This window comes from Oceanobacillus picturae (assembly GCF_000612865.1).
Taxonomy (GTDB): domain Bacteria; phylum Bacillota; class Bacilli; order Bacillales; family Amphibacillaceae; genus Oceanobacillus_B; species Oceanobacillus_B jordanicus.
The window spans coordinates 230,687-282,316 of record NZ_CCAX010000004.1 but is presented as its reverse complement, the minus strand read 5'-3'; the positions used below and the strand labels follow the sequence as shown (position 1 = coordinate 282,316).

The window sequence follows — 51,630 nt, the reverse complement described above, 5'->3', positions numbered from 1 at the left end:
AGGTCTGGTAGTAATAGCGGAGAGGTCACACCTGTTCTCATGCCGAACACAGAAGTTAAGTTCTCCAGCGCCGATGGTAGTTGGGGCTTTGCCCCTGCAAGAGTAGGACGCCGCCAGGCGAATTGAAAAGGGTTATGCATATTAAATGCATAACCCTTTTTGTGTTTTTAGATTGGAATTGTAATTATGAACCAAGAATATTAATGAACCATAAAATCTAAATATGAACTTTGAAATTCTAGTAGCAGTAAAAAGATCCTACCTGATGCGTAGTTAGCAAACTTCGTTGTTAAATTATGATGAGCTTTTATTAGCTTTATAAAGGACGTGTTAAGCCTTTTAACCCACCTAAGATTAAAGATAGGAGGAGAGAACTGGAGGAAAGTAAAAGATACTCTGATTATATTAACATAACAGATAGGTAACCATTAATACATAAGTGAAAAAGTTTGGAAAACAACAGAACGCTTCACAAAAAGAGACCATTGCCGCAGCTTATAAGGGGGAAAGAGTGATATTAGTGCCTGGATCGGATAACTAGGATTGCTAATAATGTTTCGCTTCTAACAATATATGAGGAGTTTCTTTTTAATTTGGATTTTTAGCTAAGAGTGAGAGGAAGAAACAAAAAATTATACAAGTATGACTCCTGTATATATTGATTTTAAAAGGCGAAGTAATGAACTACCTAGGTGTTAATACTTTCAGTTAAATCTAAAGAAGTAATTATGTGATTTTATTATAAAGATCTTTCTAATCTTGGAATAAGTAATCTTATAAACCAACCAATTATAGGATAAAAACTCTTTGATGGCTAACCTAAAATAAGGTAGTAAGGAGGTTTAAGGATGGCAAAAATATTACTCGGAATTTAGATCAAAAACTTTCTTACATGAAATTTAAACATATTAGTTATTAAAGTTGAAAAGAAGTGCATGGAAAGAAAAGTAGCATTTAATTATGGAATCATCCTTGTAGTGGGTGTTTGGTTAAAACCAATTATGAAAAGGAAAAAGCAACTACTTCTCAGTTATTAATTATAAACAACAGAGGGACCATTGATAGAAAAGCCTATAGTGGAGAAGAATGGGGCAACTTTTTATTATTAATATTAATGACGTTAGAAAATCTCAGCGCGATATATTCATAACTTTTAACCCCGAAGTTTAAAACTTATAGTGTTTTTACAATAGGATAATATCGAAGTTCAGGTATTAGAAACTTATCGCTAAATTACAAAAGGCTTTAAGGGTCTATCCCCCTCTCTCGCAACTGAAGAAATAACAATTAAAGCATAAGTTGCTGTTGTACATAAGCCTTTTCCGGAATTTTAAGAGCTACAAAGTAGTAGGGTTGAAAAACTAAATTAATATTGTCGAAGAAATCAACTTTAAAGAGTGGCACCAGTAATGCTGTGAAAAGGTTACGTTAGCTTTTTAATTGTTTCAGACAAGTGTATACGAAGAGTAACACTCAACTGAAGGTAAAACTTTAGTTGAAATGTGTAGAAAGCGGAAATCAATTTTATGTCATATAACGTTTAGTTATACTGAGAGAAACCTGCTATTACTTTACTTAGCACTACATGGTTAAACACTATCTAGTAAGTTTGATAAACGTTCTTTTTAATTTTTCTTCTAGAAACTATTGACACTTAGGTTGAATAAATGCTATATTTATCAAGTCGCCAAATTCGACAGCAATCGACAACTTGATTGAAACATTTAAATAAAAAAGTTGTTGACAGTTTGATTTGAAAATGGTATGATATAAAAGTTGCTTCAAAAAAAGCAACAAAAACAAATTGCTCTTTGAAAACTGAACAAAACAACTAGTATGTCAAGGAAAAACAGACTTTCTGTTTTTCGAAGAAATACAAGCAGAAGCCAGTGGAGCTGACGGATACTAATAGATCGAGGACTTAACTAACATTTTCTATGATTCGTTGTTACCTCTTATTTAGTTTTTAGGGTATAAATAAAAACCCCTTGCATTTTCTTTGAAAAATGCATATAATATGGTCAGTTATCAAGGAAGTTTGAAGTGATTCATTTTCTTTCTATGAGAAACACAAAATGACCTATATGAACGAGGTCTGGTAGTAATAGCGGAGAGGTCACACCTGTTCTCATGCCGAACACAGAAGTTAAGTTCTCCAGCGCCGATGGTAGTTGGGGCTTTGCCCCTGCAAGAGTAGGACGCCGCCAGGCAAACTGAAATGCTAAGTTCACATTTATTGTGTCTTAGCATTTTTTTGTATATTGTTATAATGTTAGAAGGGGACGTATGGGTTTCTCTCTACTAATTAAGGAAAGATTATCATATATTATAAAGAGAAAGACATTGTGGGGAGGTGTGAACACTGGAATCATTTATAGAAGGAATGCTTGGGGAAGACTTCCTCCTTATTATGGCCCGTATACTGTTTGCGCTACTGTTGTCGGGTTTAATTGGATTTGAAAGAGAAATTAAAAATCACTCAGCTGGTTTTCGGACACACATTCTTGTAGGCGTTGGGGCATGTTTGATGATGCTACTATCTTTATATGGATTTGACGTGTTTATGGAAACACATGAGAATGTACAATTTGATCCAGCGCGTATTCCCTCATATGTTATTAGTGGTATTGGGTTTTTGGGTGCCGGTACGATCATAGTATATGGAGGTACAATAAGAGGATTAACTACTGCTGCCTCTATCTGGACAGTGGCAGGTATTGGCCTAGTCGTTGGCGCTGGCATGTATGCAGCTGCCCTTTTTACAACCATTGTTATTTTGTTAAGTTTAATCTTCCTTAATAACTTTGAAAAGCTCTTTAGAAAAGGGAGTACTTCCAACCTGATTCAAATTGTTGCACTGCCCGAGATAAAAGTGAATGATGTGGTATCCGTTTTTGAAAAGTTTAATTTGTCCATTAAGAATGTAGAAATTATTAAAGCAGAGCATGGTATACGGAATATCTTTATAAAAATTGATAGAAATGATCAGTTAAACAGAATCCACTTTTTTGAGGAGCTCTCTCGTATTGAGCATATAAAGAACATATCTGAAATTTGAAATCGAATAAACTTACAAAGAATCTTACAGTATTATCATAGCTGTAAGATTTTTGTACGCTATAAGAGAAATCAGAGGTTTCGCCCTTGTTGTTTTTGTCTAAGATAAATAGGGAAAACAATTATTTGCATCTCTTGTGATTTGTCGTATAATAAGAATATAGTCAAAGATAGTCAAAGTCAAAAGCCTTTGTTGAAAAGGAGGTGCATAGTATGAGCAATATTTCCGACATCATTGAAAATTATTTAAAACAAATTCTTCAAGACAGAGGGAAAAATGCAATTGAAATAAAACGAAGTGAAATTGCCGATCAGTTTCAATGTGTGCCCTCGCAAATAAATTATGTTATTAAAACAAGATTTACTGTGGAAAAAGGGTATATAGTAGAGAGTAAACGGGGCGGCGGAGGATATATTCGAATCATGCGTGTTATTCATCAAGACAATTCCGAACTTATCGATGAAATTATAAACATGATTAATCCGACGGTAACGCAGCAGGCAGCAATAGATGTTCTCGATCGATTACTCGATGAACAGCTTATTACACCACGTGAAGCGAAGATCATGCTAAGTGCCATAGGAAGGAATACGTTAGCGTTTCAACTTCCTTTGCGAGATGAAGTGCGCGCAAGGGTCTTAACGGCCATGCTGTCCACATTGAAATACTTAAATAAGTAAGGGGGGTTTTTCATGGAATGTCAGGAATGCCATGAGCGTCCTGCAACACTGCACTTTACACAATACGTTAACGGACAAAAAAGTGAAGTTCATGTTTGTGAGGTTTGTGCAAAGGAAAAGGGATATATGAACTATCCTGAAGAAGGATATTCGTTGCATAACTTACTTTCAGGCTTAATGAATTTTGATACCTCTACGATTAAGGGACCGCAGCAAAATACTTTTAAGCAGGTACAAGAATTACAATGTCCAAAGTGCGAGATGACATTTTCTGAATTCAAGCAGGTGGGGAAATTCGGTTGCGCTGTATGCTATGACACGTTTTCTAGTCGCCTGGATCCTATATTCCGTCGTGTTCATGCAGGGAATACAAAGCATCAAGGTAAGATCCCCAAACGCCAAGGCGGAGACCTGCATAATAAAAAATTAATGGAAGATTACAAGGCAAAATTAAGAAGACTGATTGAAGATGAAGCCTTTGAAGAAGCTGCTGAAGTAAGAGATAAAATAAAGGCGTTGGAAAATAATACACAGGATCCGGAAGAGGGTGATCCTTCATGACATTACAAAATTTTATGAATGAAGCAATTAGTCCTTGGATGCGTGAGGAAGGGCCTGACAGTGACATTGTATTAAGTAGCCGTATACGTCTGGCGCGCAATTTTGCGAATGTGTCCTACCCAATTATTGCAGATAAGGATAAATTGGAAGAGATTCGTGATTTCTTCCGTGACAATTATGAGAATCAATCATTTGAGGAATATAAAGACTTCGCTTTTGTGGCGATAGGGGATTTATCCCCTGTTGAAAAACGAGTACTGGTGGAGAAACATTTAATCAGCCCCCATCTTGCGGAAAACGCAGAGATCGCTGCAGCTTTAATTTCGGAAAATGAACAGGTTTCCTTAATGGTCAATGAAGAGGATCATATTCGTATCCAGTTGTATCTCCCAGGTTTCCAACTGGAAAATGCATTGCAAAAAGCTTTTACATTTGATGATTTCCTTGAGGAAAAAGTCAATTATGCTTTTGATGAAACGAGAGGTTACTTAACAAGCTGCCCGACAAATGTCGGCACTGGCATGCGTGCTTCTGTTATGATGCATCTGCCCGCTCTGGCGATGACCAAGCAAATTAATAGGATGATTCCAGCGATTAACCAGCTCGGCCTTGTAGTACGAGGGATCTATGGTGAGGGCAGTGAAGCAATAGGGAGCATTTTCCAAATATCTAATCAAATTACACTTGGTAAGACAGAGGAAGACATTGTCGAGGACCTACAAAGTGTTGTAAAGCAGCTAATTGATCATGAGAGAAAAGCACGCAGTCGAATTATGGAGCAATCAAGAACCTCATTGGAGGATCGAATTTTCCGTTCATATGGAGTCTTGGAATACAGCAGAGTCATCGAATCAAAAGAAGCAGCTGTTTGTCTCTCCAATGTACGACTTGGTATTGATTTAGGATTCATTGAAAACGTATCGCGGAATATATTAAATGAACTAATGATTTTAACTCAACCAGGGTTTCTTCAACAATATGCGAAGCGTACACTTACCGCCAATGAACGAGATGTACTTCGCGCTTCATTGATCCGGGAAAGACTGCAATTGGAAAAATAGTTAGGAGGAATACAATATGATGTTTGGACGATTTACAGAGAGAGCACAAAAAGTGCTTGCCTTGTCACAAGAAGAAGCGGTCCGTCTCGGGCACAATAATATTGGAACAGAGCACATCTTACTAGGACTGGTTCGTGAAGGTGAAGGCATCGCTGCGAAAGCATTGCAGTCCCTCGGATTGGAAGTAGCAAAAATTCAGGAAGAAGTAGAAAAACTAATTGGTGTGGGCAAACAACCAATGCAATCTATTCACTATACCCCACGAGCAAAAAAGGTGGTAGAGCTGTCACAGGATGAGGCAAGAAAGCTAGGGCATTCCTATGTCGGAACAGAGCATATCCTTCTTGGTCTTATTCGTGAAGGTGAAGGGGTAGCAGCCCGGGTGCTTAATAATCTAGGTGTGAGCCTTAATAAAGCGAGACAACAGGTGCTTCAATTACTTGGGAGCAATGAATCTCAGGCAGGTCGTCAGGGCCGTGGGCAGCAGTCTAGTGCCAATACACCGACATTAGATTCACTAGCAAGAGATTTAACGGTAAGTGCGAAAGAGGGGAAAATAGACCCTGTTATCGGCCGTAGTAAAGAAATTGAACGTGTCATTCAAGTGCTTAGCCGTCGTACAAAGAATAACCCTGTTCTTATTGGTGAACCAGGTGTCGGGAAGACAGCTGTTGCAGAAGGTTTAGCACAGCAAATTATTGACAATGAGGTACCAGAAACATTACGGGATAAACGCGTTATGACCCTAGATATGGGTACAGTTGTTGCGGGTACAAAGTATCGTGGTGAGTTTGAGGATCGTCTTAAAAAGGTGATGGAAGAAATTCGCCAGGCGAACAATATTATACTGTTCATCGATGAATTACACACCCTAATCGGTGCTGGTGGTGCAGAAGGGGCGATCGATGCCTCCAATATTCTAAAACCATCCCTAGCACGTGGTGAACTGCAATGTATTGGTGCCACAACCATGGATGAGTATCGTAAATACATTGAAAAAGATGCAGCGCTTGAGCGTCGTTTCCAACCAATCCAAGTGGATGAACCAACATTGGATGAGACGATTCAAATTTTGAGTGGCTTGCGTGATAGATATGAAGCACATCACAGGGTAACGATAACGGACGAAGCGATTGAGGCAGCAGCAAATCTTTCTGACCGTTATATTACGGACCGCTTTTTACCTGATAAAGCAATTGATTTAATTGATGAGGCTGGTTCTAAGGTACGCTTGCGTTCCTACACCGTTCCACCAAATCTAAAAGATCTTGAACAAAAGCTAGAAGAAGTACGTAAAGAAAAAGACGCAGCTGTTCAAAGCCAGGAATTTGAAAAGGCAGCTTCTTTACGAGATTCTGAGCAACGCCTACGGGAAGAGCTAGATGAAACGAAAAATCAATGGAAAGAAAAGCAGGGACAAACAGATTCTGAAGTAACAGTAGAAGATATTGCTAGCGTTGTTTCCATCTGGACTGGAGTACCTGTTTCCAGATTAACGAAGGACGAGAGTGACCGTCTGTTAAACATGGAGGATACCTTACACAAACGCGTGATTGGCCAAGAGGAAGCAGTAAATGCAATCTCCAAAGCAATTCGCAGAGCGCGTGCTGGTTTGAAAGATCCGAAGCGACCAATTGGTTCTTTTATCTTCTTAGGACCAACAGGAGTTGGGAAAACGGAGCTTGCCCGTGCGCTAGCTGAGACTATGTTTGCCGATGAGGACGCTATGATCCGAATTGATATGTCCGAATATATGGAGAAGCATTCCACCTCAAGGCTTGTTGGGTCACCTCCAGGTTATGTGGGATATGATGAAGGTGGACAGCTAACAGAAAAAGTCCGTAGAAAACCTTATTCTGTTGTCCTGCTCGATGAAGTAGAGAAGGCACATCCAGAAGTATTTAACATTCTATTACAAGTCCTTGAAGATGGAAGGTTAACCGATTCTAAAGGGCGTTTAGTAGACTTCCGTAATACCGTGCTCATTATGACATCCAATGTGGGAGCAAGTGAGCTGAAACGGAGTAAGAACCTTGGTTTTACCCTTGGGGAAGAAGGCCAGGACTATAAAGATATGAAGGCAAAAGTAACAGAGGAAATGAAGAAAGCCTTCCGTCCTGAGTTCCTTAACCGTATTGATGAAATGATTGTCTTCCATTCTCTTGAGAAGAAGCATATGAAAGATATTGTCACTTTAATGGTCAATCAACTACAAAGTAGACTAAAAGAACAGGATATCAATTTCTCTCTTACTGATAAGGCAGTAGAAAAAATTGCGAATGAAGGATTTGATCCAGAATACGGTGCCAGACCGCTAAGACGTTCCATTCAAAAAAATATAGAAGACCTCTTATCAGAGGAGTTATTGAAGGGAACCATAGAAAAAGGTCAAAAAATAAAAATAGGGCTGAACAGTAAAGGGGAATACACCTTATTGCCGTAAAGATAGTCGCTATGAGATATGGTAAAAGCAGTTTGCTAACTTAGCATGGCCTATGAAAAGAGCTAGAAGATTAACGAGAATCTTCTAGCTTTTTTCAGAAGGCTTTTTTTAATCGGGATCCCATGCGCTACCTAATGTAGGACTTGGTTAGTAGTTTTTCTTCCCAATCTATAGCTAAATGTGGCATGAATATGGTAATTTTTAATTGAATTGATAGGAACCTGTAACTTTATAACGGTTCAAAACGTATATAATAGAAACAAAGAAGGGAATAAAGAGATGGCAAAACGAAAAACAAAATTTGTATGTCAAGAATGCGGTTATGAATCTGCCCGATGGATGGGCAAGTGCCCTGGCTGTAACAATTGGAACACACTTGTAGAAGAAATAGAAGCATCTGGTTCAGCAGGAAAGCATACATTCAATATAGGGTCCAAATCAGCAGGTAAGCCAGAAAAGATAACAGCAATCGAATCACAAAAAGAGCCAAGGATCACAACGGCGATGAAGGAATTTAACCGTGTGCTTGGTGGAGGGATTGTACCAGGATCCCTTGTTCTCATTGGGGGAGACCCAGGTATTGGGAAATCAACCCTACTATTACAAATTGCTTCCCAGCTTGCAGATAAACAATTAAATGTGCTTTATATCTCTGGAGAGGAATCTACACGTCAGACTAAGCTCCGTGCAGACAGACTCGGGGTAACATCAGACTTATTGTATGTATTATCTGAGACAAATTTATTTGATATAGCAAAACAGATTGAGGAAATAAAGCCATCGTTTGTCGTAGTAGACTCCATTCAAACGATATTTCGTGAAGAGATTTCAAGTGCCCCGGGCAGTGTCTCGCAGGTTAGGGAGTCTACAAGCGAATTAATGAAACTGGCAAAATCCAACGGTATCCCGATCTTTATTGTCGGACATGTTACGAAAGAAGGATCCATTGCCGGTCCTCGACTTTTGGAACACATGGTAGATGCCGTGCTGTATTTCGAAGGAGAACGACATCATAGCTACCGCATTTTACGTGGAGTGAAAAACAGGTTCGGTAGTACCAATGAAATGGGTATTTTTGAAATGAAGGAAGAAGGACTTCGTGAAGTAATGAATCCTTCCGAAATATTTCTAGAGGAGCGGTCACAGGGAGCAGCAGGTTCAACAGTCGTCGCTTCCATGGAAGGAACAAGGCCAGTACTTGTGGAAATCCAGGCACTTATATCTCCTTCAAGTTTCGGAAACCCTCGGCGAATGGCAACAGGCGTTGATAACAATCGTGTCCCATTATTAATGGCAGTGTTAGAAAAACGCGTCGGCCTTATGCTGCAAAACCAGGATGCTTATATAAAAGTTGCAGGCGGGGTTAAGCTTGATGAACCAGCAATTGATCTAGCAATTGCGGTAAGCATAGCCTCAAGTTTCCGCGATCAACCAACAAAAGGTGAAGATATATTTGTTGGAGAGGTCGGTTTAACAGGAGAGATTAGAAGAGTCTCCCGCATAGAACAACGGGTACAGGAAGCAGCAAAACTGGGCTTTAAACGGGTTATTTGTCCTAAGAAAAATTTGGATGGCTGGACTGCCCCAAAAGGGATAGAAGTAATTGGTGTTGATACTGTACAAGAAGCACTTAAGGTAGGGCTAGGTCAATAGAGTACCATTAAAATGGAAAACTAGTAAAAAAGGTTTGAAATAGAATTAGGAGTATGGTACCATTATACGTTTAACAAATTGATTATCACAAAAAAATATGCTATGATAACTGCCATAAACTGTATTTGCTTAATTACTAGATGCTTCTTAGACTTCAATTTTCTAACGCGGTGTACCGGTGTTCGGCAATAAATGGTAGTAAGCTTTTTTTCTTATATAAGGGTTAGAATTAATGAAAAAGGTAATAATAAGGGTTAGGAGGTGACAGTGGTGCTCAAAAGAATTGTTCATTTGTTTTTTATTGTATTGGGTGGAACCATTGGATATTTGTATATACCAGTAATTATAAATTTATTAGATTTTACGGATGCTAGTTGGGTAGCATCACCCTATTTAGGGACGGTTATAGGAGCCATTATTCTATTTTTCCTTTCCTACTGGTTGGGAGATTACATTGTCGGGTTTTTGAAATGGGTAGAAGAGTCTCTCATTAAATTGCCGGCAGGAGATTTGTTCTTTGGAAGTGTTGGCTTAATCGTTGGGTTAGTGATCGCATACTTTATTAGTGCTCCGTTACAGGATATTAATATTGAAGTAGTCTCACAGGTTTTACCGCTATTTATTATGATTCTTCTAGGCTACTTTGGATTCCAGGTTGGTTTTAGACGGAGAGAAGAGTTTGTTAATCTCATGAACATTAATAAAAGAGAACGTGATAAGCGGAAAACGCCTGATGAAGAACTGCTTGCTAACAATCATCCAAAACCTAAAATTCTGGATACAAGTGTCATTATTGATGGACGTGTTGCTGACATATGTCAGACAAAGTTTTTGGAAGGCACAATTGTTATCCCGCAATTTGTGCTTGGTGAGCTTCAACATATAGCTGATTCCTCGGATGTCTTAAAACGCAATAGAGGACGACGTGGCTTGGATGTACTAAATCGCATTCAAAAAGAGCTTCCTGTAGAGGTGCAAATTTACGAGGGAGACTTTGAAGAAATACAAGAAGTAGACAGTAAGCTGATTAAGCTTGCTAAGGTGATGGATGGTATTGTCGTAACAAACGATTTTAATTTGAATAAAGTTTGTGATCTGCAGAGCGTTGCCGTTCTGAATATCAATGATCTTGCCAATGCCGTAAAGCCGGTTGTTCTACCTGGTGAAGAATTAGTAGTCCAAGTGATTAAGGATGGTAAAGAACATAATCAAGGGGTTGCTTACCTTGATGATGGTACGATGATTGTAGTAGAAGAGGGCAGGGATTATATCGGAAAAACGATAGAAGTGCTGATAACCAGTGTCCTGCAGACGTCTGCTGGTCGCATGATCTTCGCTAAACCAAAATTACTTGAAAAAGCTTTATAAAAAGGGTATAACTAGTAAAGTGATAACAGAAATTGTTATCACTTTTTGATATACTTAGGAAAAGTGTTTAGAAGTTATGGGATTGGAAGAAACTAATACTTACCAATACAGCCATTAATAGCTTTTAATTAATACGATAACATACACACTAAAAAGGAATAATTAGGGGGCACTTATGATGACAAATCAAGTTCGTGTTCGATATGCACCAAGTCCAACTGGCCATTTGCATATTGGAAATGCGCGTACCGCATTATTTAACTATCTATATGGCAAACACTTTGATGGGAAGTTTATTATTAGAATTGAAGATACAGATGATAAACGAAACGTAGAAGGTGGAGAAGAAAGTCAGCTTGAGTTTCTAAAATGGCTTGGCATTGAATGGGATGAAGGAGCGGATATTGGTGGAAACTATGGTCCGTATCGCCAGACAGAGCGCCTTGACCTTTATAATAAATATGTGAAAGAGCTTCTTGAAAAAGACCTTGCCTACAAATGTTATATGACAGAAGATGAGCTCGAAGCAGAGCGTGAAGAACAACGGGCCAATGGACAGGTTCCGAAATATGCCGGTAAACATAGCAACCTAACCCCAGAACAAATAGAGCAATTTGAAAAAGAGGGACGGAAGCCGAGCATTCGCATGCGTGTTCCAGCTGGGAAAACATACACTTTTAAGGATCTAGTTCGAGATAATATTACGTTTGAATCAGAAGATTTTGGTGACTGGGTTATCGTGAAGAAAAACGGCATCCCTACGTATAATTTCGCAGTTGCGATTGATGATCACTTGATGGAAATTTCTCATGTGTTGCGCGGTGAAGAGCATATCTCTAACACACCAAAACAGATGATGGTATATGACGCATTTGGTTGGGAGCCACCAACATTTGGACATATGACTTTAATCTTGAATGAAGAGCGGAAAAAGCTTAGTAAACGGGACGAGCATATCCTGCAGTTTATTGAACAATACCGCAACCTGGGATACCTTCCAGAAGCATTGTTTAACTTTATTACATTGCTTGGATGGTCACCTGTTGGCGAGGAAGAAATATTTGATAAGCAAACATTAATCGAAATTTTTGATCCAGAGCGTTTATCTACTTCTGCGGCGATCTTTGATCGTCACAAACTGAAATGGATGAACAATGAATATATCAAAGCAATGGATCTGGATAAGGTAATCGACCTTGCGATGCCACAGCTAATCAAAGCGGGTAAACTCCCAGAGGATATGGATCAACAGAAGAGGGAATGGGCTGAAGCTGTCATCTCCCTATACCGTGAACAATTACGCTTCGGTGCTGAAATTGTTGAGCTTACTGAGCTATTCTTCAATGACTCACTGAATTATGATGAAGGTGCAATGGATGTTCTTCAAGAAGAGCAAGTACCGGAAGTATTGCAGGTTTTTGCGGACAAGCTTATTCATTTGGATAGCTTTAACAAGGACGATATAAAAGCTCAAATTAAAGCGACCCAAAAGGAAACAGGCCATCGTGGTAAGAAGTTATTTATGCCAATTCGCGTAGCTACTACTGGTCAGACACATGGTCCAGAACTTCCAATGGCTATTGAACTGCTTGGCAAAGAGGTTATTTTGCAACGATTGGATAAAGTTCTTAAACAATTGGGAGCGTAATGATTCACAACTTTAGGCAAATATAATATAGTATAGAATAAGTATTACAGATTTAATTATCTTGGGGTGGAGGGACAATGTAAGCGGCGTTTAGCTCATTTTGCTACTAACTAGCTAGCAGTGCTGCTTTAAAGTTTATTGTCCTTTCTGCTTATTCATATAGAACGTTGAAGAGGGAAAGTAAAAAACAAGCTGCTTATCCAGAGAGAACCACCTTGGCTGTGAGTGGTTTTGGGCGTTGTTTTTGAAGTGCTCCTCGGAGTCCGTTATGGAATATAAGTACATAACGGCGGTACTCTCCCGTTACGAGAGATTTGAGTTGGGAGGAGCTTTCCTCCAAACAGAGTGGGACCGCGCTAAAGCGTCTCTGTGTATACATGCACAGGGGCGCTTTTTTTATACGTTGAAAACGTATTTCATTGCACGTTAAGAAAGTATTAAATTTCAGCAAGGAAGCAAAAGCCGACGCAGTGAAAATTTTGAGGTTCCAACTATAAGAAAGACTTCCACATTGGCTAAAGGACGAGCGAATGCGGGTTTTTCTAATCAAGGCATGACACGAATTAGCAAAGGAGGTTCGGCTTACTTGGGGATGTTTAAACGAATGAAGGAAGATATGGATGTTGTGTTTGAACAAGATCCGGCTGCACGTAGCTATATAGAGGTGCTTTTAACCTACTCAGGCTTACATGCCGTTTGGGCACATCGCATCGCACATGCTTTTTATAAGCGAAAGCTATATTTTATTGCGCGGATTATCTCGCAGGTGGCAAGGTTTTTAACAGGTATAGAAATACACCCTGCGGCCAATATTGGTAGACGACTATTTATTGACCATGGAATGGGCGTTGTTATCGGGGAAACCTGTGATATTGGAGATAATGTGACCATCTTCCAAGGCGTAACCCTAGGGGGAACTGGTAAGGAAAAGGGGAAGCGACATCCCACATTAAAAGATCATGCTCTTATTGCAACAGGGGCTAAGGTTCTTGGATCAATTACCATTGGGGAAAGTGCAAAAGTAGGTGCTGGTTCTGTGGTCCTGATAGATGTACCAGATCATGCAACCGTTGTTGGAATACCAGGCAAAATAGTAAAACAAAATGGGGAGAAAGTAAGTAGACAGCTTGATCATAATAACTTACCGGACCCTGTACAGGATCGCTGTCAGCACTTACAGGGGCAAATAGATGCACTGAAACTCGAATTAGCTCAATTGAAGGAAGGGAATAGCAATGGCGATAAAAATTTATAATACACTTACACGACAAAAAGAAGAATTTAAACCTTTAGAAGAAGGAAAGGTCAGCATGTATGTCTGCGGGCCAACTGTCTATAACTACATTCATATTGGAAACGCCCGACCGGCAATTGTGTTTGATACGGTGAGGAGATATTTTGAATATGAAGGCTTTAAAGTCGACTATGTGCTTAATTTTACGGATGTAGATGATAAAATCATCAGAACAGCGAAGGAACTAGGGGAAGAGGTACCATCCATTGCTGACCGCTTTATCAATGCGTATCTTGAGGATGTTGGCGCATTAGGGGTGAAAGAAGCCACCCATAATCCAAGGGTAATGGAGACAATGGACGATATCATTGCATTTATTCAGGTGCTTATAGATAAAGGGTATGCCTATGCGGTGGATGGCGATGTGTATTTCAAACCACGCGCATTTGATGGCTACGGAAAGCTATCGCATCAATCAATTGATGAGCTTCGTTCCGGGGCAAGAATTCAAATTGGCGAGAAGAAAGAGGATCCGCTTGACTTCGCTCTCTGGAAAAGTGCCAAGGAGGATGAAATTGCTTGGGATACGCCATGGGGAAAAGGTAGACCAGGCTGGCATATTGAATGCTCGGCAATGGCTAAGAAATACCTTGGGGATACGATCGACATTCATGCTGGTGGGCAGGACCTTGCTTTTCCACACCATGAAAATGAAATAGCACAATCCGAAGCTATGACAGGTAAATCCTTTGCAAGATACTGGATGCATAATGGATATATTAATATTGAAAACGAAAAAATGTCTAAATCACTTGGGAACTTTGTTCTGACAAGGGATTTGATTAATCACCATGATCCCCAGGTACTTCGCTTTTTTATGCTAAGTGTGCATTATCGTAATCCGATTAATTTTACAGAAGAGCTTTTAGAAAGCGCTAAAAACAGTATGGAACGTATTAAGACTTCCTACTTTAATCTTGAGCATCGAAAAGCTTCTAGTATGAATTTGGATAATAATACAGAGTGGCTAAAGCAAATCCAAGAGCACAAGAAAGCCTTCGAGCAGTCCATGGAGGATGACTTTAATACAGCTAATGCCATTTCGGTCTTATTTGATTTAGCAAAAGATGCGAATGTGTATTTGGAATCCAAGCAAACGTCCACGCATGTTATTGAAGCATTTCAAGAGGCAATTGCAACCTTGCTAAAGGTACTAGGGATAGAGTTGAACGAGGAAGCTGGTTTATTGGATGAAGAAGTAGACTCTTTAATCCAGGAAAGAAATGAAGCCAGAAAAAACCGTAACTTTGCAAGAGCTGATGAAATTAGAGACAATCTGAAGGAACAGAATATTATTCTTGAAGATACACCACAAGGAGTACGCTGGAAGAGGGGTTAACAATGGAGCGGAATGTAAAGCAAATGAAAAGTCTGGCTCTTGCCTATATGGGGGATGCGATCTATGAAGTTTATGTACGTGAGCATCTCCTGGACTCCGGCCAAGTGAAACCACACCAGCTCCATCAGCGGGCAATACGGTTTGTATCTGGAAAAGCGCAAGCAAATATAATCTTGCATTGGCTTGAGGTAAAGCATTTAACGGAAGAAGAGGAAAAAATCGTAGCCCGGGGGCGGAATGCCAAGTCGGGCACGATTCCTAAAAATATAAGTGTACAAACCTATCGTTACAGTACAGCATTTGAAGCGTTAATTGGCTATCATTACTTAATGAAAAATGAAGCAAGATTACAAGAGCTCTTGCAGGAGGCGATTGAATGGACAGAAGCGAGGATGGAGTAAAAGTGGATCAAGAAATGATTATTGGGAAAAACCCTGTAATGGAAGCATTAAAGTCAGGGAGATCGGTTAATAAGGTGATGGTTTCAGAGCAATTAAACAGCAATATGCTAGGAAAACTCAATCAAGCAGCAAAAGAAGCGGGAACTGTCGTGCAGAAGGTTCCAAAGAACAAATTGGATCAGTTATCTAAGGAGAATCACCAGGGTGTTATTGCGTATGTTGCCTCATACCAGTATGCCTCATTGGATGACTTATTTAATAAGGCGGAAGAAAAGCAGGAAGCCCCGTTCTTCATCATTTTAGATGAGTTGGAAGACCCGCATAACCTCGGTTCTATCCTCCGGACGGCAGATGCAGTGGGCGTGCACGGTGTCATTATTCCAAAACGGCGATCAGTAGGGTTAACGGCAACTGTGGCAAAAACGTCAGCTGGTGCGATAGAGCATATACCAGTTGCGCGTGTGACGAATATTGCTAACACAATCGATGAACTGAAAGAACGGAATGTATGGGTTGTCGGAACAGAAGCAGAAGCAACCGAAGATTATCGTCACTTAGATGGGGCTATGCCAATTGCTCTTGTGATTGGGAATGAAGGAAAAGGAATAAGTCGCTTAGTTCGTAAAAAATGTGATTGGACTGTGAGCCTGCCGATGGTTGGAGCAGTTTCCTCCTTGAATGCTTCGGTAGCATGTGGCCTGTTGCTGTATGAGGTATTCCGTAAAAGACATCCGGCTGGTGGTTAAGAATGATCGTTCTTGTGGTAGATGGATATAACATCATTGGCGACTGGGAGGAACTGAAGCAGCTCAAGGAGAAAGAAATCGGACAAGCCCGAGATAGGCTCATTGAACTAATGGCAGAATATCAAGCCTATTCAGGCCATCGGGTTATCGTGGTGTTTGACGCTTATTATGTTAGAGGGGTCACAAGTAAAACCAAAACATTTAAAGTTGAAGTGATCTATACAAAGGAAAAAGAAACAGCAGACGAATGTATCGAAAAGTTGGTAAAGACCTTAAAGAATGTACAAACACAAGTCTATGTTGCTACATCTGATTATGCCGAACAACGGACAATCTTTGGACAAGGTGCACTTAGAAAGTCCGCAAGAGAATTACAAATTGAATTAAAAAATATTGAACGAGATATTGAAGCAACAATTGAGCAGCACAAAAAAGTGCAGTCTAAAAGTAAAATTGTGCTGAACGAAGAAATCATGGAAAAATTCGAGAAGTGGAGAAGAGGCGGCTTATAAAGCCGTCTTTTTGATTGGTGGCTTGGCTGGAATGGTTCAATCAACCGGAAGAGTGCTCCCATCGATCACAAGAGCGGTTCAATCAACGAGAAGAGTGCTCCAATCGATGAAAAGAGCGGTTCAATCAACCGGAGGAGTGTTCCAATCGATTAGAAGAGCGGTTCAATCAACCAGAAGAGCACTCCAATCGATCAGGAGAACGGTCCAACCACCCCAAAGACCGTCCAAATCATCCTCTCGCCACGCTTTAATTTCAAAGAGCTACTAAATTCTTCCTGCCTTGTATTGACTAAGATAAAACGCTTCCTGTATACTATTCATAATAGTAACGGAAATAGCGCGGTTAGGAAATCCAACAAGTAATAGCCCTTACATTGTTGTAATGGAAAAGCAAGTGTTTCAAACCGCTATACTCTCGTTATAGTGACTGCGTTGTAGTCAGGGGGTCAAACTTGGTGAATGTCAAGCCATTACAGACAGATACAGTGAACTTTCAAACGCTTGATGACGATGAGGTACTACAATTAGTGCATGCCGGAAATAGTCATGCGCTTGATTTCCTAATTCATAAATATCGTAATTTTGTACGTGCTAAAGCGCGCACCTATTTCTTAATCGGCGCGGATAAAGAGGATATTATTCAGGAAGGAATGATTGGCCTTTACAAAGCGATTCGTGACTTCGATGGGGACAAGTTATCTTCCTTTAAAGCTTTTGCTGAGCTATGTGTTACAAGACAAATCATTACGGCTATAAAAACAGCGACAAGGCAAAAGCATATCCCGCTCAACTCCTATGTGTCGTTGGACAAGCCAATGTACGATGAGGAGTCCGAGCGAACGCTGCTCGATGTTATAGCAGGTTCCAAGGCAATTGATCCACAGGAAATGCTTTTGCACAGAGAAAAGTTCGGCGACATGGAACTGAAATTATCTGAATTGTTAAGCGAGTTAGAAAAGAAAGTGCTCCATCTTTATCTTGATGGCTGCACTTATCAGGAGATCTCAGGTAAGTTGAATCGGCACGTGAAATCAATTGATAATGCGCTGCAGCGGGTGAAGAAAAAATTAGAGCAATTACTAGAAGCAAACGACGTCTCCTACTAAGGGCGCGTTGACACAAAGCTATAACCATGCTACATTATTAGTATATTTTGCACCTTTAGAAAAGATGACGCTTTGTGATGGGACAACCTCACATATGGGGTGAAGAGATGAATAAAAAGATAACGTTGGCGTGTGCAATTTGTCTAAGTAGAAATTATTCAACAAATAAGAACGCATCCACAAATGCAGAGCGCTTGGAAGTGCGTAAATACTGCAAAACATGTGGAAAGCATACGTTGCACCGAGAAACAAAATAAATAAATGTTTATCAGCATATTGGGGATTCCGGTAAACGATGGGGGTTACAAGCATGTTTAAGTTTTTGCGAAATGTTTCTAGAGAAATGAAGAAAGTCAGCTGGCCAAAAGGAAAAGAACTAACAAGTTACACCATAACGGTTATTTCTACGGTAGCCTTTGTGGCAGTATTTTTCTTTCTAATTGACCTTGGAATAACTCAAATTTTGAATCTGCTATAATATTTGTTGAATAATTACAATATAATTATGCTATAATGGAAATCAATAGCACATTTCAGGAAACCCGTCTCAACGGGTTTTTTAAATTGTCTTAAAAAGTAGCACAAACATAAAGTGAAACTTCAATCGGTGGAAGCTTTCGAATTTCGCCCACTGATTGTTAGTTGAACGAATCGGGGTGTTAGTGTCCGTTTCTGCCCACTTAAATATCCCCGTTTCATTTCAAGTTTTAAAGTGGAGTTTTACGGACGGTTACACCGGGATAAATTCGACATCTATAACTTTTAAATAAAGGGAGGGAAGGGCAAGTAATATTGTCCTGTGAAAATGGAGAAAAATTGGTATGTGGTTCATACGTACTCTGGTTATGAAAATAAAGTAAAAATGAACTTAGAAAAGCGGGTAGAGACAATGGGTATGGAAGACAAGATTTTCCGTGTCATTGTTCCTGAAGATGAAGAAACCGAAATCAAAAACGGGAAAAAGAAAGTAACGAAGAAAAAATTCTTCCCTGGCTATGTTCTAACTGAAATGGTTATGACGGATGACTCTTGGTATGTTGTTCGAAACACACCAGGGGTTACAGGCTTTATTGGATCTAGTGGGGGCGGAACGAAGCCAACACCACTATTGCCAGATGAAGTGGAAACCGTGTTAAAACGGATGGGTGTGGCAGAGTCTGTTGTACAAGTAGACTTTGACTTGAAAGAAAATGTCCGTGTAACTGACGGGCCGTTTACTGACTTTACTGGTTCAATTGAACATATCGACATCGATAAACAGAAAGTCAAAGTGCATGTTAATATGTTTGGCAGGGAAACACCTGTAGAATTAGATTTTTCACAGGTTGAAAAACTGTCCTAGAAGCTGTTTTGGAAGAAATGATAAGACAAGACCTTGCAATATTTTTAAATTCATGCTAAAATTCTTTTGTTATTCATGCACTCTAAATCGAGAGCAATGGAAAATAGGAGTGGGAGGGGAAAATCCCCTATTACCACATCACGGACTTTAAGGAGGTGTGTCTCGTGGCTAAAAAAGTAATCAAGCTAGTAAAGCTACAAATTCCAGCTGGGAAAGCGAATCCGGCACCACCAGTAGGACCTGCACTAGGTCAAGCGGGTGTTAATATCATGGGATTCTGTAAAGAATTCAACGCACGTACTCAAGATCAAGCGGGTATGATTATCCCTGTTGAAATCACGGTTTTCGAAGACCGTTCATTTACATTTATTACGAAAACTCCACCAGCAGCAGTGTTGTTGAAAAAAGCAGCAGGTATTGAAACTGCTTCAGGTGAGCCGAACCGTAATAAAGTCGCTACTGTTAAACGCGATAAAGTAAAAGAAATCGCAGAAACAAAAATGCCTGATTTAAACGCCGCTGATGTTGAAGCAGCGATGCGCATGGTTGAAGGAACTGCGCGCAGCATGGGTATTACAATCGAGGACTAATTAGCGGAAGTGCCCGTTAAACGGTTCTTTTTAAGAACAAATACGGTACAGGTTGCGAATAGTATGCCATACTCGCAACCTTTTTCGTGAATGTGACCCATCCTCGGGGATGGGCTCACAGCTTTACAGAAGCGAGTCGGCTTTTGTAAGTGGGAGGTATTACCGTTATAACCACAATAGAGGAGGAAATAAAAATGGCTAAAAAAGGTAAAAAGCATCAAGAAGCTGCAAAGCTTGTTGATCGTTCAAAATCATACGAAGTAGCTGAAGCAGTTTCTCTTGTGAAAGAGGTAGCTAAAGCTAACTTTGACGAAACAGTAGAAGCAGCTTTCCGTTTGGGAGTAGACCCTAAGAAAGCAGACCAGCAAATCCGTGGAGCAATGGTACTACCACACGGTACTGGTAAAACACAACGTGTATTGGTTTTCGCAAAAGGCGAAAAAGCAAAAGAGGCAGAAGCAGCTGGAGCTGACTATGTTGGAGAATCTGATTACATCAATAAAATTAACCAAGGTTGGTTCGAGTTTGACGTAATTGTTGCTACTCCAGACATGATGGCTGAAGTTGGTAAACTTGGTCGCGTATTGGGACCAAAAGGCTTAATGCCAAACCCTAAAACTGGAACTGTAACGTTTGAAGTTGAAAAAGCGGTGAAGGATATCAAAGCAGGTAAAGTAGAATACCGCGTTGATAAACAATCTAACATCCACGTTCCAATCGGGAAAATCTCTTTTGACAACGATAAATTAATCGAAAACTTCGTGGCTCTTACAGAACAGCTTGTAAAAGTTAAACCACAGGCTGCTAAAGGAACTTATATGAAGAATGCTTCTATAGCTTCTACAATGGGTCCTGGAGTTAAAGTAGATGTAACAACTTACACTCGTCGTTAATTAGTGGTTGACTCTCGGGGAAACCTGAGGTATACTAAGAGGCGTTGAATAAAAGAATACGTTGTACCGTAGACAGTAGGGGCGGATCCATCCGCTTAATATCCTGCCGAGGTGTTTATAAAACAGATCGATGAATCCCTATGATTATCGTATGTTATAGTAAGCTCCCGTGTCTGCGCGGGAGCTTCTTTTGTTTATAAAACAAGAACAATAAGAAGTTGCGCTTCTCTGGTTAATTCCAGGTGGCCTGTTCTTATTGGCTCTGTGCAGATTCGGTTTCCTTTACGGTATGATCAATTGTCAAACAGGAGGTGGAAGAATGTCCGGTATTATTGAGCAAAAGAAACAAGTTGTAGATGAAATCACTGAAAAATTCCGTGCAAGCCAAACTTCTGTAGTTGTAGACTACCGCGGGCTTGATGTTGCGGAAGTTACAGAATTACGTAAACAACTACGTGAAGCTGGAATTGATTTCAAAGTATACAAAAACTCAATGGCTCGCCGTGCTGTTGAAGCTGCTGAGTTAAATGATCTAAGCGATGTGTTGGTTGGACCAACTGCTTTAGCTTTCAGTAACGATGATGTAGTAGCGCCAGCAAGAATTCTTAACGATTTCGCGAAAAAACACGAAGCGTTGGAAATTAAAGGTGGAGTAATTGAAGGGAAAGTTGCAACCCTTGATCAAATCAAAGAGCTTGCAGATCTTCCGAATTACGAAGGCATGGTTTCTATGCTGCTTAGCGTGCTTACAGCACCAGTACGAAACTTCGCATACGCTGCAAAAGCTATTGCGGAGCAAAAAGAAGAACAAGGCGCATAATCTGTGCCTAGCAGGATAAATAAATTACATTTAAAATAGGAGGCAATTTTATCATGACTAAAGAACAAATCATTGATGCGATTAAAGAAATGTCAGTTCTAGATCTTAATGACCTAGTTAAAGCAATTGAAGAAGAATTTGGTGTAACAGCTGCAGCGCCAGTAGCGGTAGCAGGTGGAGCAGGAGCTGGAGAAGCTGCTGAAGAGAAAACAGAATTTGATGTAGTGCTTGAAAGTGCTGGAGCATCTAAAATCAAAGTTGTTAAAGCAGTACGTGAAATCACTGGTCTTGGTCTTAAAGACGCAAAAGATCTAGTTGATAACGCACCAAAAGCTATCAAAGAAGCTGTATCTAAAGATGAAGCTGAAGAAGTTAAAGGCAAGCTAGAAGAAGCAGGCGCTTCTGTAGCAGTTAAGTAATTTCCATAATGGGAGCTCGTCGTATTTCATGCGACGGGCTCTCTATGTATAAACCCTTATCGATAGCAATCCAGCTATTCGTATCTTCGCAAAACTATTAAAAAGTAGGTGCCAAATGTCTGAGCATTACTTCTCACAACAACCTCATTCTAAACGTTCACCAAAGACATGGAGTTATACATTACGCGGGACATCCTACACCTTTACTAGCGATGTCGGGGTATTTTCAAAAAATGACGTTGATTTTGGGTCCCGATTGCTTATTGAGCAATTCACGGAGCCGAAAGTAGACGGAGATATTCTGGATATGGGGTGTGGTTATGGCCCAATCGGCATTACGCTGGCAGACGAATTCGCTGAACGCCATGTATTCATGGCAGATGTGAATGAACGGGCAGTGGAGCTTGCCGAAAAAAACGCACAATTAAACCATGTATCCAATACAACAGTGTTCCAAAGTGATCTCTTTGCAAAAGTAAACAAGAGAGACTTTGCTGCGATATTAACAAACCCTCCAATAAGAGCTGGAAAAAAAGTGGTCCACCAATTGTTTGAAGAAGCCCATGCCGCTTTAGCTGAGGGCGGGGAGCTCTGGATTGTGATTCAGAAAAAGCAAGGTGCCCCATCAGCCATCAAAAAGTTGGAAACATTGTTTGGAGAAGTAGAAACGATGGCGAAAGATAAAGGCTATTTTATATTGCGGGCTATTAATGTTTGACCGCTCTATTTTGTTATGTTAAGATAGGAAAATGCTAACATGGGGGTTCTTCTGTCAAGAAGTATTTTCATAAAAATTGAAACGTATATTTTATAAGTCTTCGGGGACACTTGTAAAATCGGGTAAAATAAGAGACGGTTTTTTTAATAAAAAGCCTTTTTTCTATTTTTATTTTGCGTTTCTCTAGCATTTTTTACGTATTATTCTACTTGTAATCACTCCGAATTACAAGTTGTTCAGTATGTTTGCTGGGCATTTTATGTTTGTTTGCTAGAACCGGAAAGCAGGCTATTTTAGTATGTTTTCCTAAATATAATAACCCATTCCGAGTAGAGAAATCTATAAAGAATGCATGATTTAAGGGGTGAAGCAGTTGACAGGTCAACTAGTTCAGTATGGACGGCACCGCCAACGCAGGAGCTATGCGCGCATTAGTGAAGTATTAGAGTTGCCAAACCTAATCGAGATTCAAACCGCTTCTTATGAGTGGTTCTTAGAAGAAGGTTTGCGGGAAATGTTTAGAGACATCTCTCCTATTGAAGATTTTACAGGTAATTTATCGCTAGAGTTTGTGGATTACAGTCTCAGTGAGCCAAAATACCCTGTAGATGAATCAAAAGAAAGAGACGTTACGTACAATGCTCCGCTTCGCGTGAAGGTCCGTTTGATTAATAATGAGACCGGTGAAGTAAAAGAGCAGGAAGTATTTATGGGTGATTTCCCATTAATGACAGATACAGGTACTTTCGTAATTAATGGTGCGGAACGAGTAATTGTTTCCCAGCTCGTACGTTCACCAAGTGTCTACTATAATGAAAAGATAGACAAAAACGGTAAAAGGGGTGTAGCTGCTACGGTTATTCCCAATAGGGGAGCTTGGCTAGAGTTTGAAACAGATGCCAAGGACGTTGCCTATGTTCGTATCGACCGTACACGTAAGTTGCCGATCACGGTGCTTCTTCGTGCCCTTGGTTTTGGTACAGATCAGGAAATCATTGATCTTCTTGGTGATAATGAGTACCTTAAAAACACTCTTGAAAAAGATAATACAGAAACCACGGAAAAAGCGCTACTGGAAATTTATGAGCGTCTTCGTCCTGGTGAGCCACCAACAGTTGAAAATGCTAAAAGTCTATTAGTATCACGTTTCTTTGATCCTAAGCGATATGATTTAGCTCATGTTGGGCGCTATAAAATGAATAAAAAATTACACATAAAAAACCGCCTATTCAACCAAGTGTTGGCTGAAACGGTAGTGGATCAGGAAACTGGTGAAGTTCTTGCAGAGAAAGGCGACAAGCTAGAACGTAAACTATTAAATAAACTAATCCCTTATCTTGATAAAGCGGAAGAGAAGCTTGGCGAAATTACAAGCGAGCCAAAAGATGGCGTTCTTGAAGAAGATATTACGTTACAATCCATTAAAATCGTAGATCCAACAGACCCTAGTGGTGAAAGAGTGCTTAACGTAATCGGAAATGCTGATGTGGATACTAGCGTGAAGAACATTACACCTGCTGATATCCTTTCATCAATCAGTTACTTCTTTAACCTATTACACCGAGTAGGGGACACAGATGACATTGACCATCTAGGTAATCGTCGTTTGCGTTCAGTTGGTGAATTGTTGCAAAACCAATTCCGTATTGGTTTGTCACGTATGGAGCGTGTCGTGCGTGAGAGAATGTCCATTCAGGATACTTCTAGCATTACACCACAACAATTAATCAATATTCGTCCGGTTATTGCGTCTATTAAAGAATTCTTTGGTAGCTCACAGTTATCCCAGTTTATGGACCAGACGAATCCACTAGCAGAGTTGACGCATAAACGTCGTCTATCTGCACTTGGACCAGGTGGTTTGACACGTGAGCGTGCTGGATTTGAAGTACGTGACGTTCACTATTCCCACTATGGTCGTATGTGTCCGATTGAAACACCAGAGGGTCCAAACATCGGTTTGATTAACTCTCTGTCCAGTTATGCAAAAGTGAACAAGTTCGGATTTATCGAAACACCTTATCGTCGGGTAGATCCTGAAACAGGTAAGGTTACAGCGCAGATTGATTATCTGACAGCAGATGAAGAAGATAATTACGTTGTTGCACAGGCAAATGCGAAATTAGGCGATGAAGGAAACTTTGTTGACGAAGAAGTAATTGCTCGTTTCCGCGGGGAGAACACCATTGTTCCACGTGATCAAATTGATTACATGGACGTATCTCCTAAACAGGTTGTATCTGCTGCGACAGCATGTATTCCTTTCTTGGAGAATGATGACTCCAACCGTGCATTAATGGGTGCGAACATGCAACGTCAGGCTGTTCCTTTGATGAACCCGGAAGCACCGATTGTTGGTACTGGTATGGAATATGTAGATGGTAAAGACTCAGGTGCCGCTATTATTTGTCGCCATGAAGGAATCGTGGAACGCGTAGAAGCGAAAGAAATCTACGTACGTCGTATTTCTGAAGTGGATGGTAAAGAAGTAGAAGGTGACGTAGATCGTTACAAGCTACAGAAGTACATTCGTTCCAACCAAGGAACTTGTTACAACCAACGCCCGATCGTAAGTGGAGGCGACCGAGTAACAAAAGGCGAAATCTTAGCTGATGGTCCATCCATGGAAAATGGAGAACTGGCGCTAGGACGTAATGTTCTTGTAGGATTTATGACCTGGGAAGGTTATAACTATGAGGATGCCATCATCATGAGTGAGAGACTTGTAAAAGACGATGTTTATACTTCTATTCACATCGAAGAATATGAGTCTGAAGCACGTGATACAAAGCTTGGACCAGAAGAAATTACAAGAGATATCCCGAACGTCGGGGAAGATGCATTGAAAAACCTTAATGAGCATGGAATTATCCGTATTGGTGCTGAGGTAACAGACGGTGACATTCTTGTAGGGAAAGTAACGCCAAAAGGGGTTACAGAACTATCCGCTGAAGAGCGTTTGCTACATGCTATCTTCGGTGAAAAAGCTCGGGAAGTTAGAGATACATCCTTACGTGTACCACATGGTGCTGGCGGTATTGTTCATGATGTTAAAATCTTCAACCGTGAAGATGGAGACGAACTGCCACCAGGTGTAAATCAACTTGTTCGTGCATATATCGTCCAAAAACGTAAAATTCATGAGGGCGATAAAATGGCAGGACGTCATGGTAACAAAGGTGTAATTTCTAAAATTTTACCTGAAGAAGATATGCCGTTCATGCCGGATGGCACACCAATTGATATCATGCTTAACCCATTAGGGGTACCATCACGTATGAATATCGGACAGGTGTTTGAACTACATCTAGGAATGGCTGCAAGACAGCTTGGACTACATGTTGCATCACCAGTATTTGATGGTGCTACAGAAGAAGATGTATGGGAAACACTTGAAGAAGCGGGAATGCCTCGTGACGCGAAAACTATTCTTTATGATGGTAGAAGCGGTGAGCCATTTGATAACCGTGTGTCTGTTGGTGTCATGTACATGATCAAACTTGCTCACATGGTTGATGATAAATTACACGCCCGTTCAACAGGTCCTTATTCACTTGTAACGCAACAACCACTAGGTGGTAAAGCACAATTCGGTGGACAGCGTTTCGGTGAGATGGAGGTTTGGGCACTTGAGGCATATGGTGCTGCGTATACACTACAGGAAATATTAACTGTTAAATCAGATGATATTGTCGGTCGTGTGAAAACTTATGAGTCCATTGTTAAAGGTGACAATGTCCCTGAACCAGGCGTTCCAGAATCTTTCAAAGTATTAATCAAAGAACTTCAAAGTCTTGGAATGGATGTTAAAATGCTTTCCAGTGATGAACAAGAAATTGATATGCGCGAATTGGAAGAAGAGGAAACACAACAGGCAAGTAAACTCAATTTAGAAATAGAAGGTAACTAAAAGTTGGATGGCAGGTTCCTATAGGGTTAGGAACCTCCCCCCACTTTTAATGTATATATAACGCATAAATAAGCTTGTGGTAAATTTTTGGACACTAAAAGGGAGGTAGGCCCCTTGCTAGATGTAAATAATTTTGAGTATATGAAAATAGGGTTGGCTTCACCAGAAAAGATCCGTTCATGGTCATACGGTGAGGTAAAAAAACCTGAAACAATTAACTATCGGACACTAAAGCCAGAAAAAGACGGCCTGTTTTGTGAACGTATTTTTGGACCGCAAAAAGACTGGGAATGTCATTGTGGAAAATACAAACGAGTTCGTTATAAAGGCGTTGTTTGTGACCGATGTGGTGTGGAAGTAACAAAAGCAAAAGTACGCCGTGAGCGTATGGGACATATTGAATTAGCAGCTCCTGTTTCCCATATTTGGTATTTCAAAGGAATCCCAAGCCGAATGGGTCTTGTGCTAGATATGTCACCACGAGCATTGGAAGAAGTTATTTATTTTGCTGCATATATTGTTACAGAGACAGGTAACACACCATTAGAAAAGAAGCAACTATTGTCAGAGAAAGAATACCGCGCTTATTATGACAAGTACGGAAAAACGTTTAAAGCTCAAATGGGTGCAGAAGCAATCCGTAAGCTTCTTCAAGACATTGACCTAGAAAAAGAAGTCGATGCAATGAAAGAAGAATTGAAGACAGCTCAAGGACAACGAAGAACACGTGCAATTAAACGTCTAGAGGTACTTGAATCATTCCGTAATTCCGGTAATGATACTTCTTGGATGGTATTGGACGTATTACCTGTTATTCCACCAGAAATCCGTCCAATGGTACAACTGGATGGTGGGCGTTTTGCCACTTCTGATTTAAATGATTTGTATCGTCGTGTAATTAACCGTAACAACCGTCTTAAACGACTATTGGATCTTGGAGCACCAAGCATTATCGTACAAAACGAGAAGCGGATGCTACAAGAAGCGGTAGATGCACTAATTGATAATGGCCGTCGCGGTCGTCCTGTGACTGGTCCTGGTAATAGACCGCTTAAATCCCTTTCACATATGCTTAAAGGGAAACAGGGTCGTTTCCGTCAAAACTTGCTAGGTAAACGTGTTGACTACTCTGGTCGTTCTGTTATCGTCGTTGGTCCACATTTGAAAATGTATCAATGTGGTCTACCGAAGGAAATGGCACTAGAATTATTCAAACCATTTATCATGAAAGAGCTCGTTTCAAAAGGTATTGCGCACAACATCAAATCTGCTAAGCGGAAAATAGAACGTGTGCACCCAGAGGTTTGGGATGTATTGGAAGAAGTAATTAAGGAGCATCCTGTATTACTTAACCGTGCACCAACGCTTCACAGATTGGGAATCCAGGCATTTGAGCCAACATTGGTAGAAGGCCGGGCAATTAGGTTACATCCACTTGTATGTACAGCATATAACGCTGACTTTGATGGAGACCAAATGGCTGTCCACGTGCCGTTATCTGCAGAAGCGCAAGCTGAAGCGCGTATCTTGATGCTTGCAGCACAGAACATCTTAAATCCGAAAGATGGAAAACCAGTTGTTACACCTTCTCAGGATATGGTATTAGGAAACTACTACTTAACTCTAGAACGTGAGGGTGCACTTGGGGAAGGTACTGTCTTTAAAGATCTTAATGAAGCAGTACTATCTTACCAAAACGGGTATGTACATCTTCATACACGGATAGCTGTTCAGGCTTCAAGTCTAAATAATAAAACATTTACAGAAGAGCAACACAATCAGTTGCTAATTACAACGGTTGGGAAGCTTATTTTCAATAACATTCTTCCTGAGTCCTTCCCGTATATTAATGAGCCGACACAAAGTAACTTGGAGATCGAAACTCCGGAGAAATACTTTGTTGCTAATGGCACAAATATTAAGGAAGAGATAAAATCTCGAGATATTATCAAGCCGTTTAAGAAAGGTTTCCTTGGTGATATCATCGCTGAAGTCTTTAAGAAATTTAAGATCAGTGAAACGTCTAAAATGCTTGATAGAATGAAGGATCTCGGATTCAGCTATTCTACGAAGGCGGGTATGACTGTTGGTATCTCTGATATTGTGGTACTACCAGAAAAAGAAACAATTCTTGTAGAAGCACAGAAGAAAGTAGATAATGTCTTAAAACAATTCCGTCGTGGTCTGATTACAGATGAAGAGCGTTATGACAGAGTTATCGCTGTTTGGTCACAAGCGAAGGACAATATCCAAGAAAAACTTATGAAGTCACTTAGTGAACGTAACCCAATCTTCATGATGAGTGATTCAGGGGCGAGGGGTAATGCCTCCAACTTCACACAGCTTGCTGGTATGCGTGGTCTAATGGCCAACCCGGCTGGTAAGATTATTGAGTTACCGATCAAGTCAAGTTTCCGAGAAGGACTTACAGTACTAGAGTACTTTATCTCCACTCACGGTGCGCGTAAAGGACTTGCCGATACTGCCTTGAAGACAGCGGACTCTGGTTACCTAACCCGTCGTCTCGTTGACGTTGCGCAAGATGTTATTGTCCGTGAAGATGACTGTGGTACTGATAGAGGCTTAACTGTTTCAGCTCTAACTGACGGAACAGAATTGATTGAACCACTTATCGACCGTTTAATTGGTCGTACTGCGTTCCATCCTGTGAAGCACCCTGAAACCAACGATATCATCGTAGATCATGATGAGTTGATTTCAGAGGACCAAGCGAAGCAAATTGTGGAAGCAGGCATTGAAGAGGTTACCATTCGTACGGCGTTTACTTGTAACACGAAACATGGCGTTTGTCAGAAGTGTTATGGCCGTAACCTTGCTACAGGAGCCGATGTAGAAGTTGGCGAAGCAGTAGGAATTATCGCAGCACAATCCATCGGAGAGCCAGGTACACAGCTAACAATGCGTACCTTCCATACAGGTGGGGTTGCTGGAGACGATATTACCCAAGGTTTACCGCGTATCCAAGAGTTGTTTGAAGCGCGTAACCCGAAAGGTCAAGCTGTAATTAGTGAAGTGTATGGTACTGTTCAAGAAGTAAAAGAAGTAAAAGATAAACAGGAAATCATTGTACAAAGCGACGTAGAGCAACGCGCTTACGCAGTTCCTTACAATGCCCGTATGAAGGTCAGCGTTGGAGACACCGTTATTGCTGGTCAGGAACTTACAGAAGGTTCTGTTGATCCGAAAGATCTATTACGTGTGCAGGGTGTAGAAGGCGTTCAGGATTACTTGTTACGCGAAGTTCAACGCGTTTACCGTATGCAAGGTGTGGAAATTGGTGACAAACACGTAGAAGTAATGGTTCGCCAAATGCTTCGTAAGATAAGAGTAATTGATTCAGGAGACACAAATGTTCTTCCGGGATCCTTGCTTGAGTTACACCAGTTCCGTGATGCCAACCATACGGTACTAAACGAGGGTGCGCAACCAGCGACAGGGAAACCAGTTCTGCTTGGTATTACAAAAGCTTCCCTTGAAACAGATTCCTTCTTATCAGCCGCATCGTTCCAAGAAACAACAAGAGTTCTTACAGATGCAGCGATCAAAGGAAAACGCGATGAATTACTTGGTCTAAAAGAGAATGTTATCATCGGTAAACTTGTTCCAGCTGGTACTGGAATGCAAAAATACCGAAAAGTGAAAGCTTCTCTGGACGACTTAGCTGATACAACTGAGGAAACAGAAGAAACAGAAACCATACAATAGTGGGGATAGCTTAGCAACACCTAAAGCAGGGAGTCAGGAAGATAGAGAGTCTTGTTACGGATTAGTAGCAGTCTGGCTCTCCTGATCTTTAGGTCAAAAACAAGGGATTACAATTAGAAGTACCAAAAATATTTTAAATCATGTTGACATAAAAAAATGTGAATGGTAGAATATTTAAGGTGCTTCTGATTACACTTGTTGCTTTGGAGGATATGAGATGTCTTATGAAAAAGTAGCACAGGTTAAATCACGAATAATCATCGGTACTAAACAAACGCTTAAAGCTATGAAAAATGGCGAAATAAGCGAAGTGGTTATTGCAGATGATGCTGATAGGCAAATAACGCAAAAGGTAGCAGGTTTGGCTGAAGAGCTTGGAATACCTTGTCAGCGAGTAGATTCAATGGAAAAGCTAGGTGCAGCTTGCGGTATTGAAGTGGGTGCCTCAACAGTAGCAATCAGAAGATAATAGTTTTAACGAAACTAAATCGTTGAAGCTTTGTTTTTTGCCAAAAGATGAACCACCTGGCTGTGTGGTATTACAAACAACCTGTTATACTCTAGGTTGTGCCAGTTTATTTTAGACTATTATTTATTCCGGAAGGGAGGAAAACAAAATGCCAACTATTAATCAACTTGTCCGTAAAGGACGTGTGAGCAAGCCTAAAAAGTCTGATTCTCCAGCACTTAACAAGGGCTACAATAGCTTCAAAAAGAAACTAACAGACCAAAACTCTCCACAAAAACGTGGTGTTTGTACACGTGTGGGTACACTAACTCCAAAGAAACCGAACTCTGCACTTCGTAAATATGCGCGTGTTCGTCTTTCTAACAACATGGAGGTAACTGCATATATCCCAGGGATTGGTCACAATCTACAGGAGCACAGTGTTGTATTGCTTCGCGGTGGACGTGTAAAAGACTTACCTGGTGTTCGTTACCACATTGTTCGTGGAGCACTTGATACAGCAGGAGTTGAAGGTCGTGCACAAGGCCGTTCTAAATACGGTACGAAAAGACCTAAAAAATAAGCGTGACACTAGTCTCGCATCATCATAATTAGGAAAGGAGGAGGACATATGCCACGTAAAGGACCAGTACCTAAACGCGATGTCTTGCCAGATCCACTTTATAATTCAAAACTTGTCACTCGTTTAATCAACCAGATCATGATTGACGGTAAACGGGGGATTGCACAAAAGATTCTTTATAATGCATTTGAACTTGTAAATGAAAAAAGCGGACAAAACGCTATGGAAGTTTTTGAACAAGCTATGAAAAACGTAATGCCTGTACTTGAAGTACGCGCACGCCGTGTTGGTGGTTCAAACTACCAAGTGCCAATGGAGGTTCGCCCAGAACGCCGTCAGGCTCTAGGACTACGTTATATCGTAAACTATTCTCGTCTACGCGGAGAAAAGACAATGGAAGAACGTCTTGCTAACGAAATTCTGGATGCTTCTAACAATACAGGAGCTGCAGTTAAACGTCGCGAAGAAATGCACAAAATGGCGGAAGCGAACAAAGCATTCGCTCACTACCGCTGGTAAGTTAATTCAAAATATAGCTTTTAATAGGAAGGAGAAGAATACATGGCTAGAGAGTTCTCCTTGGAAAAGACGCGTAATATTGGAATTATGGCACACATTGATGCAGGTAAAACCACTACTACAGAGCGTATTCTTTTCTACACAGGACGTATTCATAAAATTGGTGAAACACATGAAGGTGCTTCTCAAATGGACTGGATGGAGCAGGAGCAAGAGCGTGGTATTACAATTACTTCCGCTGCAACAACTGCTGCATGGAAAGACCACCGTATCAACATTATTGATACACCAGGACACGTAGACTTCACTGTTGAAGTTGAACGTTCCCTACGCGTACTTGATGGTGCCGTTACGGTTCTTGATGCTCAATCAGGTGTTGAACCTCAAACAGAAACAGTTTGGCGTCAGGCTACTACGTATGGTGTACCAAGAATTGTTTTCATTAACAAAATGGACAAAATTGGTGCAGACTTCCTATACTCTACAGGTACTTTGAAAGAACGTCTTGGTGCAAACGCGCATCCTGTACAGCTACCAATTGGTGCTGAAGACGAATTCGAAGGTATTATTGACCTTGTAAATATGGAAGCCCACTTCTACCTTGATGATCTTGGTACAAAAGCAGAGTCTCGCGAGATCCCTGCAGAGTACAAGGAAAAGGCAGAAGAGCTACGTGCTAGCTTAATCGAAGCTGTATCAGAACTTGATGAAGAACTAATGATGAAATTCCTAGAAGGAGAAGAAATCTCCAACGAAGAATTGAATAATGCGATTCGTCAAGCAACACTGGATGTAGAATTCTACCCAGTATACTGTGGTTCAGCATTTAAGAACAAAGGTGTTCAATTAATGCTTGATGGTGTTATCAAGTATCTTCCAGCACCAACTGATGTTGCTGCTATCGAAGGGATTGTTCCTGGAACAGAAGAGAAAGTTACGCGTCCATCAGATGATAAAGCGCCATTCTCAGCACTAGCATTTAAAGTAATGACAGATCCATTCGTTGGGAAGCTAACATTCTTCCGCGTATACTCTGGAACTTTAGATTCTGGTTCTTATGTTAAAAACTCTGTTAAAGACAAACGCGAACGCGTTGGTCGTATCCTACAGATGCACGCAAACTCCCGTGAAGAAATTTCAAAAGTTTATTCCGGTGAAATTGCTGCAGCAGTTGGTCTTAAAGATACAACTACAGGAGACACACTTTGTGATGAAAAGGATCTAGTTATTCTAGAATCCATGGACTTCCCTGAACCGGTTATTGGGGTTGCAATCGAACCTAAAACAAAAGCCGATCAGGATAAAATGGGTATCGCTCTAGGTAAACTTGCTGAAGAGGATCCTACCTTCAGAACAGAAACAAACGTTGAAACAGGACAAACGATCATCTCTGGTATGGGTGAACTTCACCTTGATGTCATTGTTGACCGCCTGAAGCGTGAATTTAAAGTTGAAGCTAATGTTGGTGCGCCACAAGTTGCATACCGTGAAACATTCCGTTCAGCAGCTGAAGTCGAAGGTAAATTCGTACGTCAGTCAGGTGGACGTGGGCAATACGGACACGTTTGGGTTAAATTTGAGCCAAACGAAGAAGGTGCCGGCTATGAATTTGTAAACAAAGTTGTTGGTGGTGTCGTACCACGTGAATACATCGGTTCTGTTGAAGCGGGTATTGAAGAATCAATGGAAAATGGTGTCCTAGCTGGATATCCACTAATTGATGTTAAAGCTACTCTATATGATGGAAGCTACCATGATGTGGATTCCAACGAGATGGCATTTAAAATTGCTGGATCAATGGCACTGAAAGCAGCGAAAAACAAATGTAACCCAGTTTTACTTGAGCCAATCGCGAAAGTAGAAATTGTTATCCCTGAGGAGTACCTTGGTGATATCATGGGTGACGTAACAAGTCGTCGTGGTCGTGTGGAAGGTATGGAAGCACGCGGAACTGCACAGGTAGTAAGAGGATTTGTTCCTTTATCTGAAATGTTCGGTTATGCAACTGCATTACGTTCTAACACGCAAGGACGCGGAGTCTTCACAATGCATTTTGATCATTACGAAGAAGTGCCGAAAAGCATTTCTGAAGAAATTATCAAGAAAAATGCAGGTGAATAATTGATTTTTTTCTGCAACTAAAGTATAACTTTAGTGAAGGCTAAGAAATAATCTAGTATTGTTTCTTAGCCACACATAAAATCTTACAAATACTTTTATTTATTTAAAGGAGGAACTATAAATGGGTAAAGAAAAGTTTGATCGCTCAAAAAGTCACGTAAACGTTGGTACTATCGGACACGTTGACCATGGTAAAACTACTTTAACTGCTGCTATTACAATCGTAATGCACAAGAAATCTGGTAAAGGTACTCAAATGGCATATGACCAAATTGATAACGCACCAGAAGAAAAAGAACGTGGAATCACAATCGCGACTTCTCACGTAGAGTACGAAACAGATACTCGTCACTATGCACACGTTGACTGCCCAGGTCACGCTGACTATGTTAAAAACATGATCACTGGTGCTGCACAAATGGACGGAGCTATCCTTGTAGTATCTGCTGCAGATGGTCCAATGCCACAAACTCGTGAGCACATCCTACTATCTCGTAACGTAGGTGTACCTTCAATCGTTGTATTCCTTAACAAAACGGATATGGTTGACGATGAAGAACTTCTTGAGCTAGTTGAAATGGAAGTACGTGACCTATTAACTGAATACGACTTCCCTGGTGATGATGTACCAGTAATCAAAGGTTCTGCTCTTAAAGCAATCGAAGGAGATGCAGACTACGAAGCAAAAATCATTGAACTTATGGACGCAGTTGACGAGTACATCCCTACTCCAGACCGCGACAAAGACAAGCCATTCATGATGCCAGTTGAGGATGTATTCTCAATCACTGGTCGTGGTACTGTAGCAACAGGCCGTGTTGAACGTGGAGAAGTTAAAGTTGGGGACGAAGTTGAAATCATTGGTATCAATGAAGAAGCTTCTAAAACAACTGTAACTGGTGTTGAAATGTTCCGTAAGCTTCTTGACTATGCAGAAGCTGGAGATAACATTGGTGCACTTCTTCGTGGTGTAGCACGTGAAGACATCAACCGTGGACAAGTGCTTGCTAAGCCTGGTTCAATTACTCCACACACTAACTTCAAAGCTGAAGTTTATGTATTGTCAAAAGAAGAGGGTGGACGTCATACTCCATTCTTCGGTAACTACCGCCCACAGTTCTACTTCCGTACAACTGACGTAACTGGCGTTGTTACACTTCCAGAAGGCGTTGAAATGGTAATGCCTGGCGATAACATCGAAATGTCTGTAGAATTGATCTCACCAATTGCTATCGAAGACGGTACTCGTTTCTCTATCCGTGAGGGTGGACGTACTGTTGGATCTGGTGTTGTTTCTTCTATCAACAAATAATACCTTTTCAAAAGGACTGCGCACTATGCGCGGTCCTTTTTTGGTTTTAAACAAGAATTCAATTTTCGAAGGTAATGGTAAATCCCTATTAAACATCCAAGTACTTAATTTTTTAAAATAACCATAGTGTCGACCCAATGTATTAAGATGTACTTAGTAAAATACCACCTGAGAAATTTATTAAAGAGATTTCCACACACCCTTGCATTTAGTAGCGATAGTTAGTATAATACATAAATGTGCGACCCAATGAATGTTTTTTACAAAAAGGGTTGCAATGACCGTATAAATTCTATATAATAAGAATGTTGGTCATCAAAGGCGATGAAGCGGAAGGTTGTTGGCACACCCGGCCCCTTTGCCATGGCGGGTTGTCGAGATATTTTCGTGGAGAATGTCTATAATAATATGGGCGAGAAGGAGGGAAAATAATGGCAAAAGAGAAGATTAGAATTCGTTTGAAAGCTTATGATCACCGTATTTTAGATCAATCAGCTGAGAAAATCGTAGATACTGCGAAACGTTCAGGTGCTAGCGTGTCTGGTCCGATTCCATTACCTACAGAAAGATCGGTTTACACAGTACTACGCGCGGTGCACAAGTATAAGGATTCACGTGAGCAATTCGAAATGCGTACACATAAACGTCTTATCGATATTGTTAACCCAACACCACAAACAGTTGATTCACTAATGCGTCTTGACTTACCATCAGGTGTTGACATTGAAATTAAATTATAAATAAATGTTTTACTATAGGAGGTGTAACGGATGACGAAAGGAATCTTAGGTCGTAAAATCGGCATGACTCAGCTATTTTCTGAAACTGGTGAATTAGTACCTGTGACTGTAATTCAAGCTGAGCCAAACGTAGTTCTACAAAAGAGAACATTAGAAAATGATGGCTATGAAGCACTGCAAATCGGTTTTGCTGATGAAAAAGGATCACGTACTAACAAGGCGGAAAAAGGCCATGCTGACAAAGCAAACACAGCCCCTAAGCGCTACGTTCGTGAAATCCGTGACGCGAAGCTTGACGAACATGAAGTTGGTCAAGAAATCAGCGTTGAAGTTTTTCAAGCAGGAGACAAGATCGACGTAACAGGCACAACCAAAGGTAAAGGATTCCAAGGTTCTATTAAACGCCACAATCAACAACGTGGTCCAATGTCCCATGGTTCTCATTACCATAGAAGCCCTGGTTCACTAGGTGCGGTTGACCCAATGCGTGTCTTCAAAGGACGTCCACTACCAGGTCAAATGGGTGGAACACAAGTAACAATTCAAAACCTTGAGGTTGTTAGTGTAGATGCTGAACGCAACTTGCTATTAATCAAAGGTAATGTACCAGGTGCAAAAAAATCATTCGTAAAAATTACGAGTGCAGTAAAGGCTAACTAATCACACACACGAAGGGAGGATATGTCATGCCTAAAGTAGCACTATTAAAACAAGACGGTTCACAAGCTGGTGATCTGGAATTAAATGATTCTGTATTTGGAATTGAACCAAATACACATGTTTTACATGAAGCAGTAGTAATGCAACGTGCATCTATGCGTCAAGGAACTCATGCAGTTAAAGGTCGTTCTGACGTACGCGGTGGTGGTCGTAAACCATGGCGTCAAAAAGGAACTGGCCGTGCGCGTCAAGGTTCTATTCGCTCTCCACAATGGGTAGGCGGAGGTGTAGTGTTTGGTCCAACACCACGCAGCTACAGCTACAAACTACCTAAAAAGGTACGTCGTCTAGCACTAAGATCTGCACTTTCTTCTAAAGTACAAGAAGAAAATCTAGTAGTATTGGAAAGTCTAGCGATGGATGCTCCAAAAACAAAAGAAGTAGTGAGCATGCTTAAAGCACTTAATGTGGATACAAAAGCATTGATCGTAACTGCTGAGAAAGACGAAACGGTTATCCGTTCCGCAAACAACCTTCAATCTGTTAAAGTTCTAACTGTTGAAGAAGTAAATGTTCTAGATTTGCTTACGCATGACAAGCTGATCCTAACGAAGGATGCAGCTGAAAAAGCAGGGGAGGTGCTTGCATAATGAAAGATCCACGTGATATTATAAAGCGCCCTGTCATTACAGAGAATTCTGCTGACTTAATGGAACAAAAGAAATATACGTTTGAAGTAAGTACTAAAGCCAATAAAACAGAGATCAAAGATGCTATTGAACTTGTATTTGGCGTTAAAGTAGATAAAGTAAACACAATGAACCTTAAAGGTAAATTTAAGCGGATGGGAAGATACGGTGGTTACCGTCCAAACCGCAAAAAAGCTATCGTTCAACTTTCAGAAGACAGTAAAGATCTGGAAATCTTCGAAGGTTAACTAGAAAATCTCGTGAAGGAGGGAAAACAAGATGGCGATTAAAAAATTCAAACCAACGTCTAACGGAAGACGTAATATGTCAGTGTCTGATTTCGCGGAAATCACTACAGACACTCCAGAGAAATCCCTTTTAAGCCCGTTGTACAAACGTGGTGGTCGTAATAACCAAGGGAAACTAACTGTTCGTCATCAAGGTGGCGGTCATAAGCGTCAATACCGTATTATCGACTTTAAACGTGATAAAGATGGTATACCAGGACGCGTTGCTACAATTGAGTATGATCCAAACCGTTCAGCTAACATTGCACTAATCAATTACGCTGATGGTGAAAAACGCTACATTTTGGCTCCGAAAGGACTAAAAGTAGGACAAAAAATCGAATCTGGTGTAGATGCGGATATCAAAGTAGGTAACGCACTTCCACTTGCTAACATTCCAGTTGGTACAATTATTCATAACGTTGAATTAAAGCCAGGACGCGGTGGACAATTAGCTCGTTCTGCTGGTGCGGAAGCACAAATTCTTGGTCGTGAAGAAAAGTACACACTTGTTCGTTTAGCATCAGGTGAAGTTCGTCTAGTTCTTACAACTTGTCGCGCAACTGTTGGTCAGGTTGGAAACTTAGAACATGAACTTATTCGTATCGGTAAAGCTGGTCGTTCACGCTGGTTAAACAAACGCCCAACAGTTCGTGGTTCTGTAATGAACCCTAATGATCACCCACACGGTGGTGGTGAAGGACGTGCACCAATCGGACGTAAATCACCAATGTCACCTTGGGGCAAACCTACACTTGGTTACAAAACTCGTAAACGTAATAAGCCGACTGATAAATATATCGTTCGTAAACGTAAAAAATAATCGAAAGTAGTGGACGGGATTATATACCCGTCTCTCAATTGCGGAAGGAGGTTTATCCATGGGTCGTAGCTTGAAAAAAGGACCTTTTGCAGATGACCATCTATTGTCAAAGATCGAGAAATTAAATGAAGACGACAAGAAACAGGTAGTAAAAACCTGGTCACGTCGTTCAACAATATTCCCTACTTTTATTGGTCACACTGTTGCTGTATATGATGGACGTAAACACGTACCAGTCTATATCACAGAAGACATGGTCGGTCATAAACTAGGTGAATTCGCGCCAACTCGCACGTATAAAGGGCATGGTGGCGATGATAAGAAAACTAAACGCTAATGAGAGGAGGCACTAAGTATGCAAGCTAAAGCCATGGCGAAATCGGTTCGTATTGCTCCTCGTAAAGTACGATTAGTCGTTGATTTAATTCGAGGAAAAAACGTTGGCGAAGCAGTTGCAATTCTACGCCACACACAACGCGGTGCTTCTCCAGTCGTAGAGAAGGTTTTGAAGTCTGCTATCGCAAACGCAGAACACAACTACGAAATGGATCCGGACAATCTAGTGATTTCCGAAGCATTTGTAAATGAAGGTGCTACATTGAAACGTTTCCGTCCACGTGCACAAGGACGTGCAAGTAAAATTAACAAACGCACTAGCCACATTACAGTGGTTGTAACAGAAAAGAAGGAGGGATAGTCAGTGGGTCAAAAAGTAAATCCAACGGGTCTTCGTGTCGGCATCATTAAAGACTGGGAGTCAAAATGGTATGCTGGTAAAGACTATGCAGACTTACTACATGAAGATATTAAAATCAGAGAATATCTTGAAAACCGTTTGCGTATTGCTGCTGTTTCTTCTATCGACATCGAGCGCGCAGCTAATCGCGTAAACATCACTATTCATACTGGGAAACCAGGAATGGTAATTGGTAAAGGCGGTTCTGAAGTAGAAGCTCTACGTAAATCATTGAACAGCTTGACTGGTAAACGAGTACACATCAACATTGTGGAAATTAAGAAAGTTGATCTTGATGCAACACTAGTTGCTGAAAACATTGCTCGTCAATTAGAAAACCGTATCTCATTCCGTCGTGCACAAAAGCAATCAATTCAACGTGCAATGCGCGGAGGAGCAAAAGGAATCAAAACACAAGTTTCCGGACGTCTTGGTGGAGCAGATATCGCTCGTGCGGAACATTATAGTGAAGGAACAGTACCACTACACACATTGCGTGCTGATATCGATTATGGTACAGCTGAAGCAGATACTACTTACGGTAAACTAGGTGTTAAAGTGTGGATCTATCGTGGGGAAGTCCTTCCAACTAAATCAAACAAATAAGGAAGGGGGCAATGCATTATGTTAATGCCTAAACGCGTAAAATATCGTAGACAACATCGTGGTAAAATGAGAGGCCAAGCTAAAGGTGGTACTACAGTAGCTTTTGGTGAATACGGCCTACAAGCAACAGAAGCTTCATGGATCACTAGTCGTCAGATTGAGGCTGCCCGTATTGCAATGACTCGTTACATGAAACGTGGCGGTAAAGTTTGGATTAAAATCTTTCCTGATAAGCCATACACTGCAAAACCCCTAGAAGTTCGAATGGGTTCCGGTAAAGGTGCTCCAGAAGGCTGGGTAGCAGTAGTAAAACCAGGAAAAATCATGTTTGAAATCGCAGGAGTTCCCGAAGAGGTTGCTCGTGAAGCGCTACGTCTAGCATCTCACAAACTGCCGATCAAAACTAAATTCGTAAAACGTGAAGAAATTGGTGGTGAAAGCAATGAAGGCTAATGAAATCAGAGAACTAACCACTGCCGAAATTGAACAAAAAGTAAAATCTTTAAAAGAAGAACTATTTAATTTGCGCTTCCAGCTTGCAACTGGTCAACTGGAAAACACTGCTCGTATTCGTGAAGTGAGAAAGTCAATTGCTCGCATGAAAACAGTAGTACGCCAACGCGAAGTTAGCGTAAATAACTAGAAATCTGAGAGGAGGTTAGCCTCGAATGACTGAACGTAATGATCGTAAGGTATATACAGGCCGTGTCGTATCAGACAAAATGGATAAAACAATTACAGTATTAGTTGAAACTTATAAGTTTCATAAACTATACGGTAAACGTGTAAAATACTCTAAGAAATTCAAAACACATGACGAGAACAACCAGGCAAAAACTGGAGATGTTGTGCGTATCATGGAAACTCGTCCGCTATCAGCAACTAAACGTTTCCGTTTGGTTGAAGTCGTTGAAGAAGCGGTAATTATATAATAAAGTTCGCTCGGAAGGTATCCGAAGGGAGGTCACAGCGATATGATTCAACAGGAAACTCGCTTAAAAGTTGCAGATAACTCTGGCGCACGTGAAGTCTTAACTATTAAAGTGTTAGGCGGATCTGGCCGTAAAACTGCCAATATTGGTGATGTAATTGTTTGTACTGTCAAACAAGCAACACCAGGAGGCGTTGTCAAAAAAGGTGAAGTTGTTAAAGCTGTCATCGTACGTACTAAATCTGGTGCACGTCGTAAAGATGGTTCATACATTCGTTTTGATGAAAATGCAGCGGTAATTATCCGTGATGATAAAAGTCCACGAGGTACTCGTATCTTCGGACCAGTTGCACGTGAATTACGTGATGCAAAATTCATGAAAATCGTATCTCTAGCTCCAGAAGTTCTATAAGAGCAGTTCAGGCCGAGTGTGAAAAGGGCCGAGAAGTTCGAGGCGGCGAAGCTTTGAGAAACGGAACGTATAGAGTAAATACGTGAGTATCGGAAAAGTTAGCCAACGAAGAAATTCGATGCGCCATTTTTACAGGAGACTTTGAACTTCCGCTATAAGCTAAAATTAGCCTTGCAAGGAGGTGCGTCAAGCATGCATGTAAAAAAAGGTGATAAAGTTAAAGTAATATCCGGTAAAGACCGCGGTAAAGAAGGCACAATCCTAGAAGTGAACCCAGCTCAGGAGCGCGTTCTTGTAGAAGGCATTAACATGATGAAAAAACATGCGAAACCTTCACAGGAAAATCCACAAGGTGGAATCCTAAACCAAGAAGCTCCAATCCACGCTTCTAACGTAATGCCAATAGATCCTAAATCCGGTGAACCAACTCGCGTTGGGTATGAAGTACGTGACGGAAAGAAAGTCCGCATCGCTAAAAAATCCGGTGAAGCAATAGATAAATAATTTAGCGACGAAAGGAGGGCGACATTGATGAATGAATTAAGAAAAAAATACCAAGATGAAGTATCACCATCTTTGATGAATAAATTTAATTATGAGTCTGTAATGCAGGTACCAGCAGTTGAGAAGATTGTTATCAACATGGGTGTCGGTGATGCAGTTCAAAACTCTAAAGCATTAGATAGCGCTGTTGAAGAGCTTGCGTTAATTTCTGGTCAAAAACCATTGATCACTCGTGCTAAGAAATCAATCGCTGGTTTCCGCCTTCGTGAAGGAATGCCGATCGGTGCAAAAGTAACCCTTCGCGGTGAGCGTATGTACGAATTCCTTCAAAAGCTTGTTTCGGTATCACTTCCACGTGTACGTGACTTCCGTGGTATCTCTAAAAAAGCTTTTGATGGTCGTGGAAACTATACATTAGGTGTAAAAGAACAGCTAATATTCCCGGAAATTAATTATGATAAAGTGAACAAGGTACGTGGTATGGATATCGTTATTGTAACTTCATCCAATACTGACGAAGAGGCTCGTGAACTTTTAGCTCAGCTAGGCATGCCTTTCCAAAAATAAGCTTAGAGCTAATACAAGGAGGGAAAATTGTGGCTAAAAAATCAATGATTGCGAAACAAAAACGCCCACAAAAGTATCAAGTACGTGAATATACACGTTGCGAACGTTGTGGCCGTCCACATTCTGTAATCCGTAAATTTAAACTTTGCCGTATTTGTTTCCGTGAACTTGCCTACAAAGGTCAAATTCCTGGTGTCAAAAAAGCAAGCTGGTAAACCCCGATTCGGGAAGGAGGTAATTAGTAATGGTTATGACAGATCCAATTGCAGATATGCTAACTCGTATTCGTAATGCTAACATGGTACGCCATGAAAAGTTAGAGCTTCCGGCTTCAACAATGAAGAAGGAGATCGCTGACATCCTTAAGCGTGAAGGATTCGTTTCAGATTATGAGTTTGTTGAAGATAACAAACAAGGTGTTTTGCGTATTTTCCTTAAATACGGTACAAACGAAGAACGAGTAATTACAGGTATCAAACGTATTAGTAAGCCAGGACTACGTGTTTACGCTAAAGCTAATGAAGTACCACGTGTACTTAACGGTTTAGGTATAGCTATTGTCTCAACATCAAAAGGTGTGCTTTCTGATAAAGAAGCACGTTCACAAGCTGTTGGTGGCGAAGTTCTAGCATACGTTTGGTAATTAACATTTTTTGATGAGGAGGTGTATGGAATGTCTCGTATAGGACTTAAGCCGATTGAAATTCCACAAGGTGTAGAAGTTAAACTTAACGGAACTACAGTGTCTGTGAAAGGACCTAAAGGTGAGTTAACAAGAAACGTACACCAGGATATGAATATTAATATTGAAGATAATGTTGTTACAATTGCACGTCCAAGTGACCACAAAGACCATCGTGCCCTGCACGGAACTACTCGTAGTTTAATCAACAACATGGTTGAAGGTGTAAGCAAAGGGTTCGAAAAATCCCTTGAAATCATCGGGGTTGGTTACCGTGCTACAAAACAAGGAAACAAAGTTGTGATTAACGCTGGTTACTCACACCCAGTTGAACTTGATCCAATTGACGGCATTGAAATTGACGTTCCTAAAAACACGCAAGTAATTGTTAAAGGAATTGATAAGGAGCTTGTTGGTGCAGTTGCTTCCAATATTAGAGCAATCAGACCACCTGAGCCTTATAAAGGAAAAGGTATTCGCTACGAAGGTGAATATGTACGTCGTAAAGAAGGTAAAACTGCTAAGTAAGACTAGTTAGGGAGCAGAAAGGAGTGACCTAAATGATCACAAAGCCTGACAAAAATATTGTACGTAAAAGAAGGCATGCACGTGTAAGAAAAAACATTTCTGGTACGGAGCAACGCCCACGTCTTAACGTATATCGTTCAAATAAACACATCTATGCACAGTTAATTGATGACAATAATGGTGTAACAGTTGCAAGTGCTTCAACTAAAGATAACGAATTAAAAGTAGAAGCTACTGGCAACCTTGACGCTGCCGTGAAAGTCGGAGAAATGATCGCGAAACGTGCCCAAGATAAAGGTTACAAATCGGTTGTATTCGATCGCGGAGGCTACCTTTATCATGGACGTGTAAAAGCATTAGCAGATGCTGCCCGTGAGGCAGGTCTTGAATTTTAATAGATAAAGGAGGGACATACATGATGTCAAACATCGATCCGAACAAATTAGATCTTGAAGAACGAGTTGTTACGGTCAACCGTGTTGCAAAAGTAGTTAAAGGTGGACGTCGTTTCCGCTTTGCTGCTTTAGTAGTTGTCGGTGATAAAAATGGCCATGTAGGATTTGGTACAGGTAAAGCACAAGAAGTACCAGAAGCAATTAAAAAAGCAGTTGATGATGCGAAGAAAAATCTGATTACAGTACCGATCGTCGGAACTACTATTCCTCATCAAATCAATGGACGTTTTGGTTCTGGTAATGTATTGATGAAACCTGCAGCAGAGGGTACTGGAGTTATCTCTGGTGGACCGGTTCGTGCCATCCTTGAACTTGCGGGTGTTGGTGATATTTTAACAAAATCACTTGGTTCAAATACACCAATTAACATGATTCGTGCAACATTAAACGGTTTAACAAACTTGAAGCGCGCAGAAGACGTAGCAAAACTACGTGGAAAGTCTGTGGAAGAACTGTTAGGATAAGGAGGGAACTGTTATGTCTAAAAAATTAGAAATCACCCTCACGCGTAGTGTTATCGGTGGATCAGATGTACAAAAGAAAACTGTTCAAGCATTAGGACTTAGAAAGATTCGTCAATCCGTAGTACGTGAAGATACTGATGCCGTTCGCGGTATGGTTAACAAAGTATCTCATCTAGTAGCGGTTAAAGAACTTTAATTATATAATTGCGTAAAGAGGAGGTGCTCGAATGAAACTTCATGAATTGAAGCCATCAGAAGGAACACGCACAAATCGTAACCGTGTAGGTCGTGGTATGTCATCTGGTAACGGAAAAACTTCCGGCCGTGGACATAAAGGTCAAAAAGCACGTTCAGGCGGCGGTACTCGTCCGGGCTTTGAAGGTGGTCAAATGCCTTTATTCCAACGTTTACCTAAACGTGGATTTACAAACATTCACCGTAAAGAATTTACTATTGTGAACTTAGATGCGCTAAATCGTTTTGAAGACGGCACAGAAATTACACCTGAGCTATTACTTGAAGAAGGTGTCGTAAGCAAGCTTAATGCTGGTATTAAGGTACTTGGCAAAGGTGCTATCGAAAAAAAACTTACAGTAAAAGCTCATAAGTTCTCTGCTTCAGCAATTGAAGCAATAGAGGCAGCGGGCGGTAAAACCGAGGTGATTTAATGTTCCGTACAATCTCCAATTTTATGCGCGTAGGTGACATTAGACGGAAAATAATCTTCACTTTGTTGATGTTGGTTGTCTTCCGTCTAGGCACATTTATTCCTGTGCCTTATACAGATAAGCAAGCAATTGATTGGATGAACTCACAAAATGTATTTGGATTCCTGAACACATTTGGTGGAGGAGCACTACAAAACTTCTCCATTTTTGCCATGGGCATCATGCCATACATTACAGCGTCCATTATTATGCAGCTATTGCAAATGGATGTTGTTCCTAAATTTGCCGAGTGGAAGAAGCAAGGTGATGCGGGACGTAAGAAGTTGGCACAGATCACCCGTTATGGTACGATCGTTCTTGCATTCGTTCAGGCAATTGCAATGTCCATTGGATTTAACGCAATGGCCGGGGGATCGCTAATTACCAATCCTGGTGTATTAACGTTTCTCGTGATTGCGATTGTTCTTACAAGTGGAACTGCATTTTTAATGTGGTTAGGAGAACAGATCACAGCAAATGGTGTAGGAAATGGGATTTCAATTATTATCTTTGCGGGTATCGTAGCCGCAGTTCCAAACGGGATTCAACAACTTTACAGTCAGTATTTTGTTAATCCTGGTGATGATTTGTTTATCAACATTGTAATTGTTGCCTTGATTGCTTTGGTAGTTGTGGCTGTTGTGGTTGGAGTTATCTTCATCCAGCAGGCACTTCGTAAAATACCAATCCAATATGCAAAAAAACTTGTTAATCGCTCTCCGGTTGGCGGTCATTCCACACATTTACCTTTAAAAGTAAATGCTGCAGGAGTTATCCCGGTAATCTTTGCGATAGCATTTATGGTTGCACCAAGTACGGTGGCTAACTTCTTTGAAGGAAGCCAAATCGCATCAACGATCACAACGATTTTTGACTATACACAGCCAATCGGTATGGTTTTATATGTAGCGCTTATTATTGCCTTCACATATTTCTATACGTTCGTACAGGTTAATCCTGAACAAATGGCTGAGAATTTACAGAAACAAGGCGGTTATATTCCAGGTATCCGACCTGGTAAAAATACTGAAACGTATTTAACACGTGTGATGTACCGTTTAACCTTTGTCGGTGCTCTCTTCCTGGCGGCTGTATCTGTGCTCCCTATCCTATTGGGTGGGCTGGCTGGTTTACCTACCGCAGTTCAAATTGGTGGCACAAGCTTACTGATTGTTGTTGGAGTAGCATTACAGACAATGAAACAGCTGGAAAGCCAGTTGGTTAAACGACACTACAAAGGTTTTATCAAGTAGGATCCTGCTGCCAATGAGAGTGAGGGGAAATTTGTTGAATTTGATTTTAATGGGTCTTCCTGGTGCCGGCAAAGGTACTCAGGCCGAAAAGATAAACGAAAAATATAACATCCCTCATATTTCAACAGGAGATATGTTCCGATTAGCTATAAAAGAGGGTACAGACCTTGGAAAGAAAGCTAAAGAATATATGGATCAAGGTGAGCTTGTTCCGGATGAAGTAACAATCGGGATTGTGAAAGAACGTTTAAGTAAAGCAGACTGTAAGGAAGGTTTCTTATTGGATGGATTTCCAAGAACCATTGCCCAGGCAGAGGCTTTACAAGATCTTCTTTCCGATTTAAATCAATCCATTGACTATGTACTGCATGTAGATGTACCAAAAGAAAAATTAGTGGAGCGTCTAACGGGTCGTAGAATTTGTCCGACATGTGGAGCTACTTATCACGTTCTTTATAACCCGCCAAAGGTTGAAGGAATTTGTGACAATGATGGTTCCAAGTTAATTCAGCGAGAAGATGATCAGGCCGAAACAGTGAAGAACCGTTTGGCAGTTAATATAAAGCAAACTCAACCGTTATTGGACTTTTACGAGGACAAAGGATACTTAGTATCTGTTAACGGTGACCAAGATATTGATCAGGTTTTTGAAGATATTCAAAACAAGATTGATAAATAATCTTTTATTATAACTGTTGTATAGCCAACGGATGCATTCCGTTGGATGAAAAGTTATAATAAAATGGAGTAATCACATTTGAACGTGCATTGCTTCAAGTTAAGTGACACAGGATTGGATAAGCGATAACCCCTATTTAGTAGGGTGGCAGTATAAACTATAGCCTAAGTGAAGGTGATCGTTGTTGAACGAAGATGATTCGATTCCGCTAATAGGTCAAGTTGTTCGTATTATGCAGGGACGGGAAGCAGGACAATATGCGGTTATCATAAAATTACTTGAGGATCGGTATGTCTTGCTTGCAGATGGGGAAAAACGTAAATATGATCGACCAAAGAAAAAGAACTTGCATCATATTGAAGTTATGGACTACATTTCTCCTGAAGTCCAGAAAAGCCTTCTAGAAACTGGTCGTGTCACAAATGGTAAGCTACGGTTTGCCATAGCTAAATTTATCAATGAAGTTGTGACTGATTTGAAGAAGGGAGATCAACACGATGGCGAAAGACGATGTAATTGAAGTTGAAGGTACCGTAACCGATACATTGCCGAATGCGATGTTTAATGTAGAGCTTGAAAATGGCCATACAGTTTTGGCCCATGTCTCAGGCAAGATTCGTATGCATTTCATCCGCATTCTGCCAGGTGATAAAGTAACGGTTGAACTTTCTCCGTATGATTTAACTAGAGGACGAATTACGTACCGTTATAAATAAGCGAGCTCCGATATAAAAGGAGGAAAAGATGAGATGAAAGTAAGAGCATCTGTTAAACCAATTTGTGAAAAATGCAAAGTAATCAAACGTAAAGGTAAAGTTATGGTTATTTGCGAGAACCCGAAACACAAGCAAAAACAAGGCTAAACTAATAGGAGGTGTTACAATCTTATGGCACGTATTGCAGGTATTGATATTCCACGTGACAAACGTGTAGTAATTTCATTGACTTACATTTATGGAATTGGCAAAGTGACCGCAGAGAAAGTCCTTAAAGAAGCAGGCGTTTCAGAAGACACTCGTGTACGCGATCTAACAGAAGATGAGCTTGGTAAAATCCGTAAAGTAATCGATGTTTATACAACCGAAGGGGACCTTCGTCGTGAAATTTCCCTTAACATCAAACGTCTAATCGAGATTGGTTCTTACAGAGGTGTACGTCACCGTCGTGGGTTGCCAGTTCGTGGACAAAAAACTAAGAACAATTCACGTACTCGTAAAGGACCTCGTCGAGCAGTTGCAGGCAAGAAAAAATAACGTGAAGGAGGTAAGCTAATTAATGGCACGTAAAACTAATACACGTAAACGTCGTGTGAAAAAGAATATAGAAACCGGTATTGCACATATCCGTTCTACTTTTAATAACACAATTGTTACAATTACAGATGCGCAAGGTAATGCGATTGGCTGGAGCTCTGCTGGATCATTAGGATTCAAAGGATCTCGTAAGTCTACTCCATTTGCTGCTCAAATGGCAGCAGAAACTGCAGCAAAATCTGCTGTAGACAATGGAATGAAAACTCTAGAAGTAACAGTTAAAGGACCTGGGGCTGGCCGTGAAGCAGCGATTCGTTCTCTTCAAGCAGCTGGTCTGGAAGTAACAGCAATTGTTGATGTAACTCCTGTTCCACACAATGGCTGTCGCCCACCAAAACGTCGTCGCGTATAATTATACCGTATAGAATTTGTCACCCTGTCTATAATGGGTTATGATAGCTAAAAATGTAAAGGTCCGCCCTTTACCATACAGCATTCGAGAGACAAGAAGTACGAAAGTATTGCAGGTAGTGCAGAAACGCCAACTGCCTATTTGAGGAATTTCGGTTAGACGCGGTGTCTAACCGGGGTTTCGACGTTTTAAAGGAGGGTTTTATTGAATGATCGAAATTGAAAAACCAAAAATTGAGACGGTAGAAGTCAGCGAGGATGCTACGTTTGGTAAATTCGTAGTCGAACCGCTTGAACGTGGATATGGTACCACTCTAGGAAACTCCTTGCGTCGTATCCTACTATCCTCACTTCCAGGTGCTGCTGTTACATCCGTTCAGTTTGATGGGGCGCTTCATGAATTTTCAACAATTGATGGTGTTGTTGAAGACGTAACGTCTATCATTTTGAACTTGAAAAAACTAGCTTTGAAAATCTATTCTGATGAAGAAAAGGTTTTAGAAGTGGATGTGCAGGGGGAAGGGAAAGTTACGGCCGCTGATCTGACATACGATAGTGATGTGGAAGTATTAAATCCGGAACTACCTATTGCTACATTGAACAGCAAAGGTAATTTGCGTATGAAAATCACCGCAGAACGTGGTCGCGGATACCGTCCGGCTGAAGCGAATAAAAAAGATGACCAACCTATTGGTGTTGTGCCAATCGATTCTATTTTTACTCCCGTTTCCCGTGTGACCTATCAAGTTGAGAATACACGTGTAGGGCAAGTAGCTAATTTTGATAAACTAACGTTGGATGTCTCTACAGATGGAAGCATTCGCCCAGAGGAAGCAGTTTCTCTTGGAGCTAAAGTTTTCACTGAGCATCTTAATATTTTCGTTGGTTTAACTGATGAAGCCAAAAAGGCCGAAATCATGGTAGAAAAAGAAGAAGACCAGAAAGAAAAAGTAATGGAAATGACAATCGAAGAGCTTGATCTTTCTGTCAGATCCTATAACTGCTTGAAACGTGCTGGAATTAACACGGTTCAAGAACTTGCAAACAAATCGGAAGAAGACATGATGAAAGTTCGTAACTTAGGTCGTAAATCATTAGAAGAAGTAAAAGTAAAACTAATTGATCTTGGCTTAGGCTTACGTGATGACGATTGATCATTGTTTTTACCAGCATTCCTATTCCCATTTAACCTGGTCCCGATAACCGGGACATACGCAGGTTAGGAAGAATAGGTATAGCAGGTTTTCTTTGCGGTTTTTCGCATTTTTAAATTTAGTCTGTAGTCATCAAGAAAGGGAGGGATAGTCCATGGCTAGAAAACTAGGTCGTACAACAGATTCTCGTATGGCTCTACTTCGTAATCTTGCATCTGATTTGATTATTCATGAACGGATTGAAACAACAGAAGCAAAAGCGAAAGAGCTTAAATCTGTAGTAGATAAAATGATTACGCTTGGAAAACGTGGTGATCTTCATTCACGTCGTCAAGCTGCAGCATTCTTGTATAACAAAGAAGCTAACGAAAACGAAAGTGTTGTTCAAAAACTTTTCAATGACGTTGCTGCACGCTATGAAGACCGTCAAGGTGGATACACACGCGTTCTTAAATTAGGTGAACGCCAAGGTGATGGAGCAAAAATGGCAATTGTAGAATTAGTTTAATTTTACAAAAAGGCGTCGAGGGCAGGACTGAATCTCTTCATGAGGTGAAGCCAAGCCCTTTTTTTGTAATTTAAAAAGTAGTGGGCTTGTAACACTCTAGTGCTGGCTAATGTTGCTTGTGGAGTGTTTAAGCCTATTATGCCTTGTATCCAACTAGATGGAAGAGACAACATAGAGTATAAACCTCACAGAAGCGTTTTAAAGCCATTCTGAACATCATTTAACCCATTGGCCCCTACAAACACACCTCAGGGGGAGAGAAGAGCTAGAGGAGGCATTAGAATGAGAGAGAAGCTAATAGAGTTTAGAAATGTATCCTTTCGATATAGAGAAGAGCACCCCTGGGTCTTGAAAAACTGTTCGTTTGAAATCTATGAAGATGAATCTATTGCTATTATTGGCCATAATGGAAGTGGTAAATCTACAATAGCAAAACTAATTAATGGCTTACTGTTTCCTCAAGAAGGCGAGATTTTAATAGCTGGAAAACCTGTAACAGAGGAGACAATCTGGGATATTAGAAAAGATGTAGGGATGGTTTTTCAAAATCCTGACAATCAGTTCGTGGGCACCACCGTCCAGGATGATGTTGCCTTTGGGATGGAAAACAGAGGTATTCCACGAGAAGAAATGATAGCCCGTATTGAGGAATCCTTAACAGCCGTGGGAATGCAGGATTACCATTTAACAGAGCCACACCGGCTTTCAGGTGGTCAAAAGCAGCGTGTTGCCATAGCAGGTGTACTGGCAGTCTCCCCAAAAGTCCTGATATTAGATGAAGCGACAGCGATGCTTGACCCTAAAGGTAGAACGGAAATTATGAACACATTAAATCAAGTGCAAGAAAAAAATAATTTATCTCTCATCACGATAACCCATGACTTACATGAAGTCGTGCAGTCAGATCGCGTTATCGTCATGAACCATGGAGAGATTTGGGATGAAGCTACACCTAGAGAAATCTTTGCTAAGAAACATGCACTTCGCGAAATCGGGCTTGATGTACCATTTGTCGCCATTTTGGCTGATGAGTTGCAGGAAAAGGGACTAGCTTTAACAAAGGAACCATTAAACCATGAAGAGCTGCTGGAGGAATTATGGACATTACATTCAACAACGTAAGCTATATATATCAAGAAAATAGCCCCTTCGCTCATAAGGCGATTGAGGATTTAAGTTTTCATATCCCATCTGGTTCCTTTGTAGCTGTCATCGGTCATACAGGTTCCGGTAAATCGACCCTGATCCAGCATTTAAATGGTCTAGCCATGCCTTCAAGAGGCGAGGTAACGATTGGTGATTTTCACCTA

At 40.7% G+C, this 51,630-nt stretch carries 61 protein-coding genes, 2 rRNA genes and 2 other annotated features (1 of these 65 running past the window's edge); all 63 genes read left to right on the top strand.

Going from position 1 to position 51,630, the window contains the following annotated elements; genetic code table 11:
* The first annotated feature begins 3 nt into the window (after positions 1-3).
* Positions 4-119 (top strand): 5S ribosomal RNA (rrf, locus tag BN988_RS18180).
* Between the two features lie 1,975 nt (positions 120-2,094).
* Positions 2,095-2,210, top strand: a 5S ribosomal RNA gene (rrf, locus tag BN988_RS18175).
* A gap of 173 nt (positions 2,211-2,383) precedes the next feature.
* Entirely contained in the window at positions 2,384-3,058 is a 675-nt protein-coding gene (locus tag BN988_RS18170) for an MgtC/SapB family protein (protein WP_182858842.1), read from the top strand.
* Between the two features lie 212 nt (positions 3,059-3,270).
* The gene (locus tag BN988_RS18165; RefSeq protein WP_036578708.1) at positions 3,271-3,738 is read left to right on the top strand and encodes a CtsR family transcriptional regulator; all 468 of its coding nucleotides are present in this window, start codon (positions 3,271-3,273) and stop codon (positions 3,736-3,738) included.
* Positions 3,739-3,750: 12 nt separating this feature from the next.
* The gene (locus tag BN988_RS18160) at positions 3,751-4,299 is read left to right on the top strand and encodes a UvrB/UvrC motif-containing protein (RefSeq protein WP_036578707.1); all 549 of its coding nucleotides are present in this window, start codon (positions 3,751-3,753) and stop codon (positions 4,297-4,299) included.
* Positions 4,296-5,360: a protein arginine kinase gene (locus BN988_RS18155; protein WP_036578705.1), complete on the top strand. Its 1,065-nt coding sequence runs from the start codon at positions 4,296-4,298 to the stop codon at positions 5,358-5,360. The genes BN988_RS18160 and BN988_RS18155 overlap by 4 nt, the downstream gene beginning before the upstream one ends.
* A gap of 16 nt (positions 5,361-5,376) precedes the next feature.
* On the top strand, positions 5,377-7,803 hold the full coding sequence (clpC, locus tag BN988_RS18150) for an ATP-dependent protease ATP-binding subunit ClpC (RefSeq protein ID WP_036578704.1): 2,427 nt from the start codon (positions 5,377-5,379) through the stop codon (positions 7,801-7,803).
* A gap of 279 nt (positions 7,804-8,082) precedes the next feature.
* Positions 8,083-9,456 (top strand): DNA repair protein RadA, encoded by a 1,374-nt coding sequence (radA, locus tag BN988_RS18145; protein WP_036578702.1) that lies wholly within the window; start codon positions 8,083-8,085, stop codon positions 9,454-9,456.
* A gap of 270 nt (positions 9,457-9,726) precedes the next feature.
* Positions 9,727-10,824 (top strand): PIN/TRAM domain-containing protein, encoded by a 1,098-nt coding sequence (locus BN988_RS18140; RefSeq protein ID WP_036578701.1) that lies wholly within the window; start codon positions 9,727-9,729, stop codon positions 10,822-10,824.
* Positions 10,825-11,002: 178 nt separating this feature from the next.
* The gene (gene gltX / locus BN988_RS18135; RefSeq protein WP_036578700.1) at positions 11,003-12,472 is read left to right on the top strand and encodes a glutamate--tRNA ligase; all 1,470 of its coding nucleotides are present in this window, start codon (positions 11,003-11,005) and stop codon (positions 12,470-12,472) included.
* Positions 12,473-12,630: 158 nt separating this feature from the next.
* Positions 12,631-12,844: a binding site (T-box leader), on the top strand.
* Between the two features lie 220 nt (positions 12,845-13,064).
* On the top strand, positions 13,065-13,727 hold the full coding sequence (cysE, locus tag BN988_RS18130; RefSeq protein ID WP_036578737.1) for a serine O-acetyltransferase: 663 nt from the start codon (positions 13,065-13,067) through the stop codon (positions 13,725-13,727).
* Positions 13,708-15,105 carry a cysteine--tRNA ligase gene (cysS, locus tag BN988_RS18125; protein ID WP_036578698.1) on the top strand — a complete coding sequence of 466 codons (1,398 nt, stop codon included), beginning with the start codon at positions 13,708-13,710 and terminating at the stop codon, positions 15,103-15,105. Before cysE ends, cysS begins: the two co-directional genes overlap by 20 nt.
* Before the next feature lie 2 nt (positions 15,106-15,107).
* On the top strand, positions 15,108-15,506 hold the full coding sequence (locus BN988_RS18120) for a Mini-ribonuclease 3 (RefSeq protein ID WP_036578697.1): 399 nt from the start codon (positions 15,108-15,110) through the stop codon (positions 15,504-15,506).
* A 2-nt stretch (positions 15,507-15,508) separates the two neighbouring features.
* Complete coding sequence (rlmB, locus tag BN988_RS18115) at positions 15,509-16,252, top strand: 23S rRNA (guanosine(2251)-2'-O)-methyltransferase RlmB (protein ID WP_036578735.1); 744 nt, start codon at positions 15,509-15,511, stop codon at positions 16,250-16,252.
* A gap of 2 nt (positions 16,253-16,254) precedes the next feature.
* Entirely contained in the window at positions 16,255-16,764 is a 510-nt protein-coding gene (locus tag BN988_RS18110) for an NYN domain-containing protein (RefSeq protein WP_036578696.1), read from the top strand.
* Positions 16,765-17,219: 455 nt separating this feature from the next.
* Positions 17,220-17,870: an RNA polymerase sporulation sigma factor SigH gene (gene sigH / locus BN988_RS18105; RefSeq protein ID WP_147629738.1), complete on the top strand. Its 651-nt coding sequence runs from the start codon at positions 17,220-17,222 to the stop codon at positions 17,868-17,870.
* A 107-nt stretch (positions 17,871-17,977) separates the two neighbouring features.
* A complete protein-coding gene (rpmG, locus tag BN988_RS18765) occupies positions 17,978-18,127 on the top strand; it encodes a 50S ribosomal protein L33 (protein ID WP_081779502.1) in 150 nt (49 codons plus the stop codon).
* Between the two features lie 53 nt (positions 18,128-18,180).
* Complete coding sequence (gene secE, locus BN988_RS18100) at positions 18,181-18,348, top strand: preprotein translocase subunit SecE (protein WP_036578693.1); 168 nt, start codon at positions 18,181-18,183, stop codon at positions 18,346-18,348.
* 327 nt (positions 18,349-18,675) lie between these two features.
* The gene (gene nusG / locus BN988_RS18095) at positions 18,676-19,212 is read left to right on the top strand and encodes a transcription termination/antitermination protein NusG (protein ID WP_036578692.1); all 537 of its coding nucleotides are present in this window, start codon (positions 18,676-18,678) and stop codon (positions 19,210-19,212) included.
* A 164-nt stretch (positions 19,213-19,376) separates the two neighbouring features.
* Positions 19,377-19,802, top strand: a complete 426-nt coding sequence (gene rplK, locus BN988_RS18090; RefSeq protein ID WP_019375547.1) for a 50S ribosomal protein L11 — start codon at positions 19,377-19,379, stop codon at positions 19,800-19,802.
* A 194-nt stretch (positions 19,803-19,996) separates the two neighbouring features.
* Positions 19,997-20,695: a 50S ribosomal protein L1 gene (gene rplA, locus BN988_RS18085; RefSeq protein WP_036578691.1), complete on the top strand. Its 699-nt coding sequence runs from the start codon at positions 19,997-19,999 to the stop codon at positions 20,693-20,695.
* 48 nt (positions 20,696-20,743) lie between these two features.
* Positions 20,744-20,895: a sequence feature (ribosomal protein L10 leader region), on the top strand.
* Between the two features lie 119 nt (positions 20,896-21,014).
* Positions 21,015-21,515 carry a 50S ribosomal protein L10 gene (gene rplJ / locus BN988_RS18080; RefSeq protein WP_036578689.1) on the top strand — a complete coding sequence of 167 codons (501 nt, stop codon included), beginning with the start codon at positions 21,015-21,017 and terminating at the stop codon, positions 21,513-21,515.
* A 53-nt stretch (positions 21,516-21,568) separates the two neighbouring features.
* The gene (gene rplL, locus BN988_RS18075; protein ID WP_036578687.1) at positions 21,569-21,934 is read left to right on the top strand and encodes a 50S ribosomal protein L7/L12; all 366 of its coding nucleotides are present in this window, start codon (positions 21,569-21,571) and stop codon (positions 21,932-21,934) included.
* A gap of 115 nt (positions 21,935-22,049) precedes the next feature.
* Positions 22,050-22,652 (top strand): class I SAM-dependent methyltransferase, encoded by a 603-nt coding sequence (locus tag BN988_RS18070; RefSeq protein ID WP_036578686.1) that lies wholly within the window; start codon positions 22,050-22,052, stop codon positions 22,650-22,652.
* A 373-nt stretch (positions 22,653-23,025) separates the two neighbouring features.
* Positions 23,026-26,562 (top strand): DNA-directed RNA polymerase subunit beta, encoded by a 3,537-nt coding sequence (rpoB, locus tag BN988_RS18065; protein WP_036578684.1) that lies wholly within the window; start codon positions 23,026-23,028, stop codon positions 26,560-26,562.
* 114 nt (positions 26,563-26,676) lie between these two features.
* Positions 26,677-30,288, top strand: coding sequence for a DNA-directed RNA polymerase subunit beta' (gene rpoC / locus BN988_RS18060; protein ID WP_036578683.1), 3,612 nt, complete (start codon positions 26,677-26,679; stop codon positions 30,286-30,288).
* Positions 30,289-30,505: 217 nt separating this feature from the next.
* A complete protein-coding gene (locus BN988_RS18055) occupies positions 30,506-30,757 on the top strand; it encodes a 50S ribosomal protein L7ae-like protein (protein WP_036578682.1) in 252 nt (83 codons plus the stop codon).
* A gap of 148 nt (positions 30,758-30,905) precedes the next feature.
* A complete protein-coding gene (gene rpsL / locus BN988_RS18050) occupies positions 30,906-31,319 on the top strand; it encodes a 30S ribosomal protein S12 (protein WP_036578680.1) in 414 nt (137 codons plus the stop codon).
* 48 nt (positions 31,320-31,367) lie between these two features.
* Positions 31,368-31,838 (top strand): 30S ribosomal protein S7, encoded by a 471-nt coding sequence (gene rpsG / locus BN988_RS18045; RefSeq protein WP_036578679.1) that lies wholly within the window; start codon positions 31,368-31,370, stop codon positions 31,836-31,838.
* A gap of 42 nt (positions 31,839-31,880) precedes the next feature.
* Positions 31,881-33,959, top strand: coding sequence for an elongation factor G (fusA, locus tag BN988_RS18040; protein WP_036578678.1), 2,079 nt, complete (start codon positions 31,881-31,883; stop codon positions 33,957-33,959).
* A 121-nt stretch (positions 33,960-34,080) separates the two neighbouring features.
* Positions 34,081-35,271 (top strand): elongation factor Tu, encoded by a 1,191-nt coding sequence (gene tuf, locus BN988_RS18035; RefSeq protein WP_036578677.1) that lies wholly within the window; start codon positions 34,081-34,083, stop codon positions 35,269-35,271.
* A gap of 431 nt (positions 35,272-35,702) precedes the next feature.
* The gene (gene rpsJ, locus BN988_RS18030; protein WP_036578675.1) at positions 35,703-36,011 is read left to right on the top strand and encodes a 30S ribosomal protein S10; all 309 of its coding nucleotides are present in this window, start codon (positions 35,703-35,705) and stop codon (positions 36,009-36,011) included.
* A gap of 30 nt (positions 36,012-36,041) precedes the next feature.
* Positions 36,042-36,671 (top strand): 50S ribosomal protein L3, encoded by a 630-nt coding sequence (gene rplC / locus BN988_RS18025; RefSeq protein WP_036578674.1) that lies wholly within the window; start codon positions 36,042-36,044, stop codon positions 36,669-36,671.
* 26 nt (positions 36,672-36,697) lie between these two features.
* Positions 36,698-37,321, top strand: a complete 624-nt coding sequence (gene rplD / locus BN988_RS18020) for a 50S ribosomal protein L4 (RefSeq protein ID WP_036578672.1) — start codon at positions 36,698-36,700, stop codon at positions 37,319-37,321.
* Positions 37,321-37,608: a 50S ribosomal protein L23 gene (gene rplW / locus BN988_RS18015; protein ID WP_036578671.1), complete on the top strand. Its 288-nt coding sequence runs from the start codon at positions 37,321-37,323 to the stop codon at positions 37,606-37,608. Before rplD ends, rplW begins: the two co-directional genes overlap by 1 nt.
* Before the next feature lie 31 nt (positions 37,609-37,639).
* Positions 37,640-38,470, top strand: coding sequence for a 50S ribosomal protein L2 (gene rplB / locus BN988_RS18010; protein WP_036578670.1), 831 nt, complete (start codon positions 37,640-37,642; stop codon positions 38,468-38,470).
* 58 nt (positions 38,471-38,528) lie between these two features.
* Positions 38,529-38,807, top strand: a complete 279-nt coding sequence (gene rpsS, locus BN988_RS18005; protein WP_036578668.1) for a 30S ribosomal protein S19 — start codon at positions 38,529-38,531, stop codon at positions 38,805-38,807.
* 18 nt (positions 38,808-38,825) lie between these two features.
* Complete coding sequence (rplV, locus tag BN988_RS18000) at positions 38,826-39,167, top strand: 50S ribosomal protein L22 (protein WP_036578667.1); 342 nt, start codon at positions 38,826-38,828, stop codon at positions 39,165-39,167.
* 3 nt (positions 39,168-39,170) lie between these two features.
* On the top strand, positions 39,171-39,812 hold the full coding sequence (gene rpsC / locus BN988_RS17995) for a 30S ribosomal protein S3 (protein WP_036578666.1): 642 nt from the start codon (positions 39,171-39,173) through the stop codon (positions 39,810-39,812).
* Between the two features lie 18 nt (positions 39,813-39,830).
* Positions 39,831-40,265, top strand: a complete 435-nt coding sequence (rplP, locus tag BN988_RS17990) for a 50S ribosomal protein L16 (protein ID WP_036578664.1) — start codon at positions 39,831-39,833, stop codon at positions 40,263-40,265.
* Complete coding sequence (gene rpmC, locus BN988_RS17985) at positions 40,255-40,455, top strand: 50S ribosomal protein L29 (RefSeq protein WP_036578662.1); 201 nt, start codon at positions 40,255-40,257, stop codon at positions 40,453-40,455. Before rplP ends, rpmC begins: the two co-directional genes overlap by 11 nt.
* Positions 40,456-40,480: 25 nt before the next feature.
* The gene (rpsQ, locus tag BN988_RS17980; RefSeq protein ID WP_036578661.1) at positions 40,481-40,744 is read left to right on the top strand and encodes a 30S ribosomal protein S17; all 264 of its coding nucleotides are present in this window, start codon (positions 40,481-40,483) and stop codon (positions 40,742-40,744) included.
* A gap of 42 nt (positions 40,745-40,786) precedes the next feature.
* Complete coding sequence (gene rplN / locus BN988_RS17975; protein ID WP_036578659.1) at positions 40,787-41,155, top strand: 50S ribosomal protein L14; 369 nt, start codon at positions 40,787-40,789, stop codon at positions 41,153-41,155.
* A gap of 192 nt (positions 41,156-41,347) precedes the next feature.
* Positions 41,348-41,659 carry a 50S ribosomal protein L24 gene (gene rplX / locus BN988_RS17970; RefSeq protein WP_036578657.1) on the top strand — a complete coding sequence of 104 codons (312 nt, stop codon included), beginning with the start codon at positions 41,348-41,350 and terminating at the stop codon, positions 41,657-41,659.
* A 27-nt stretch (positions 41,660-41,686) separates the two neighbouring features.
* Positions 41,687-42,226, top strand: a complete 540-nt coding sequence (gene rplE, locus BN988_RS17965; protein ID WP_036578655.1) for a 50S ribosomal protein L5 — start codon at positions 41,687-41,689, stop codon at positions 42,224-42,226.
* Positions 42,227-42,255: 29 nt separating this feature from the next.
* Positions 42,256-42,441, top strand: a complete 186-nt coding sequence (locus BN988_RS17960) for a type Z 30S ribosomal protein S14 (protein ID WP_019375521.1) — start codon at positions 42,256-42,258, stop codon at positions 42,439-42,441.
* Positions 42,442-42,470: 29 nt separating this feature from the next.
* Positions 42,471-42,869, top strand: coding sequence for a 30S ribosomal protein S8 (rpsH, locus tag BN988_RS17955; protein ID WP_036578652.1), 399 nt, complete (start codon positions 42,471-42,473; stop codon positions 42,867-42,869).
* A gap of 30 nt (positions 42,870-42,899) precedes the next feature.
* Complete coding sequence (gene rplF / locus BN988_RS17950) at positions 42,900-43,436, top strand: 50S ribosomal protein L6 (RefSeq protein WP_036578649.1); 537 nt, start codon at positions 42,900-42,902, stop codon at positions 43,434-43,436.
* A 32-nt stretch (positions 43,437-43,468) separates the two neighbouring features.
* Entirely contained in the window at positions 43,469-43,831 is a 363-nt protein-coding gene (rplR, locus tag BN988_RS17945; RefSeq protein WP_036578648.1) for a 50S ribosomal protein L18, read from the top strand.
* A 23-nt stretch (positions 43,832-43,854) separates the two neighbouring features.
* The gene (gene rpsE, locus BN988_RS17940; protein WP_036578733.1) at positions 43,855-44,355 is read left to right on the top strand and encodes a 30S ribosomal protein S5; all 501 of its coding nucleotides are present in this window, start codon (positions 43,855-43,857) and stop codon (positions 44,353-44,355) included.
* Between the two features lie 13 nt (positions 44,356-44,368).
* Positions 44,369-44,551: a 50S ribosomal protein L30 gene (rpmD, locus tag BN988_RS17935; protein ID WP_036578647.1), complete on the top strand. Its 183-nt coding sequence runs from the start codon at positions 44,369-44,371 to the stop codon at positions 44,549-44,551.
* 31 nt (positions 44,552-44,582) lie between these two features.
* Positions 44,583-45,023 carry a 50S ribosomal protein L15 gene (gene rplO, locus BN988_RS17930; RefSeq protein WP_036578646.1) on the top strand — a complete coding sequence of 147 codons (441 nt, stop codon included), beginning with the start codon at positions 44,583-44,585 and terminating at the stop codon, positions 45,021-45,023.
* Positions 45,023-46,315: a preprotein translocase subunit SecY gene (gene secY, locus BN988_RS17925; RefSeq protein ID WP_036578644.1), complete on the top strand. Its 1,293-nt coding sequence runs from the start codon at positions 45,023-45,025 to the stop codon at positions 46,313-46,315. Before rplO ends, secY begins: the two co-directional genes overlap by 1 nt.
* Positions 46,316-46,349: 34 nt before the next feature.
* On the top strand, positions 46,350-46,994 hold the full coding sequence (locus tag BN988_RS17920; RefSeq protein WP_036578643.1) for an adenylate kinase: 645 nt from the start codon (positions 46,350-46,352) through the stop codon (positions 46,992-46,994).
* Between the two features lie 184 nt (positions 46,995-47,178).
* Positions 47,179-47,514, top strand: coding sequence for a KOW domain-containing RNA-binding protein (locus BN988_RS19120; RefSeq protein WP_036578642.1), 336 nt, complete (start codon positions 47,179-47,181; stop codon positions 47,512-47,514).
* On the top strand, positions 47,492-47,710 hold the full coding sequence (infA, locus tag BN988_RS17910) for a translation initiation factor IF-1 (RefSeq protein ID WP_036578640.1): 219 nt from the start codon (positions 47,492-47,494) through the stop codon (positions 47,708-47,710). The genes BN988_RS19120 and infA overlap by 23 nt, the downstream gene beginning before the upstream one ends.
* 33 nt (positions 47,711-47,743) lie before the next feature.
* A complete protein-coding gene (rpmJ, locus tag BN988_RS17905) occupies positions 47,744-47,857 on the top strand; it encodes a 50S ribosomal protein L36 (protein WP_010095733.1) in 114 nt (37 codons plus the stop codon).
* Positions 47,858-47,881: 24 nt separating this feature from the next.
* Positions 47,882-48,247, top strand: coding sequence for a 30S ribosomal protein S13 (rpsM, locus tag BN988_RS17900; RefSeq protein ID WP_036578638.1), 366 nt, complete (start codon positions 47,882-47,884; stop codon positions 48,245-48,247).
* A gap of 22 nt (positions 48,248-48,269) precedes the next feature.
* On the top strand, positions 48,270-48,659 hold the full coding sequence (rpsK, locus tag BN988_RS17895; RefSeq protein ID WP_036578637.1) for a 30S ribosomal protein S11: 390 nt from the start codon (positions 48,270-48,272) through the stop codon (positions 48,657-48,659).
* Between the two features lie 208 nt (positions 48,660-48,867).
* A complete protein-coding gene (locus BN988_RS17890) occupies positions 48,868-49,812 on the top strand; it encodes a DNA-directed RNA polymerase subunit alpha (protein WP_036578636.1) in 945 nt (314 codons plus the stop codon).
* Between the two features lie 154 nt (positions 49,813-49,966).
* Positions 49,967-50,320, top strand: coding sequence for a 50S ribosomal protein L17 (gene rplQ, locus BN988_RS17885; RefSeq protein WP_036578635.1), 354 nt, complete (start codon positions 49,967-49,969; stop codon positions 50,318-50,320).
* A gap of 282 nt (positions 50,321-50,602) precedes the next feature.
* Positions 50,603-51,442, top strand: a complete 840-nt coding sequence (locus BN988_RS17880) for an energy-coupling factor ABC transporter ATP-binding protein (RefSeq protein WP_036578633.1) — start codon at positions 50,603-50,605, stop codon at positions 51,440-51,442.
* Positions 51,418-51,630, top strand: the 5' portion of a protein-coding gene (locus BN988_RS17875) for an energy-coupling factor ABC transporter ATP-binding protein (protein WP_036578631.1). Its footprint extends 660 nt past the window's final position; 213 of the gene's 873 nt are visible here — the first part of the coding sequence; the start codon lies at positions 51,418-51,420; its stop codon lies off the right edge, out of view. Before BN988_RS17880 ends, BN988_RS17875 begins: the two co-directional genes overlap by 25 nt.

What these genes read in the sequence shown, in the direction of transcription:
- BN988_RS18170 (WP_182858842.1), top strand. Translation starts at nt 2,384, where the DNA reads ATGCTTGGGGAAGACTTCCTCCTTATTATGGCCCGTATACTGTTTGCG.
- BN988_RS18165 (WP_036578708.1), top strand. Translation starts at nt 3,271, where the DNA reads ATGAGCAATATTTCCGACATCATTGAAAATTATTTAAAACAAATTCTT.
- BN988_RS18160 (WP_036578707.1), top strand. Translation starts at nt 3,751, where the DNA reads ATGGAATGTCAGGAATGCCATGAGCGTCCTGCAACACTGCACTTTACA.
- BN988_RS18155 (WP_036578705.1), top strand. Translation starts at nt 4,296, where the DNA reads ATGACATTACAAAATTTTATGAATGAAGCAATTAGTCCTTGGATGCGT.
- clpC (WP_036578704.1), top strand. Translation starts at nt 5,377, where the DNA reads ATGATGTTTGGACGATTTACAGAGAGAGCACAAAAAGTGCTTGCCTTG.
- radA (WP_036578702.1), top strand. Translation starts at nt 8,083, where the DNA reads ATGGCAAAACGAAAAACAAAATTTGTATGTCAAGAATGCGGTTATGAA.
- gltX (WP_036578700.1), top strand. Translation starts at nt 11,003, where the DNA reads ATGACAAATCAAGTTCGTGTTCGATATGCACCAAGTCCAACTGGCCAT.
- cysE (WP_036578737.1), top strand. Translation starts at nt 13,065, where the DNA reads ATGTTTAAACGAATGAAGGAAGATATGGATGTTGTGTTTGAACAAGAT.
- cysS (WP_036578698.1), top strand. Translation starts at nt 13,708, where the DNA reads ATGGCGATAAAAATTTATAATACACTTACACGACAAAAAGAAGAATTT.
- BN988_RS18120 (WP_036578697.1), top strand. Translation starts at nt 15,108, where the DNA reads ATGGAGCGGAATGTAAAGCAAATGAAAAGTCTGGCTCTTGCCTATATG.
- BN988_RS18110 (WP_036578696.1), top strand. Translation starts at nt 16,255, where the DNA reads ATGATCGTTCTTGTGGTAGATGGATATAACATCATTGGCGACTGGGAG.
- rpmG (WP_081779502.1), top strand. Translation starts at nt 17,978, where the DNA reads ATGAATAAAAAGATAACGTTGGCGTGTGCAATTTGTCTAAGTAGAAAT.
- secE (WP_036578693.1), top strand. Translation starts at nt 18,181, where the DNA reads ATGTTTAAGTTTTTGCGAAATGTTTCTAGAGAAATGAAGAAAGTCAGC.
- nusG (WP_036578692.1), top strand. Translation starts at nt 18,676, where the DNA reads ATGGAGAAAAATTGGTATGTGGTTCATACGTACTCTGGTTATGAAAAT.
- rplA (WP_036578691.1), top strand. Translation starts at nt 19,997, where the DNA reads ATGGCTAAAAAAGGTAAAAAGCATCAAGAAGCTGCAAAGCTTGTTGAT.
- rplJ (WP_036578689.1), top strand. Translation starts at nt 21,015, where the DNA reads ATGTCCGGTATTATTGAGCAAAAGAAACAAGTTGTAGATGAAATCACT.
- rplL (WP_036578687.1), top strand. Translation starts at nt 21,569, where the DNA reads ATGACTAAAGAACAAATCATTGATGCGATTAAAGAAATGTCAGTTCTA.
- BN988_RS18070 (WP_036578686.1), top strand. Translation starts at nt 22,050, where the DNA reads ATGTCTGAGCATTACTTCTCACAACAACCTCATTCTAAACGTTCACCA.
- BN988_RS18055 (WP_036578682.1), top strand. Translation starts at nt 30,506, where the DNA reads ATGTCTTATGAAAAAGTAGCACAGGTTAAATCACGAATAATCATCGGT.
- rpsL (WP_036578680.1), top strand. Translation starts at nt 30,906, where the DNA reads ATGCCAACTATTAATCAACTTGTCCGTAAAGGACGTGTGAGCAAGCCT.
- rpsG (WP_036578679.1), top strand. Translation starts at nt 31,368, where the DNA reads ATGCCACGTAAAGGACCAGTACCTAAACGCGATGTCTTGCCAGATCCA.
- fusA (WP_036578678.1), top strand. Translation starts at nt 31,881, where the DNA reads ATGGCTAGAGAGTTCTCCTTGGAAAAGACGCGTAATATTGGAATTATG.
- tuf (WP_036578677.1), top strand. Translation starts at nt 34,081, where the DNA reads ATGGGTAAAGAAAAGTTTGATCGCTCAAAAAGTCACGTAAACGTTGGT.
- rpsJ (WP_036578675.1), top strand. Translation starts at nt 35,703, where the DNA reads ATGGCAAAAGAGAAGATTAGAATTCGTTTGAAAGCTTATGATCACCGT.
- rplC (WP_036578674.1), top strand. Translation starts at nt 36,042, where the DNA reads ATGACGAAAGGAATCTTAGGTCGTAAAATCGGCATGACTCAGCTATTT.
- rplD (WP_036578672.1), top strand. Translation starts at nt 36,698, where the DNA reads ATGCCTAAAGTAGCACTATTAAAACAAGACGGTTCACAAGCTGGTGAT.
- rplW (WP_036578671.1), top strand. Translation starts at nt 37,321, where the DNA reads ATGAAAGATCCACGTGATATTATAAAGCGCCCTGTCATTACAGAGAAT.
- rplB (WP_036578670.1), top strand. Translation starts at nt 37,640, where the DNA reads ATGGCGATTAAAAAATTCAAACCAACGTCTAACGGAAGACGTAATATG.
- rpsS (WP_036578668.1), top strand. Translation starts at nt 38,529, where the DNA reads ATGGGTCGTAGCTTGAAAAAAGGACCTTTTGCAGATGACCATCTATTG.
- rplV (WP_036578667.1), top strand. Translation starts at nt 38,826, where the DNA reads ATGCAAGCTAAAGCCATGGCGAAATCGGTTCGTATTGCTCCTCGTAAA.
- rplP (WP_036578664.1), top strand. Translation starts at nt 39,831, where the DNA reads ATGTTAATGCCTAAACGCGTAAAATATCGTAGACAACATCGTGGTAAA.
- rpmC (WP_036578662.1), top strand. Translation starts at nt 40,255, where the DNA reads ATGAAGGCTAATGAAATCAGAGAACTAACCACTGCCGAAATTGAACAA.
- rpsQ (WP_036578661.1), top strand. Translation starts at nt 40,481, where the DNA reads ATGACTGAACGTAATGATCGTAAGGTATATACAGGCCGTGTCGTATCA.
- rplN (WP_036578659.1), top strand. Translation starts at nt 40,787, where the DNA reads ATGATTCAACAGGAAACTCGCTTAAAAGTTGCAGATAACTCTGGCGCA.
- rplX (WP_036578657.1), top strand. Translation starts at nt 41,348, where the DNA reads ATGCATGTAAAAAAAGGTGATAAAGTTAAAGTAATATCCGGTAAAGAC.
- rplE (WP_036578655.1), top strand. Translation starts at nt 41,687, where the DNA reads ATGAATGAATTAAGAAAAAAATACCAAGATGAAGTATCACCATCTTTG.
- rpsH (WP_036578652.1), top strand. Translation starts at nt 42,471, where the DNA reads ATGGTTATGACAGATCCAATTGCAGATATGCTAACTCGTATTCGTAAT.
- rplF (WP_036578649.1), top strand. Translation starts at nt 42,900, where the DNA reads ATGTCTCGTATAGGACTTAAGCCGATTGAAATTCCACAAGGTGTAGAA.
- rplR (WP_036578648.1), top strand. Translation starts at nt 43,469, where the DNA reads ATGATCACAAAGCCTGACAAAAATATTGTACGTAAAAGAAGGCATGCA.
- rpsE (WP_036578733.1), top strand. Translation starts at nt 43,855, where the DNA reads ATGTCAAACATCGATCCGAACAAATTAGATCTTGAAGAACGAGTTGTT.
- rpmD (WP_036578647.1), top strand. Translation starts at nt 44,369, where the DNA reads ATGTCTAAAAAATTAGAAATCACCCTCACGCGTAGTGTTATCGGTGGA.
- rplO (WP_036578646.1), top strand. Translation starts at nt 44,583, where the DNA reads ATGAAACTTCATGAATTGAAGCCATCAGAAGGAACACGCACAAATCGT.
- secY (WP_036578644.1), top strand. Translation starts at nt 45,023, where the DNA reads ATGTTCCGTACAATCTCCAATTTTATGCGCGTAGGTGACATTAGACGG.
- infA (WP_036578640.1), top strand. Translation starts at nt 47,492, where the DNA reads ATGGCGAAAGACGATGTAATTGAAGTTGAAGGTACCGTAACCGATACA.
- rpmJ (WP_010095733.1), top strand. Translation starts at nt 47,744, where the DNA reads ATGAAAGTAAGAGCATCTGTTAAACCAATTTGTGAAAAATGCAAAGTA.
- rpsM (WP_036578638.1), top strand. Translation starts at nt 47,882, where the DNA reads ATGGCACGTATTGCAGGTATTGATATTCCACGTGACAAACGTGTAGTA.
- rpsK (WP_036578637.1), top strand. Translation starts at nt 48,270, where the DNA reads ATGGCACGTAAAACTAATACACGTAAACGTCGTGTGAAAAAGAATATA.
- BN988_RS17890 (WP_036578636.1), top strand. Translation starts at nt 48,868, where the DNA reads ATGATCGAAATTGAAAAACCAAAAATTGAGACGGTAGAAGTCAGCGAG.
- rplQ (WP_036578635.1), top strand. Translation starts at nt 49,967, where the DNA reads ATGGCTAGAAAACTAGGTCGTACAACAGATTCTCGTATGGCTCTACTT.
- BN988_RS17880 (WP_036578633.1), top strand. Translation starts at nt 50,603, where the DNA reads ATGAGAGAGAAGCTAATAGAGTTTAGAAATGTATCCTTTCGATATAGA.